Source organism: Litorimonas haliclonae (genome assembly GCF_965138505.1).
GTDB classification, from domain to species: Bacteria; Pseudomonadota; Alphaproteobacteria; order Caulobacterales; family Maricaulaceae; genus Litorimonas; species Litorimonas haliclonae.
Map to the genome: position 1 here is coordinate 115343 of NZ_CBCSCO010000001.1, position 57671 is coordinate 173013.

Below are 57671 nucleotides of genomic sequence, written 5' to 3' on the forward strand. Positions count from 1 at the left end.
GTTAGAGAGACAACGCCTTTAACCGCGGCAATTGGTTTTCGTGGAGATATACTTGCCGCTTTGACGTCAATAATCGGATCGGCCGGAATACGCCCCGCGTGTTTTCGGCCGCGCGCATCGGTCATCAAGGCAATCTCCCAGCCCTCAGCTTTTAGAATTTCGGCAAGGGCCTGCGCGGGGAACATATGCCCGCCCGTTCCGCCTGCGGCCATTAAAAGCTTTTTGCCTTTTTGCGGCACGCCCTAGCTTCCGTACCCGTAAGCGCCGGGCCGTTTGGCCGTAAAGGCGAGGATAAGACCTGCCGTGAAGCAGAGCGAAAGCAAGGATGAGCCCCCATAGGAGATAAAGGGAAGCGTCATGCCTTTTGACGGGGCCATGTTGAGATTGACGAACAGGTTGATGACCATTTGCATCCCAACGAGTGTTGCCAATCCGGCGACGGCGAGCTGCGAGAAATAGTCGTTTAATCGCAAAGCGCTTCGGTAGGCCCGGATAACAAATGTGGCGAGCAGCACAATCAGCACGACCGAAATCAAAAATCCAAACTCTTCCACCGTGACGGCGAAGATAAAATCTGTATGTCCGTCCGGCAGGCTGTATTTAATCGCGCCCTCCCCCGGCCCGCGGCCTAATAAGCCGCCATTCGCAATAGCTTCGAGGGCTTTATCAGTCTGATAGCTGTCTGCCGAGTTGGGAGACATAAACGCCGTTACGCGATCGCGCACATGCGGAAGGGCCATATAAGCCGCCACAGCGCCCAAAAGCGAAACGCCCATTAACGCCAAAAGCCAACCCAATGAGAGTCCTGCAAAAAAGAAGACAGCCGCGAACCCTAGGGTAATTAGAAAAGACTGGCCGAAGTCCGGCTGGGTAATCAGCATTGCAATCAATACAAAATATACACCAAAGACAATAACCACCGAGGGTACATTTGGATCGCGCTTACGGACCGAAAACATCCATGCCGCAAAAACGATAAAGGCAGGCTTAGCAAATTCAGACGGCTGAAGAGAAAAAGCGCCGAGCCTGATCCAGCGAACCGCGCCTTTTACCTCAAAGCCTATAAAGGGAAGCGCCGCGAGCAAGGCCATCGACCCCAGAAGTGCCACCACCCCTAGTCGCCGGGCCCAGTTCGGCCCAATAAATGAAATAAAAATCGCGCCGCCAAGTCCGAGGGCGGCAAAGAAAGCATGACGATATAAGAAGAAAAACGGATTGCCATAGTCAAGGCGCGCCGTCGCAGCCGGGGATGCGGCCATGGAAAGGATCAGCCCGGCACCAATCAAAATAATCAAAATGCCCAACTGAATTTGGTCTACGCTGCGCCACCATTCACCGATAGGCGTACGGTGCGTGCGCGAGACAAACGGATTGCTTGCGTTCAAAAACGTCATGAAGCCATCGCTTTCTTACCCTCACCGCGTTTGGCTTTCATTTCAGCCTCGAACAAATCTATAATCTGTTGTGAATGCTGGCGGAACGCATCCCCCCGTATTTCGAAATTGGCAAATTGATCAAAACTGGCACAGGCTGGAGAAAGTAAAACAATAGGATTGGCGGCCCCCGATTCCAGAGCGTCGCGCGTTGCGCAATATACCGCCATTTGCAGATGCCCGGAGACTTTGTGGTCGACCTTTGCCTTGGTCAGGGTGCGTTTGAAACTCTTGGAAGCTTCTCCGATTAGATAAGCTTTTTTCACATTTTTCATTAATGGCACTAAGGGCTCAATCCCCTGTTCTTTGGCAACGCCGCCTGCAATCCAGAAAATTTCATCATAGCTATTAAGCGCCTGTTGCGCGGCGTCGGCATTGGTCGCTTTACTGTCATTAACGAAGCGCACTTTGCCCGCCGTTCCGATAGTCTCCATACGGTGGGACAGGCCCGGAAAGCTTAGAATGGCTTTCGCAATATCACGGGGTTTCAAGCCGAGAGATTTTACGGCGGCAAAGGCGGCGGCGGCGTTCTGCCAGTTATGCTGACCTTCTAGCGCTTTCGCTTTGCCGAGGTCGCAAATTTCTTCTACCCGTTTTCCTTGTGTGCAAAACAGCTTCCCTCCGAGAACAAAGACTCCTGAACCAATAGAGCGTCTGGCCGAAATCGGGACCACATTCGCTGATTTTCTGGCAATCATTTCACACAGCAGAGCTTTGCCCGCCTCGTCGTCCGTTCCGATGACAGCTGAATCCTCGGACGTCTGGTTGAGAAATACACGTTTTTTCGCACCCCCATAACCCACCATATCGCCGTGACGATCCAAATGGTCAGGACTGAGGTTCAAATGAACCGCTGCATTGGCGCGAAGAGAGAAGGTGCGCTCCAGTTGATAAGACGACAGCTCAATGACGAGGTAAGAACCGGAATGGATGCGGTCGAGATCCAGAACGCCGCGCCCGATATTTCCCCCGATTTGAGCGTCCTTACCGCATTCATTTAAAATATGTCCGATGAGGGCCGTTGTTGTGGATTTTCCATTCGTTCCTGTAATCGCAATAATTTTAGGCCTGTTATTTTCAGATATTGCAGAGACTTCACGGGCGAGAATTTCGATGTCACAAATAATCGGGACACCTGCCTGTTTAGCCAGGTCTGCTGACCAATGCGGCTTTGGCAAGTGATGGGGAACGCCGGGCGACAGAACCAAACCGTCAATTTTACTCCAATCCGCCGTCTCTAAATCTCCGAGCGTCACGCCCTTCTCTTCTGCGGCTTGACGTCCCTCGTCCCGATCATCCCAAGCCAATACGGTCGCGCCCCCTGCCTGTAGAGACAGAGCAGCACTAATCCCCGTTCGGCCCAGACCGAAGACGGCGAGAGTTTGTCCTGCGAATTGAGAAGCCTTGATCATGTTTTTAGCGCAGTTTTAAAGTGGATAGTCCGATCAAAGCCAAAATGATGGCAATGATCCAGAAACGGATAACGATGGTGGACTCGGCCCAGCCTTTTTTCTCGAAATGGTGATGGATGGGGGCCATGCGGAAAACGCGTTTTCCGGTGAGTTTATAAGACGCCACTTGGACGATAACCGAGACCGCCTCGAGAACGAATAGGCCGCCGATAATGGCCAGAACAATCTCATGTTTAATCGCGACCGCGGTTGTTCCCAAGGCCCCGCCAAGAGCCAACGATCCCGTATCTCCCATAAATACCATTGCGGGCGGAGCGTTGAACCAGAGAAAGCCTAAAGAGGCGCCGATAATTGCGCCGAGGAAAATAGTGATTTCCGCGCTGCCTGGTACAAAAGGAACGCCGAGATAGTCAGAGAAAATCGCATTCCCAACGAGATAAGCGATAAAGGCCAGGCTCATACAGGCGATCATGACCGGAACGATAGCGAGGCCGTCCAAACCATCCGTCAAATTAACCGCATTGGCAGAACCCACAATCACGAGGCAACCAAAGGGGATAAAAAATATCCCAAGATTAATCGTAAAGTTTTTCAGCAGCGGAATAGCAAGTCCTGTTGAAAATGTGCCTTCTTGAGGAAAAGCCATTGTCAAAACCCAAACGGCTATCGCCGCAATGATAAATTCGAGCAGCAATCTGATTTTGCCGGAAAACCCTTTGTGGCTTTGGCGGGAGACTTTCAGGTAATCATCATAATATCCGATTGCGCCGAAGCCCACCGTCACCAAGAACACTGTCCAAAGAAAAGGACTCGCCAAGTTCCCCCAAAGGAGCGTGGACGGAATAACGCTAAGCATAATCAGCAAACCGCCCATCGTCGGGGTACCCGCTTTAGCGATGATATGACCTTCGGGTCCATCTTCGCGAATAGGCTGACCCTTCCCCTGTTTAGAGCGTAGCCAATTGATTGCCCGGGGGCCGATCATAAACGCGATAAGCAGCGACGTCATCAAAGCTCCGCCAACGCGGAACGTGATGTAATTAAATAAGTTGAAGAACTGAAATTCGTCCGATAGAGGCGCGAGCCATTCATAAAGCATTAGTGTGCCCCCTCTTTGAGCTTTTTGACAAGCGCGCCTAAGCCCGCAGCGTTTGATCCTTTGATCAAAACAATGTCCCCATCCTTAATTTCGTCTTTCAGAGCGGATAAAACGTCTTCAGCACTGTCCGTCCAGGCGCCCCGCATCATGCGCGGAAGCGCGCCGCGCAAAACGCGCATGCACTCGCCTTTTAGAATGACGCGGTCAAATCCCGTATTTTCTAACGGCTCCGCTAAAGCCGCGTGGAATTCCAATTCCTTCGGACCCAATTCGCCCATATCCCCAAGAACAGCGATTTTCCGGCCGGGACGCAAAGAGGTCGCCGCAAAGGCCGCCCGCATACTGGTCGGATTGGCGTTGTAACTCTCGTCAATCAGAGTGAATGATTTACCGCCGAGTGTCAGCGCATGGCTGTCTCCCCGGCCTTCAGCGGGAGCGATTTGACCCATAGCCTTGGCCGCCTTTGTCAAATCAAGCCCTGCCGCTTTAGCAACCGCCAGACAAGCCGCTGCATTATGAAACCAATGCTGGCCCGGAACGGATAAAATCACGTCAATTTCTTCCCCTGCAACTTTCAGGGTTGCGGTACCGCCAGCGGCGTGAGCCTCCGTTTTTACAATTTGAACGTCGCAGTCTTTTGCCTCGCCAAATGTCAAAACGGATCGCCCGTCCGCTAGAGATTTTATAAAAGGCGTATGCGGGTTATCACCGTTCAGTATAAGGGTGCCGTCGAAGGAAAGTCCGTCAATGATTTCCGCCTTCGCCTGGGCAATATCTTTTTCGCTCTCAAAATGCGCGAGGTGAACACTGACCACATTCGAAATTAGCGCGATGTCTGGTTTGACCTGTTTAGACAGCGCAGAAATTTCTCCGGCGTGGTTCATGCCCAACTCGAAAATGCCAAATTCGGCCTCGACCGGCAGAGTTGCCAGCGTGATCGGCGCGCCTAAGTGATTATTGAAAGACTTTTGTGATTTATGCGTCTCTCCGAATTGAGCGAAAATAGTCGCTAGGGCTTCTTTGATGCTCGTTTTTCCTACGCTTCCGGTGACTGCAATACGCAAGGCTTTTGAACGGTCACGCCCGGCCGCGCCAAGCGCTTCCAGCGCTTTTTGCGTGTCAGGGACGATAACGGTATTTGCATCTTCTATTTGTTTTTCGGCTAGAACTCCGGCAGCGCCCGCTTCGATAGCCTTGGGAATAAAGTCATGCCCATCGCGTTCGCTTTTCAACGCGACAAAAAGGTCATTCTTTTTTAGTGTCCGCGTGTCGATTGACAGACCTTCTACGCTAAAATCCCGCGCCGACGCGCCGCCGGTAGCAAGGGCTATATCTTTTGACGTCCAGAGACTCATTCCGACAGCTCCCGAAGCAAACGCTGCGCCACGGCCACATCTGAAAACGGAATTGTTTTGGTCCCGATAATCTGACCAGTTTCATGGCCCTTCCCGGCAATGACAAGGCAATCTTGTGGACCCAGCTCGGAGATGCCCAAAGCGATGGCCGCCTCCCGGCCTTCAACATTCTTGGCGCCCGGGCAGCCTTTCATTACTTGCAGACGAATATCGCGGGCATTTTCGGTTCGAGGGTTATCATCCGTCACAATGACAGAATCTGCTAACTTCGCCGCAACTGCGCCCATTTTTGACCTCTTATCGGGGTCCCTATCTCCACCGCATCCGAAAACGACTACTATTCGTCCCATCGTGTGCGGCCGGACAGAACGAAGAAGCTTATCCAGACCGTCTTCGGTATGAGCGAAGTCGACGAAAACAGGCGCGCCGTCTTTGGTTTGCCCCGCACGTTCCAAGCGCCCTGAAACGCCTGTCAGTTTCTGTAAGCCTTCGAGACCGGCTTTAAGGCTTACGCCGGTCTGTAGGGCGAGCGCCAATGCCGCCACGGCGTTTAAAGACTGAAACTCACCAGCAAGTGGCAAAGTCAGTTCATGGCGCTTGCCATCAATAATTAGAGTTAAATCCTGCGACGCGGCGCGGGGTATAATTTCATCAATACGGATATTATCGCCCGTCCAGCCAATGCGCGTGACCTCTTGCCCGCGAGACTGAGCCTGCTTAGCAAGCTCTTTTCCATGCGTTCCGTCCACCGTAATCACGACAGGGGCGTCGGACGGCGTCAGCTCTGAAAACAAACGCGCTTTGGCTTCGAAATACTCGCTTTCATTCGCGTGATAATCAAAGTGATCCTGTGTCAGATTCGAAAACCCTGAGGCCGTCACATCTACGCCGTCCAAACGATATTGTACGAGACCGTGTGAGGACGCCTCCATGGCAACGTGCGTAACGCCCTGCTCCGCGAGGTTATGGAGTGTCTCATGCAAAGCCACGGCATCGGGAGTTGTATGAGTCATCGCCTCATAGCCCTTGGGCGACATGACGCCCAATGTGCCGAAACACGCTGCCTGATACCCGGCATGGGTCCAGAGCTGCCGTAGAAACTCGACAGTTGAGCTCTTGCCGTTCGTTCCTGTCATTGCGACAAGGGTCCTCGGCTGCTTGGGGTAAAACTCTCTTGCCATGTGAGCATAACGCAAACGCGGGTTTTCATCTGCTATGAGAGGCAGCCCCTCAGTGTCCGTTCCAGGCAATGAAAGAACAGCTACGGCGCCGTTTTCTTTTGCTTGTGAAATATAGTTTCGGCCATCTGCTACTGTGCCGGGTAAAGCCGCAAAAATCACACCGGGCTTTACGGCGAGGCTGTCGCAGCTCAATCCCGTTGCATTCAGCTCTTTAATCATGTCGTTCATCGTGACGCCTCCTGACGGATAGCTGCGATTTGCGAGACATCTCCAATCTCCGCATTTCTAGCTCCCGGAAGCATAGGCCCGATACGTTCAACAATCTTCCCGGCAGTGGGCGCGGCGTTCCAGCCCGCCGTAGCATAACCATATGTGCCCTCAACAGGCTGAGGCTCATCCAACGTTACAAGCATAACATATCTTGGGTCGGAATGAGGAAAGGCGGCGACAAAAGACGTCACAAGACGCTTCCGGTCATATCCGCCATTCGCCGGTTTCTCCGCCGTGCCTGTTTTCCCCATCACGCCATACCCTCTAATATTGGCTTTCTTACCCGTTCCGTCCGTAACAACCTTGCGCATCATATGGCGAAGGTCGTCGGATACCTCAGCAGAGAAAACTCTGCGTGTTTGCTCCGGATGAGCGGCGCTACGGCGCATAACCGTTGGCGTGACATATAAACCGTCATTCAACATTGCTCCTACCGCTGTCGCCAGGGCCAAAGGCGTAACCGCCAGACCGTGACCATATGAAATTGTCACCGTCGCCATTTCACCCCACCGGTCTTGAATTTGTGGATGCGCGCTTTCAGCCAGCTCAATCGGCACCCGATCCAGAAGGCCGAGATTTCGAAGATGAAATTGCTGCCTTTGAGATCCGATACGCTGCGCAATCATGGCCGTTCCGCGGTTTGAACTCTCAGCAAGAACGCCTGTCATATTCAGCGGCACATCCGAAGGGTGGTCATCACGAATCCACTTGCTCAGAACTTTATAGGGTTTTTGCACAGGGAACAGCTCCTCCTGATCGGCCACCTTGTCTTCCAAGGCCATGGCCATCGTCAGCGGTTTAAAAACAGAGCCTAAATCGTAAGTCGACATTGAGGCATGATTATAGCGACTTTCGGGTGAAGTTGCGCCCGGCACATTGGGGTCAAAATGCGGCAAAGACACCATAGATATGACTTCGCCGGACTTCATATCCAGAACGACAGAAGATGCCGATAAAGCTTTAAAATGAGTCATCGCCGCGTCCAACTCCTCCGTCACGGCGTATTGAACCCGCATGTCAAGAGACAAGGCAACAGATGGAGATTGATCTTGAGTCAATCGATCATTCACAGCCCTCTCAATGCCTGCGACGCCTTGCATGTCGACATCTGTGAAACCGACTATATGAGCCGCCAAGCTGCCCCGAGGATAGACACGTTTGGACTCGGTTCGAAATTTCAGTCCCGGCAAGCCAAGTTCAAAGACCTTCTGCCTTTCCTTTGGCGTTAGGCCGCGCTCTATCCATACGAAAGCCAAGTCCCGGCTGAGTTTTTCTTCAAGATCCACCACATTTAAATCAGGACGTATTGCGGCCAGTGCCTGCGCGGTTTCTCGAGGATTCCAAACCCGGCGAGGCTCAGCAAAGAGGGAATAAGTCTGAAGCGTCGTCGCGAGTAATTCACCGTTTCTGTCTGTGATATCCGCCCGGTACGTGTTGACCACACCCGGCATTTCCGTGACATGGTTTTCAGGCGCAAACAGAGAAATCTCTGCCAACCGTACGATCACCAAACCAAGCACTAACAGATAGGCTACCATTCCGATGCGGATACGAATTCGCCCTTCCGAAACGGCCTCGGACTCATCATCTGCGACCTGCATGGTTCGCGAATTTTGGGGCTGCAAACTGGTCATTCGAGCGCGCCCCGCTCTTTGACGCCGCGCAGACCCGCCTTATCTGGGCCCGAAATCTCTCCATCGACACTTGCGGTAGGCCCCTTCCCCTCTCGAAAAGGAAGGGTTTCTGCAAGTTCTTCGACAGTCAATGTCGTTTTCGTCGAAATGGGCTCAAACCCTAACTTTCTCTCAGCCAAACCCGCCAAACGCTCAGGGCTCTCGCGAAAGGCCAATTCAGCTTCCAATACAGATATCGCCCGTTCTTCAGATGCAATCTCGCGCTCAAGACGCACAACATCCTCTTTCGCCGTTTGCGCCCGCGTTTTGATATAGAAAAGCCCAACTGTCAGGGCGACACCGATAACAAATAAAATAAACGCACTCAGCCTTTTGCTGGCGGATCGGTTATGGGCGCAGGTCGTCATAGGAGCGCCTCCAAATCAGAGAACTGCGGCACCCGCAAGGCACGAGCTTCAGACTCGCCCCAAGGCGCGGCATCGGATCGAACCGCGACGCGCATTTTAGCCGAACGGGAGCGAGCGTTTTCTTTGATTTCCGTCTTGGACGGCTTAGTCACAGATCGCTTTGGAAGTGAAAAACTAGGCGGCGGGCCGGTATGCTCAACCGCCGGGGCGTAACGCGAGCCCCCTTCAATTTCGCCGGCCCGCTCCCGGAAGAATGTCTTCACGATACGGTCTTCCAGAGAATGGAATGTGACGACAATCAGCCGCCCCTCAGGCGCGAGCGCTTGCTCCGCCGCATGCAAAGCCCGAAACAGCTCTCCTAGCTCATCGTTGACAAAAATACGCAAAGCCTGAAAAACCTTTGTTGCCGGATGCGTTTTTCCACGTCGCCCCAAGGCCTTCTCCAGCAAATCGGCGAGCTGCAAGGTCCGAGTTAGCGGCGCGTCGTCTCGCGACTGAACAATCACCTTTGCGGCGTGGCGCGCCCGGGCCTCCTCGCCATAAACACGGAACAACTGCTCAAGCTGAACCTGGCTTAAATTCATGACGGCATCTGCTGCAGTCGGGCCCGATTGGCTCATGCGCATATCGAGCGGCCCATCGCGCATAAACGAAAATCCGCGTGCCCCCTCATCTAATTGCATGGAGGAAACGCCAATATCCAAAATCACGGCATCCACCGGATCGAGACCCAGCAGGTCAAGCTTGGAAAAAGGCGTCTGAATAAGCCGGAAACGACTGCCATATTCCGCCGCCAGCTCGGCCGCACGAGGCGCCACATTTGGATCGCGGTCAAGACCAATAACTTTGCAGTTCTCGGCCTGCAAGATAGCCTCGCTATAACCACCATAACCGAAAGTTCCGTCCACATAGGTCTCTCCGGCTTGCGGACTTAAAGCTTTTAACACCTCAGGTAACATTACGGGGTAGTGCTTCATGACTGACCCCCAGTTAACGGCGGCGGCTGGACCGGACGAAGGCGGTGGCGATTTTCCTTGGCGAGCTTACGCATTTGTTCAGCCCGCTCTTCATGAGCTGCAGGAGACCAAATTTCGAAACGACGCCCCAACCCCACAAAAGTGACATGACCGTTCAGGCCAGCATAATCGTGCAAGTCTTTCGGAAGGGATATCCGTCCGCCGGTGTCAAATTGCAAAGGACGGCTGGCCGCAAAAATGGCGCGCTGCAAGGCGATGCGGCCTTCGTCATAATAATCAAGGGTGTCGAGGGAGCGTTGATATTCTTCCATCAACGCCATACCGCCGCCTTCGAGATATTGTCCGTCGAAGCTCGGCCAGACGACAATGCCGTCAAAGCCGCTCCCCGCGACAACGGCGCGGAAATCCGCCGGCACGGAAACCCGCCCCTTCGCATCCACTTTGTTTGTCACGCTGGACAGAAACATGAAAATCCCTTGATAAGCTTGGCCTAGCTTAATTTTGGGATAGCATGGGATAATATGGGAAACAATGCCAATTTAGGGGAATATTAGCTATAGATTGCTTTTTCCACACTGTGAACCCTTCTGGGGATAACTCTTTATTTACGAACAATAACAAAGGGTTAAGAATATATTTCCAAAGAGTTACTATAGCTCCAAATCCATAACCCAAACGTCACCGTTTCGGCGCCGGACATCTCCAGAGGCCGTCATAATAACGCAACACCACTCTGTTAACCTCAACCATAAATCGCCCCGGTCACTTCAACTAGGTTAACGACAAGGCGCCCAAGATGTGGTTAAATTATAATACTTTAAATGGCGGCGCAGAATTCTAAGCGACTATCAACCGATAGTATCGAGTAAAACTTGATTAGTTTGTGACGCCAATTTTGATCGTGGCAGCAATAAAAGGAACCGACTATTCATTTAGAAAATTTATGACCCACCAAAAGCTCAATATTTTAATTTTAGAGGACGAAGCTTTCGTCGCCTATGATTTGGCAGAAACAGTCGAATCCGCAGGGCATGGCGTTTTGGGTCCATTTTTCAACTGCGAAGAAGCCGAAAAATCGCTCGCCATCGTCAAGCCGGACTACGCCATTTTGGATATTGATCTGGGGAACGGCAAAGACAGCCTTTCACTAGCTAAACAGCTTAAGGTTCGAGCAATCCCCTTTACCTTTGCAACTGGCTATGGCGGCGAACAAAACGAACATTTTCGCGACTTTGAGGACATTCCCCGACTGAGCAAACCTTTTGGCTTTCACGAGGTCGAGGACCAGATCTCGACATTAATGAGCTAGGCGCACCAACCGCTCTTTTTTCTGTAGATCAATAATTTTTAATAGCCGTCTGCGTTGAAACAATTTCGCCTGCCTAAAAATAGGTTTGGCGCCTTCGAGCGAATTGCTCCGCCCCCTAGAAGCTCCAAATTTCAACTATCTTAAATAATAACCTTTTTGTAATTGACAATCATTCTTAACTCCCTATGAAGCGTTCCGTCTTGCGAGTAATTCGCAATAACGAAAACTAGAGAGATAGAATGCCCATTAAATATAGCCTCCCAGCCTTGCTGCTATCGACAGCGTTTTGCCCCGCCGCCCTGGCCCAATCACCGTCGGGTGGAGCCTCCGCGGATACCGGGTCATCGGACACAGACATTTCTCAAATGGCCTCCGCAGAGCCAATTGACGAAATCGTCGTGACGGCGAGTGGATTCGAACAAAATCTTAGCCAGGCGCCTGCTAGCATTACGCTTATCCCTCGCATGGAGCTAGAAACCCAGCGGGTAAATAGCTTGGCGGAAGCCCTTTCGACGATTCCTGGCGTGGATATTGGTGATGGCGTGGGTAAAACGGGCGGGCGCGAGATTTCAGTTCGAGGTATGCCAAGCGACTATACGCTTGTCCTGGTTGATGGCCGCCGCCAGAATGCCGCCGGCAATGTGACGCCTAATGGATTTGGAGATACATCCTCAGGCTTTGTTCCCCCAGTATCCGCGATTGAAAGAATCGAGGTCGTGCGTGGGCCAATGTCGACTTTATATGGTTCCGACGCCATGGGCGGCGTCATTAATATTATTACCCGAACCGCCACAGATCGCCTAAGAGCCGATCTAGGATTGGACACGACTCTTCAAGAAGACGAGGGTTTCGGGAATAGTTATAACTCGACCCTTTATCTCGACGGTCCCATCTCCGATGACCTGCTCACTTTCTCTGCACGCGGAAGATATTATCACCGCGAAGCTTCAGAACTCACCTATTTCGACGAAAACGGAAATGAATTAGATGTCTCGCAGCGCGGTCCAAGCCCGGTAAAGGCAGACATCTGGTCGCTTGGGGGACGGTTGAATTTGTTACCGAATAATCGGCATAAAATCTGGGTTGATGTCGATATAGCACGCCAAACTTATGATAATTCCGAAGGTCAGCTCGGAACGCTCGGCGTCAGAGGTTACGGCCCGGAGCAGAAGTTCAATCGCAATCAATATGTGCTTGCTCACACATCAGAAGTTTTAGGCGGCGTTTTAGACTCCGACGTAACCTATAATGAGACAGAAACGATCGGGCGTATTCTTCCGGATGATGTTCCCGGAACTGACCGGCTGCAAGGGGACCCACGTCAACTTGAAGCTCAAAATATGATTTTCAATACGCGCTTCTTTAGAGAAATCGGACAACATACTTTTACAATTGGCGGCCAGTTCTGGCATGCCGAACTTCAAGACGGCGTCGCTGCGGAACCGTTCGAGCATGACCAATGGGCCGCGTTCCTCGAAGACCAATGGCAATTTGCCGACAGCCTCAGCCTGACCACAGGTATTCGTTACGACGATCACAGCGTCTTCGGATCTAATGTTAGCCCCAGAGCCTATTTGGTGTGGAATGCGTCTGATGCCTTAACGCTTAAAGGCGGCGTCAGCCGCGGATTTAAAACGCCGCGCCTCGAACAGATCGCCGAAGGCATTGTGGGCTTCCGAGGTCAGGGAACTATTCCCTTCCTTGGCACGCCTTCGCTACAGCCGGAAACCAGTACAACCTACGAGGCAGGCGCATATTTAAGAGGTGCTCAAGGCTTGCAAGCCAATGTTACCGTTTTCTACAACCAGTTCGACGACAAGATTGCATCCGGCCCAACTTTTGCAAACTGCGCCTTCAACCTCACGGAGGAAGAGTATAATGCGCTAGAGCCTAGCGACGCCTGCTTGGATTATGGCTTCTACCCACGACCCGCGACGTATTCCCAGGATATCAATGTCGATGAAGCAGAGACGCGGGGCATAGAGGCTTCCTTGCAACGCAACATCACTGAGGATGTGAGGTTTTCTGCAAACTATACCTACACGGATAGTGAGCAAACCAGCGGACCAAATATTGGGGAGCCGCTTGTGAACACGCCTGCGCATCAATTGAATGGCAGAGTCGAATGGGCAATAACCGACCGCCTCAATAGCTGGATCAGAAGTGAATACGCTTCGCCCCGTTATCGCGGCGCCGGAGAGGCCCAAGACCAATTGGGTGATTTTAAAAGCTACACCCTTTTCCATTTAGGAGGAGCCTTTGAAATCTCTGACTCTGTAACTCTGAGTGCGGTCGTCTATAACTTGCTGGATGATAATTTTGTAAGCTATGTGCCCTACACGTCTCGCGGCAGTCTGGCCTATTCAAATGAATACGCAATCAATCAAGAACCACGGCGCCTCTGGTTATCGGTCAATGCAAGGTTTTAAGGATATTCATGCCATTTCGTAAAATATTATTCTGGTGCCACCTCTGCGCAGGTGTGGCTTCAGGCATTTTCGTCTTATTGATGTCCGTCACCGGCGTCCTGCTGACTTATGAACACGACATGCAACTTGCCGTTCGCAATAATGCAAAGACAGAGTTTCAATCGGGAAATCCTCGGCTCTCCCTTGATGAATTGACGGATATCGCCACTGAGCTTTCCGGTACGCGCGACGGAGTTTCGCTTTCAATGGACCGCGATCCGAAAGCGCCTGTTCTGGTCCAAAAACGCGGACGTGACGTTATTCTTCTTGATCCTTTCACCGGCGAGCAAATCGACGACCCCGCCAAAAGTCTGGATGAGTTTTTCAGCTATGTCGTCAGACTTCATCGTTGGCTGGCAATGTCCGGCGATAGCCGTGAGACCGGGAAAGCCATTACCGGCGCCGCCAATCTCATTTTCCTATTTATCGTAATTAGCGGGCTCTACCTCTGGCTTCCAAAAATCTGGCGATGGTCGTTTATAAAACTGAATCTATTTTTCCGACGAAATCTGCCGACCTCCAAAGCGAGAGACTATAACTGGCATTATGTCTTCGGAATTTGGGCGCTTGTCCCGCTTTTCTTCATCGTTCTATCAGGCGTAATCATCTCTTACTCTTGGGCTGGCAATCTCGTTTATAAACTTGCGGGCGAAGATGTCCCGAAGCGCCGAGGCCCGCCCCCGCAGGCGAGCGCTGATTTAGGCGATGCCGGGGCTGACGCAGCAATCACGCTTTTGTCTCAACAGAACGCGCTAGAAAATGTTCTCGCGGGGGAGGAGAGGAAATGGAAATCCGTTTCAATCCGCCTTCCCAAATCCAACGAAACACCCACTATAAATTTTGCCTTAAACTACGGATCGGGCGTCACGCCTAATCAGCGGGAAACGCATATTTATGACAGAGCGAATGAGCGGCTGGAAAAGATCGAGACGGCAGATGACGCAAGTCTCGGCCGGAAGCTAAGAATCTGGTTCCGCTTTATCCATACAGGGCAACAATACGGCCTTATCGGCCAGACAATTGCCGGACTGGCGTCCTTGGCGGCGTGTTTTCTCGTCTACACAGGATTGGCGCTGAGCTTTAGACGGCTTATCCTGCCGCTATTTAGACGACGTAAGACACCAGCTTAGCGTGGCAGTAAAAGTGTCAGAGGGTCTGTAAGCCGGGTTCTGTCCTCGCTTGCGCGATGGGCAATCATTCATCTGGGGCGGTCGTTACCGAACGCCTCTTGCAACCAACCCGGACGGCCCATGTAACGGGGTATACCGTCCCTATTTGGTTTTGCTCCGGATGGGGTTTACCTGGCCGGGACTGTTACCAGACCCGCGGTGCGCTCTTACCGCACCCTTTCAGCTTTTCCGTCCCGAAGGAAGGTAGTCTTCTCTCTGTGGCACTTTCCCTGAGGTCGCCCTCGCCGGCCATTAACCGGCATCCTGTTACATGGGAGCCCGGACTTTCCTCACGCGCCGCAGCGCGTGCGATTGCCTGACCCTCTGACCGGAGGGTCTCTAAGCCTGCTTTGGTCTTATGGCAAGAGCCGGACGAGCGCCCCAACGCGCTGGAGACAGTCCATGTCAATCACACCGGGAATATTGCTTGGTCGCCAATGTCGTTGAAACGCCGTCATGACAAATTTCGTTCGCTCATCAAACTGCCCCGTTACCGCTATGTCATAGCCAATTTGGGCGAGCCCCTGCTGAATAATAGAAACCCCGCGATCTCTGTCGCCCGGCTCGAATAGGATACGTGTATCAGGATGGGCTTCGAATTCAGCCCAGAGCCCGATACCGGCCGCCGCCAAACTGCTCCACGGGAAATGTTCGCCGGGATCCTCTTTGCGCTCCGGCGCAAGATCGCTATGGCCTATCACATTCCAGGCTTGGATCTCGTGGCGCTCTAAAATCGTTTTGGAGAGCGCAATGACCGCATTTATTTGCTCATCCGGATAAGGCGGAAGGTCGTCTGCGTTCGGGAAATTGTGACCGCCATTGACGATCTCGATACCGATAGACGACGAGTTAATGTCAGAAATACCTCGCCAATTTCCGACGCCGGCATGCCAAGCCCGCTTCTCTTCCTCAACCAGCTGAGAGATTCGCCCATCTTCGAATACAATATAATGCGCGCTGACTTTCGCGTCCGCATCACAAAGACGTTCAAGAGCGGCTTGGCCTGTCTCCATCCCCGTATAGTGCAGGACTAGTTGGGATATGGGCAGGGAGCGTTCATTGAAGTTCGGGCTCTGATCAGTGCGGTCAATCTTCATTCAGGGTACTTTTCCTGCATAATTTTGAGGTCTTTGACAATCATTTCTTCGAGCACGTCTACATCGATGTCTGACAATCGTTTTATGTAAAGGCAGGACTTGCCTTTTTTGTGCTTACCCAACCGGGAAAGCTCATCCGAGAAATCATCATAGCCCGGTAAAAGATAGACGCTAATATTCTGCGCTCTGGCTGCAAAACCAATTCGTAGGAAGTCCCCTTCCCGGCCGCTGTCATACTTATAATGATATTCACCAAAACCAACTATGGACGGCCCCCACATTTTCGGAGGGTGACCAGAAAGCCTTTCCATCATAGCGCAAATTTCTCGGCAATCTTCCTGTTTCTGCGCTGGGTCAATAGCGGCAAGGTAAGTTTCAACGGAAGCCTCAGTTGCAACAGTTTTATTGGCCATATTCAGGACTCCATCATTTTCGGGGCCGACTTAGAGGATTTTTGCCGCCTCGCAATCACATAGACACAGGGAAGAATAATCGCGGCTCCAATTATATAGCGCGGTTCTAAGGTCTCGTCCAAAAGAAGAATGCCCAGAATAGTCGCAAACACTGTGGTCATAATTGTCAGAGGTACAATCACGGCGACGTCATAGCTTTGAAGAAGGCGGAAATACTGGCCATGTGAAAAGATGGAGACAAAAACAGCACCATAAGCGGCCGCAATAATCAAAGGAACGCCATCTTCTTTGAACGTCGTCACTTGCCCCGATTCGAATAGAATGGACGCGGCCCCGCTCGCCAAAAGAAGTAAAAGAGACATCCAACTCACATAAATTCGCCAGTCTATATTTCCGACTTTTCTCATCAAAACACTCCCGAGAGCGAGAGAGACATAGGCGATAAAGATATAGACCAGATTTATATCCAAACTCAGTCCGCCGGGCTCATACACCATTATACAAACGCCTATAAAGGCGGCGACGATCGCTCCGGTGCGGATTCGCCCGATTTTCTCCTTTAGAAAGAAAACTGACATCAACGTCGCCAAAGGGATCATCGTTTGCGACAAAATCGATGTCCCGGATGCTGAGGCTGTCTGCAGGCCTGTATAAAGGAACCCAAGGTGGATTGCCCCAACGCAAAGACCCACGATAAGCAAAAGGCCGAACTTTTCCGGAAGGGGCTTGAAAAGGAATACGCCCATGAAAACCAGGACGATGGCCGCCCTCACAGCCGCCAGCATAAAGGGCGGCACCGGATTATTGCCTAGCGCCCAAGCCCCAACCACAAAATTACCGCCCCAAAAGAGACAGCACGTCATTAAAGTCCAGAAATCAATAGGGCGCATATAGACGGGCTAAACAGCCCCACCTGCAACGTCAAAGCCTAATCGTCCCGCCAAGCGAAATTGACGGAACTTTACTCAATCATCCACGCTCCACCCATCCGGCGTGCGGTGGGCGTCTATAATTGGACCGTCATCAGACGCGGAAGGATTCATCTGCGCTTCGAGATCGGCCCGCATTTTACTCGCCCGGGCTTCGAACTGAGCTCTCGGCCCAAAAGGTTTGCCAAATAGCTTTGCGCGAACCCAGAAAAAACCGAACGCCACCAATCCCACCAAGGCAATACCTAGGATAACAAAAAAAGCCACGGCCGCAGAAAAAGCCAACATGAAAACACCACCAATTGCGGCGGCTGTCAGGAACAAAACGCGCGTGAGAGTTCCGAACCAGGATGTTGGTCCACTGAGATTGTAAGTATTAGACATAGTTTTTACCTCGGCTCTAATGTCGGGGTATTTAGTGATTTCGTCAAGATGTCTGCGCCTATCATTTCTGTAAGACTTAAATTACGCAGACTAATGCGCTTAAAACTGCGCCTATTATCGCGCAGGTAGTCCCCGCCCTACAATGGGGCGTTTTGCCCTTTGCGCCATGATATCTGCGTAAGCTTTATTAATTACGGACATTTTGTGATTTGCCAGTCCCATTAACTCCCGAGGCGCCCCTCTGGCGACTAATTTGTCCGGATGGTTGGCCGCTGCCATGCGGCGATAGGCGTGTTTGAGATCTTTGTCGCAAATATCTTCATCGACCCCTAAAATCAGATATGGATCGGTCGGATCAACGCCGAGGTTGGAGGACCGAATACGGTCGTATTCCCGCTCTGAAAAGCCGAAGATATCACTTACGCTTCGAAGAAAGTCCTCTTCTTCAGCCGTCACAATTCCGTCCGCTAAAGCGATATGAAAAAGCCCATCCAAAACATCTTCAAGCGCCGCTGGCCGGGCCCGAAAGTAGCGAGCGACGATTTTGGCATATTTTTCGAATCCTAAAGTCGTCTGCCGGGCTAGATCAAAAAACTTCGCAACTTGCGTTTCTGATGCAGGCTGCGGCTTGAAAACTTGTTGAAACGCGCGAACATCTTCTAATCGAACCTGCCCGTCAGCCTTCGCCATTTTAGCGCCCAGCGCAACAAGAGCGACCACGAGCCCCGACTGATCAATCGGACCCGCCTCACCCTCATTGGAAAGACGCATCGGGGGGCCAAAAACCTGAGCCGCCCCGGTAAATATGGATTGCCAGATACTCACGACTTGCGGTTAAACAAGCGCGCTCAAAAATACAATGATTCCTGTGCGGCCTGCGCGGCTAAGCCGCTTTTGTCGCGCCCGACTGACGATGATGCAATCCGAGAATACGCGAAACCGCAACCGCTAATTCTGCCCGGTTAAGCGTATATAGATGAAAGTCACGGACGCCTCGGTCATGAAGCTCCGCCGTCAGCTCAGCTGCCAGAGAGGCTGTCAAAAGCTCGCGGGTTTGAGTGTCCTTATCCAGACCTTCGAATAATTCTCTATACCAGTCCGGCACGGACACGCCGCACATTCCCGCCATACGGGCCAGACCTTTGAAATTTGGCTGAAGCATCAAGCCCGGAACAATCGGAATATCAATGCCGGCGTCGAGCACTCTGTCCTGGAACCGGGAGAAGACATCTGGGGAAAAGAAAAACTGTGTAATCGCCCGATTGGCGCCCGCATCCACTTTGCGTTTCAGATTATCAATCTCGTCCCGCCAGTTTGAACTCTCAGGATGTAGTTCCGGGTAAGCCCCGACGCTGACGTCGAAATCTGCGACATCTTTGATGCCTGCGACAAGGTCACAGGAATAGGCATATCCTTTAGGGGTCGGTACATATTTCGCGTCAATCCCGTCCTGAGGGTCTCCGCGCAGGGCAACAATATGACGAACGCCTGCCTCCCAATAGGCTTTTACGATTTCATCAATCTCTGCTTTTTCAGAGCCGACACAGGTCAAATGCGCCGCGGGTTTGAAACTCGTTTCTTTTACCATCCGGCTAACAGCGTTGTGCGTGCGCTCGCGCGTTGAGCCCCCGGCGCCGTAAGTCACAGAAACAAAGTCGGGATTGAGCGGTTCTAATTTCTTAATGGCCTCCCAGAGCTTTTCTTCCATCGCCGTGTTTTTCGGTGGGAAAAATTCATAGCTAACGCGAATATTTCCGCTGGTTGCTTCGGTTTTGGACTGATCCGCCGCGCGGGCAATCGTCCCGACAGCAGCATTGGGATCGCGGGTTGGCATTACAGTTGGCATAAATATCTCTTCTCGAAAGCATCGCTTCTAGTCGCAGGGTTCCCGTTCATCACGGTTTTACCGCTTTCCATATCTTGATAGCGGGGTTGTTATTATTGCTCAGTTTTGTCTCAATTTTTATCTGTAAATCTGCCCATTTGGCCCATTCCGTAATATCCAGGTCCGTGAAACCTAATCGGCGGTGGGCATAATCCTCCCGAAAATGATCTTCGGTATGAGCTTCGAAATCGACAATCAAAAGCTGTCCGTCCCGAGTTAGCAACCGCGAAGCCTCATAAATCGCCTCACGGGGGTCATCCAAATAATGAAGAACCTGATGGAGCGTAACCAAATCCGCGGTGTTTTCCCGAAACGGCGTCGCGTGTAAATCGCCTTGTTGAACAGATATATGCCCAAATTGATCGGGGGCCAGTTTATGCCGCGCCACTTTCAGCATGTCCGGATTGGAATCGATTCCGGCCCCCCTCGTGATTCGACCTGAAAACAACTCCAACATCCGCCCTGTGCCGGTCCCCATATCGATCATGAAATCGAATGGCCCGTCGCCGGAAATCTTCAATAACGCGTCTTCGATCCGTTCCTGCGGTAAATACTCATCCCCTAATTGATCCGAATTCTGAGCCACCCTTGCAAAAAAAGCATCTGCCACGCGGCTGCGAGCATCTCTCACCTCATTCAAACGTCTCATATCTGAAAGTAATAAGGCTTCATTTTGTGGCAAAGTCTGTAAAGTTGTCTCAACCAGTTTCGTCAAAGCCGGGTTTCCGCGTTTTAATCTTGAAAACACCCAACTGCCCTCTCGGAGGCGTTCAATGATTTCGACCGATTCAAGGGATTTAATATATTGGGTCACTCGAGGTTGTGATAACCCAAGAATTTGAACCAGCTCTGTGATCGTCAACTCACCACGCGCCAAAAGCGCAAGAATACGTAAACGGTCAACATGACCCATAGTTTTCAATGCGGCGGCAAAATTCTCCATATCTCCTATTATCACAGAAGAATTACCCTGCATATAAAAAAACCTTTATATCTTTATAAAGATGCATTTTTAAAGCCTTAGGAGTCAACGCAGAAGATTTTTCACGTTTAGGTTACCCTCCGGCATCATTTATCGGGAACTACCCTCGTTCTTTAGACATTGGTTCAGCAGAACAAGGAGATTAAAATGACACGTTTAAAACTTGCTTCCGCAACCCTTGCTGCCTTGATTGCCATGCCGGCACTTGCCTCAGCACAAGACAGATATGAAAATAGAGCCTATGAGGACTGTAAGAGATCCGATACTCAAAACCAAGTGCTTGGCGGGGCTGTGGGCGGCTCACTCGGCGCCATTTCGGGGAATGAGATCGGCGATGATGAAGGCGCTGTCATTGGAGGCATCGCTGGCGGTACAGCAGGTGTCGCGATTGCAGATAAAGACTGCTCCCGATTTGAATATGACCGGTATGACCGCCGCGACGTAAGAGGTGACGTCATCTATAATGATCGTTACTATAGAGGCGATGATGGCCGTCGTTATTACCGCGGCGATGACGGACACGAATATTATCGTGATGTAGATGGTCGGTATTATAGAAAGGGTAAAAAATATAAGGGCCCAAATCACCCGTCTTATAACGCTCCGGGTCAGGTCAAAAAGCGTTACAATAAATAGCCTTTGAATATTGAAAAGCCTGCCTCACGGCAGGTTTTTTTTATGAACGCAAGCAGAGCGCTAAAAATTGCGAGGAAATCAACGTGACCTCACCCTTTCAACCGTTCTACCGATCAAATTTTACGAATTTAAGCTTCTTCGGCATATCGGCATCAGGGCCGAGGCGGCGTTTCTTATCTTCGATATAATCGGCAAAGTTACCTTCGAACCACTCCACATGACTGTCACCCTCATAAGCGAGGATATGGGTGGCTACACGGTCAAGGAAGAAACGATCATGGGAGATAACCACGGCGCAGCCCGGGAATTTTTCAAGTGCAACCTCAAGAGAGGCCAAAGTTTCGCGGTCCAAATCATTGGTCGGCTCATCGAGTAGGAGCAAGTTGGCCGGCTTGGTCAGCATTTTCGCCAAGTTCACGCGGTTACGTTCCCCGCCTGAAAGCTGTCCGACATTTTTCTGTTGGTCTGTGCCCTTGAAGTTAAAGGCGCCTACATAGGCGCGGCTTGGAACCTCGCGTTTGCCCATATGGATGATGTCGAGACCGTCCGAAATTGCTTCCCAGATATTTTTGGAATTATCCAGCGCGTCGCGGTTCTGATCGACATAGCCAAGCTCGACCGTTTCGCCGACTTTGAACTCGCCTTCATCTGGCGTTTCTTCGCCCGTGATCATTTTAAACAAGGTGGTTTTACCCGCCCCGTTCGGACCGATGACGCCGACAATGCCGCCGCGCGGCAATTTAAAGGATAGGTCCTTGATCAAAAGTTTTTCGCCAAAGGCCTTGGAAACATTTTTGGCTTCGACCACCACATTGCCGAGACGCTCGCCCATTGGGATACGGATATCGGCGTGGGAAACGACCTCTTTTTCGGCCTCGTCGCGCAGGTTTTCATAAGCGCTGATACGGGCCTTGGATTTCGTCTGGCGGGCTTTCGGATTGGAACGGATCCATTCCAGCTCTTTCTTGAGCGCTTTGGTTTTGGAATCGGCTTCGCGGCCTTCCTGGTCCATACGCTTGGCTTTGGCGTCAAGCCAAGAGGAGTAATTCCCTTCATGCGGATAGGTTTTGCCGCGATCAACCTCGAGCGTCCAATTAGTGATATTGTCGAGGAAGTAGCGATCATGGGTAATCAGAATGATCGCGCCTTTGTAATTGACCAGATAGTTTTCCAGCCACGCAACCGTTTCCGCGTCCAAATGGTTGGTCGGTTCGTCAAGCAAGAGAAGGTCAGGTTTGGACAGCAATAGCTGACACAGCGCCACGCGGCGCGCTTCCCCGCCAGAGAGATTATCTACGGGAGAGTCTTTGGGCGGGCAGCGCAGAGCCTGCATAGCCATCTCAATTTTGGAATCGATGTCCCAGGCATCGCGGCCATCGACTTTTTCCTGGAGCGCCGTCATTTCTTCCATCAACTCGTCGGAATAGTCCTCGGCCATTTTCATGGCGACTTCGTTATAGGTGTCGAAGATTTTCTTGTCTTCGCAGCCTTCAATGACATTGCCCCAGACGTCTTTGGACGTATCCAGACGCGGCTCTTGCGGCAGATAGCCAACCTTTACGCCGTCCGCGGCCCAATGCTCGCCGGTCACCTCGGTATCGACGCCCGCCATGACTTTCATCAGAGTGGATTTACCTGCGCCGTTTACACCAATGAGGCCGATTTTGGCATCCGGGTAAAATGACAGGTGAACATTGTCGAGAATGGTCTTATTGCCGAATTTCTTCGTCAGACCTTGCATGTGGTAGCAAAATTGGCGGGCCATAGAGCGCTCTTATAATCGAGGTAAAATTTGAGCGCGATATGCGGCGAATAGTTTGAAAAAGCAAGGGTTAGTGCTCACCCTCTGCTTGACATTTCTTCTACCCTGCCCGACCACGCTCTCATGAAAATTGCGACTTGGAATGTGAACTCTATCAAAGCCCGGATGCACGCGGTCACGGCGTGGCTGGAGGAAGCCAAGCCGGATATTGCCTGTCTCCAGGAAATCAAAACAGTGGATGACGCCTTCCCGCTGATGGAAATTGAAGCCCTCGGCTATAACGTCGCGATACACGGCCAGAAAAGCTATAACGGTGTCGCTATCCTGTCCAAGCTCCCCTTTGACGAGGTCTCCCCTCGCCTGCCCGGCGATGACGAAGATGAGCAAGCGCGTTATCTCGAAGTGGTGGTCAGCGGCAAAGACGGCCCCGTGCGCGTGGCTTCCATCTATCTGCCGAACGGCAATCCCGTCCTCGACGACCCGATGGAGAGCCCGAAATATACCTATAAGCTCGACTGGATGGCGCGCCTCAAAACTCATGCGGCAGAGCTGTTGAAAAACGAAGATCCGCTTATTCTGGCCGGCGATTATAATGTTATCCCTCGCGCAGGCGACACACATGACCCCAAAGCCTGGTGGGGCGACGCCCTCTACCGCCCCGAAACTTTGCAGGCTTTTCAGGCGCTGAAATATCTAGGCCTGACGGAAATGTTTGAACAGTTTGACGGGCGCGACGGGCAATATAGTTTCTGGGATTATCAGGGCGGCGCGTGGCCGAACAATCTCGGCATTCGTATTGACCACCTTTTGCTATCCCCCCAGGCCGCGGATAAAGCCAAAGGCATCGTGATCCATCGCCATGTACGCGAAGGTCAAAAGCCATCAGATCATGTTCCCGTTGTCGGGGAATTTAATCTTTAAACTCTAGGCCTGAGCATTCCCCATAAAGCGGGGTCTACCATATCAGACCCCGTCTCCGTCATGAATTTAGGGCGGGCGGCGGTTTTAATCGTTCCGTTTCCTATGGCTTCATCCACAGCGGCTTCGACAGCGGCAATTCGGGCGTCATAAAACTCGCGGCGTTCAGCCTGTATCTCATCTTCTGTCTTGGCCCGGGCGCAGGCATGGAGCGCGTCTATATCTGCCAGCAGACCGAAAACCAGTTTCATTTCCTTGCAAATGGCTGTTTTGGCCTCTTCCGCGCTGCGGGCGCGGCGGTCTGAACCGAATTGAACCTCTTCGCCTAAAGGGAGGAGCGCGTGCATCCGGTTTCCAAGAAACGCTATTTGCAATCCCTTGAAAATATCGAACCCATCAAAATCCATAAGGCGTTGCATAAAATCGGGTGTCATGAGGCTTCGACCCTCAACCTGATCATCGGAATAGACCTCAAACAGAGCTTCAAACCCGGCATCAACCAGTCTGACACGCGACATATCCTGAAGTGTTTTGGGGTTTAGAATTCCTGCGTCCCGCACAATCACCGTTCGGCCTAGAAATCCCGTATAGTGATCGACACTGACGAGCAGCCCTGAAAATCCTTCCCCTGCAAACCGCGCAAAGGGTTCTTCCAGATTTTGCTCTGTATCCCTCGCGGAAATTTCGAGAATCTCAAAAGACAGGTCGCGATAGCCCTTGCCAATAATATGGCCGTTACAGCGGAAAAGCCCGCTTGGACTACGGAGCATTCCGGTCGCATTCAATAAGGGCAGAATGGGCGGCGGTACAGATTTCGCGCGGTACTGCCAGCCGAACACGTCGTAAAGCTGTACGCGGAGCGCCTGCAAATCCTGCGGAGTTTCAAAAGAGAAAGCCGTCATAAAGACGGCTTACCTTGATAAGTTTAAAGTTGGGTTAGGGTAAGTCCCTTTCCTTTAGCCAAGGCCCGCCAGAGCTTCTTTCAGCTTTTCCTGCTCGGCAATATAATCGGCGCGGCGTTCTTTTTGCAAAGCCACAACCTTTTCCGGCGCTTTAGCGACAAAGGCTTCGTTACTCAGCTTTTTGTCGATTTTATCGATCTCGTCCTGAGCCTTGCCGATTTCCTTATTCAGCCGCGCGCGTTCGGCGTCCAAATCAATGAGGCCTTCGAGAGGGATGGCATAGGTCACCCCGTCCACCACCGTCTGGAGCGCGCCTTGCGGGGCTTCGCTTGCAGTTTTGACTTCCGCCACACGCGCCATGGGCGAGAGCTGCGGCGCATAATAGGACAAACGCGGATCCAGATCGCCTGAAAGCATTAAGAGGTCGGCTTTCTTGGCCGGCGGAATATTCATATCAGATCGGACAGAGCGAATATTCGTAATCAGTGTCTGCAGCCACTCAATTTCCTCTGTCGCGTGGATGTGGAAAAGATCTTCGCCAAATTCGGGCCACGGCGCCACGATCAAATGGCTTTCGCGGCGAGCGTCAATCTTGTCCCACATTTCTTCGGTGATGAAGGGCATGAACGGATGGAGAAGTTTCAGGATTTGATCCAGCACCCAGGCAAAGGTCGCTTGCGTTTCCTCTTTCGCGGACCCGTCCGTCCCCGAAAGGAGCGGCTTGGTCAGTTCCAGATACCAGCTACAGAAAGTGTCCCAGGCGAATTTATAGGCGGCATCGGCCGCATCGTTAAATCGGTAGGCCTCAATGCAGCGGGACACTTCCTGCGCCGTCTTGACCGTTTCGGACACAATCCACTGATTGATCGGGATAATTGTATCGGACGGATCAAAAGTAACCGTCGGTTTGCACCCGTTCATCTGGCCGAAATTGGCGGCAGACCAGAGCTTGGTGCCGAAATTCCGGTAGCCCGCAATGCGTTCGACAGACAGGCGGATATTGCGCCCCTGCCCGGCTTGCGACGCCAAAGTAAAGCGCAAAGCGTCCGCGCCGTAAGCTTCAAATCCGTCCGGATATTGCTTGCGCGTTGCTTTTTCGATTTGCGGCGCTTTTTCCGGATTTTTCAGTCCGCGTGTGCGTTTCGCCACCAGATCATCCGCGCTCACCCCGTCAATCAAATCCAGCGGGTCGAGCGTATTGCCGATCGATTTGGACATTTTCTTACCGGCTTCGTCTAAAACGAGCGCATGGATATAGACGTCATGAAACGGCACTTCGTCCATGAAGTGAAGCCCCTGCATCATCATCCGCGCGACCCAGAAGAAGATGATGTCAAATGCGGTGACGAGGACGGAAGTCGGGTAAAAACGTTCGAGTTCCTCGGTCTGTTCGGGCCAGCCGAGAGTCGAGAACGGCCAGAGGCCTGAGGAGAACCAGGTGTCCAGGACGTCTGGGTCGCGGAAAATAGTAACTCTTTCAATTTTCCCGTTAGTTGAGAACCAAGCCTCTTCTCCATCAATCTGATTGGCAAAAGTAACTTCTACTTGTTTGCCATAATATGTTTTGGCTTTCGAAATTACGTCCTCTTGCGATTCTGCTACGAAACATTTCCAAGCAGCAGATTGCAAAACGGTACCATCCTCTGAAAGCGAGACCCCATACCAAGCCGGGATTTGATGTCCCCACCAGAGCTGGCGGGAGATACACCAGGGCTGGATATTCTCCATCCAGTGGTCATAGGTCTTCTTCCAGTTTTCAGGAATGAAACGGGTTCCGCCTTGCCCTTCTCCGCAGGTGTTGGAGCCCCTCAGCCCCCCTTCGGGGACCCTCTCCCCGTGGGAGAGGGAGGATTCAACCTCAGTCTCGTCCCCAGCTTTCCCTTCTCCCATGGGGAGAAGGTGGCCCGAAGGGTCGGATGAGGGGTTCCCATTTTTAAAGTTCGAATGCCCGCGCTCAAACGCGGCCATGGCGCCTTCGGCCATTTTATCGGCTGCGACAAACCACTGATCGGTCAGCATGGGTTCGATGACCACACCGGAGCGATCCCCAATCGGTTGCTGGATTTTCTTGTCTTCGATTTTTATCAGCAGGCCTTCGGCGTCGATATCCTCGACCACGGCCTTGCGCGCCTTGAACCGATCCATGCCGACATATTTTTCCGGCATGACGGCGTTGCCGTCCTTGTCCTCGCTGGCGATCATCACGCCTTTTTCGTCCATGAGCGAGTACATCGGAATGTCATTGCGCTTGGCGACTTCGTAGTCGTTGAAATCATGAGCGCCGGTGATTTTCACCGCGCCGGAGCCGAAATCCATATCGGGATATTCATCCGTGATGATCGGGATCAGGCGGTCGGCGAGCGGCAAGCGCACCATTTTCCCGACAATCGAGGCGTAGCGTTCATCATCTGGATGAACGGCCACCGCGCCGTCACCGAGCATGGTTTCAGGACGTGTCGTGGCGATGGAAATATAATCGCGCTCTTCCGTCAGCGTGACGTTTCCGTCCTCGTCTTTTTCGACATAGGTATAGGTCTCGCCGCCATCAAGCGGATATTTGAAATGCCAGAAATGACCGTCTTTTTCGATATTCTCGACTTCCAGATCGGAAATCGCCGTCTGGAAATGCGGGTCCCAATTGACCAGACGCTTGTCGCGGTAAATCAGCCCGTCATTATACATATCGACGAAAGCTTTGGTGATGGCCTCCGCCATTTTATCGCTGTCATCGTCCGGATCGCCGAGGGTGAACTTTTCGCGCGACCAGTCGCAGGAGGAGCCCAGGCGGCGAAGCTGCGTCGTGATGTTGTCGCCGCTTTCCTTTTTCCACGCCCAGACATGGTTCAGAAAGTCTTCTCGGCTCATGTCTTTGCGCGCTTTACCCTCGCCGGCCAGTTTGCGCTCCACGACCATTTGCGTGGCAATGCCTGCATGGTCGGCGCCCGGCTGCCATAACACGGCTTTACCTTTCATCCGGTTATACCGAACCAGAATGTCCTGAATCGTATTATTGACCGCATGGCCCATATGCAGACTGCCCGTCACATTGGGGGGCGGAATAACGATTGAGAAATTATCGTCCTTGGTATCGTCAGGCTTGGCCGGGCGCGGTTTGAAAGCGCCGCTTTCTTCCCACATTTTATAAAGGCGCTGCTCCGCCTCTTTCGGATCGAAATTTTTCTCTAACATCACTTTACCTAAACAGAAAATTCGGGGCCAAATAAAAAACCCGCCTACCCGGCCACAGCATTAAAGCCTCGGCCAGGAAGACGGGGTTTATCGCGCTCTGCCTCAAAAGAAAAGAGGCAGAGAAATCTACTTACCGGAAGAAATCCGCTGAACTTCTTTCGTCACGGCGCGCTCGACAATGTCGTTAAGATGTTCGTCGAGCCACTCTTTGAGCATGGGACGAAGCGCTTCCATGACGAGATCGCCAATGCGGTCGCCGCGTTCGGCTTTGATGGCTTTTTCCTCAACCATATTATTCAGAGACGCAAAAGCGTTGGACGCCGCTTCTCCGCTCACTTCGTCGAGAATTCTATCTTGATTTACGGCAGCTTTGGGCATGTCTGCAGTCTCCTTTGGGTTCGTTTTAGCAGAGATTTCGACGACATCGGCAGATGTCTGAACGTCCTCCGGGGATATTTTAGCCGCTTCAGGCGGGGAGGTTTCCCCGGCTGTATACTCTTTATCTTCAGAGGATTTTACGCTTTGAGCGCTAGAGCCGTGTGCGGCCTCTAATTTGGCTTCGGCCTCAAGCGCGTCACGCTCTGCTTCTCCGGCGATCTCTCTCAGGCTGGAAATAAGAGATTGAGCCGCAAGAGAGGGCTGTTTTTCAGCTGCGCTCTCTTCGGCTTGATTGCTTTCTTCTGGTCGTGAATCTTCAAAGGCCTCTTCAGCCGCATCGGGCTCAAGCTCATCGAAGCCCAGGTCCTCTAGAGAAATATCGTCCTCAAGCGTTTCACTTGAAGTCTCTTGAGAAGTCTCCGAGGGCAATTCAACAGAAGCTGGAGGCGCTTCCGGTTCAGGAATTTGTAGCTCAGCTTCTTCGCCCAGCTCGTCCTCTAGACTCATATTAATAATCTCGTCGAGAATATCGGAATCATCTAGATCTTCTTCGTCAGAACCCTCTTCGGCAGTCATTTCCTCGCGAATGGTTTCTTCCGGTTCGGTCAGGTCCGCCATAAGAGATTTGACGATATTCATATCGTCATCATCGGAATGGAAAGCGGGCTTCTCGGCCTCCTCCGCACTCATTAACGTGGATTCCGGCGCTACAGAGGCGTCCTCAACAGGGTTTGGATTCTGCATCGCCTCTGCAAGAATATCATCAATTCCTTCAAACTCATCTTCCGCTTCAGAGTTTCGCAAAGTCTCTGGGCTCGACTCCGCAATAGTCTCTGATCCGGAGGCTTTTTTCTCTTCAACGGCTTGTGAAGAAACCCTATTCTCTGGCGTCTCGGCGAGCAAACCTTCCAACTGGTCAAACAGACTATCATCCTCATCGTCGTGGGGAGTGTCTGCCTCAGAGAAAACAGTCGGCTGTTCTTCATTAATGATATCGGACAAATCTAGAATATCTGTATTCCATGTTTCGTCAGTAACAGGTTCGACGACAGAGTCAGCTTTGCCAGAAGTATCAGCCTCGGCAGCAGGCGGTTCTTCAGGCAGCTCTGGTATCTCAATATCCAACATTTCGGCGACGTCGCCGTCATCCGAAAACGTCTCAAATGTTAGGTTTTCCGGCGCTTCCGCTGGCGTCTGCGCCTCGCTGAGGAGAGCTTCAATATCCAGATCAACCGTGTCGTCGTCCTGAGTCATCCCGCCATTACTTGGCGAGGCATCGCTTTGAAACTGATGGAAAACAGGCGTGCTCTTATAATCCGCCGAAGGACCCGACACCGTTTCGGAGATCAGGCTGGCAGGCGATAAAGACGGCTCAACCTTTAAGCTACCGTCCTCGGAATCCCCGGAAGAGAGAGCCTGCGGCGCCGAAATATCCATTTTCTGGTCATCATCAGCAATGATCTTCCGGATAGAATCCAGAATATCTTCCATGCTCGGCTCATCCGCGAGATGTGCTTGCTCTGATTCGGATGTCGTTTCAGACATAGTGACCTTGATTTCCCTGAATTCTTATAAGAACCCGATTCATTCGCCTTCCCCCAAAGACTTGTTAAAACAGGGTTAAGACAACACGTGAGACTTGTCTAGGCGGTCTGTCCATCAATTCTGGGGGGAATCAGTTTATGGTTATTTTTGCAGCGGTCAGGGCCGGTCCCTAGGCTCTGGCTTCGGTGAATTTTCTTTGGAAACACTGTCAGCAGGCTCAATATTCGGTGCTCCTGGGGCCTCGTAAAGCTGGGTCTCCACCTTAACAACACCCGTTTCGACCGTCTTTGTGATGCTGTCTGCGGCCTTCTGGACAGGGCTCGGAACAATTTTATCCACAATTCGTGTTAGGCCATCATTCCTGACCGTCTCTAAGTTCTCGTGTGTGTCATAGGGGCGTTCCAACTCAAGACGAATGCCCTCAGAATCAAAAACCCCGATCGTCGAGAGGAGCTGAAACGTCGATGCGTTTAAATTTCGTTTTGCCTCCAAAAGAGAGAGCTTGGCGTTTAGAAGTTCCTGCTCGGCGTCCAGAACGTCTAATTGAGTGCGGCTGCCGACTTCTAACTCTAGCGAAACCCCTTCAAAGGCAATTTCAGCTGCTTCCACCTGTTTCTGGCCGGACACGAGCGTCGCCCGGGCCGCGTCCCTTTGCGCCCAAATCTGACGGATAGCTTCATCGACCGCCCTTTCCCGGTCGCGGCTCTCAAAACCTAGACGCGTTTTGGCGTGTTCAGCCTGCCTCACGCGGGAGCTATTCAATCCGCCGGAAAAGATCGGTATGCTTATCTGAGCTGTAATCTCCGCCGCTTCGGATTGTTCAAACCCGAAAAGCTGTCCGCGTTGAGCCGCCACATTCCCGTTCAGAGAGATTGTTGGACGTCCGGCCGCCTTGGCCACTCCAATCGCGGCGTCACCGGCCTCTTCGTTGAAATAAGAGGCAATCAGCTGCGGATTATTCTGGCGGGCCAGCTCAATCGCCTCCCCTAAGGTCTGCGGCGTCACAAATTGCGGAACCGGTTGCAAATCCACAGGCATACGTCCGACGACACGTTCATAACTAGCACGAGCACTTTGCAGCGCCGCCTCGGCTTGGGCCAAGCCGGCCTCAGCCGCCGCCAGGCGCGCGCCTGACTGGGCAATATCTGTCTTTGTTCCTACGCCAACATCGAATCGTTCATTTGCGGCCTCGAGCTGCCTAGACAAAACTCTCACATTATTTCGGCGAATGCGGCTTGCTTCTTCAGCTTGTTGAACATCCAAATAGGCATTGGCGCCCGCCAAAAAAAGTTGGTTTTCCGTCGCCCTCAGGCTCTCACGTTGAGCCAGAATTCCGGCTTTCGCCTGCGCCTTCAACGCTCTGATACGCCCCCCTTGATAGAGAGGTTGCACAATTTCAATCTGAGCCGCACTAGGTGCGTAATAAAAGAGATTATCTGGCGTTGCTCCGGCGGGCATTTCAGTCGGAATATCACCTTGCCCGAAGCTCTGCCCGCTTCCGATACCAGATCCTTTGAGAACGGATCGACTATATTGACCGCTTGCAGTAACAGAAAATCGTCCTTGGGCGCGGGCCTGGATGTAGTTTTCGTCAACCTCTCGCAATTGAGCCCGAGCGGCCAAAAGCTGCGGGTTTTTATTGTAAACCGCGACGAGAGCTTCTGAAAGAGTCTCCGCAGAAGCCGGAGACGCCGCAAATAACCCACTTAAAACCAGTGCCGACAGGACGTGGCTAAAGATGTGGGACTTGCGGGTCATAAAACCTTGTAATTAAAGATGGGACAACGATTTCCAAAAAGACACCTAAGTCACCCTTAGGGAAACGTTTAAAAAACAAAGGCGGCTTCGCGTTCAAAGCCGGGGAGAAGAGGCGCAGACGCATCAAACACGACGCGTTCTCCTACAAGATCGCCGGATTTGGTATAGACAGTCCCCCGCCCCATCGGGCCGTTCTGAACAATGCAGACTAAACGGCCTTTATCAGCTAGTTGCGATATCCAAGCCTTCGGAATTTCAGTGACGGCGCCGTTTACGAAAATGACATTGAAAGGGCCATGCTCGGAGGCTCCGGCTTTCAACTCGCCTTTCACGACGGCGGCATTACTAATGTCAGTCTGGTTTAAAAGATCTGTGGCCTTATCAACGGCCTCATCCGAAGTTTCCAGTCCGACAACCGTATCTGCCAGCTTGGCCATGATTGCTGTGGAATAACCGCGAGCGCACGCAATATCGAGAACAATGTCAGAAGACCGAATCTCGGCGGCGTCTATGAGTTTGGCAAAATCACGCGGGCGAAGCATGATCCGGCCTTCATCCATTTTGATGTGAGAGTCGCCATACGCCAAAGCAGATTTGGCTTTGGGGACAAATTTCTCTCGCGGAGTTGTCCGGAAAGCTCTCAATATTGCTGGTTCCGTCACATCACTGGTCCGGATTTGGCTTTCCACCATATGGTCACGCGCTTTGGCGAAGTCGAACATGAATTTTCCTCATCTTTATCGCGGAATAGAGTCTCACGACCTATCCCCACTTGCAAGGCGTCTTTACGCGGCTACGCTATAGACTGCCAGTCCAAAGCCTTGCAATGGCGGAATTCGTATATCTCACATGCAAAGCGCGATAAATCAGGCTTGCGAAGCGCAAAACCTATCGCTAAGAGGACGGCCCTGCGATGGTACCATGGCGGAGTGGTGACGCACCGGATTGCAAATCCGTGAACCCCGGTTCGATTCCGGGTGGTACCTCGCAGTCCATCCTCGTGACCTGATAAGGTCTGCCCCGAAGGAGAACGCGAGGATGCCCTTCTTTTTAAATTCAGTTTTTCAGCGCTTTGTCCCCACCACGGACAAACTGCTGAAAGCTGTGCAGAAATATAACTTGCGCTAACGACACGCAACAACTTTTGTTCTATATTTGTTCCGTGGCGAAACGAACTCTCATTGATAAACTGGCGATACTTGCTGATGCGGCGAAATACGATGCGTCCTGCGCCTCGTCCGGCACCGATACGCGCTCTTCCCTAGGGAGCTCGGGAATTGGTTCTACAGAGGGAATGGGTATTTGCCATGCCTACGCGCCAGATGGGCGCTGTATCTCCCTGCTCAAAGTCTTGCTTACCAATTTTTGTATATTCGACTGTCGCTATTGCATTAACCGGTCGAGCTCGAATGTAGAACGCGCGCGGTTTACGCCCGCTGAGCTCGTTAAACTGACGCTGGATTTTTATAAACGGAATTATATCGAAGGTCTTTTTCTCTCCTCGGGTATTATTCGATCGCCTGATTATACAATGGAACAATTGGTCGAGGTCGCGCGGGCCTTGCGCGAAAATCACGGCTTTCGCGGGTATATCCATCTCAAAACTATTGCAGAAGCGGACCCTCTCTTAATTGAACAGGCCGGACTTTATGCTGACCGCCTCTCGGTAAACATAGAACTTCCGACGGAAACCGCCCTGAATAGCTTTGCGCCCGAAAAGAGCGGCCAAACTATCCGGAAAGCCATGGCGGATGTCAGGCTGAGGATAGACGCTCAAAAAGATGAAGAGACGACGAAAGTTTTTCGTAAGTCTAATAATGCTCCGAGGTTTGCTCCGGCGGGGCAATCCACGCAGATGATAATCGGCGCGGATCAATCGACTGATGCGGATATTATCGGCACATCGGAACGGCTTTACTCTGGCTATAATATGCGGCGGGTTTATTATTCAGCCTATAGCCCGATTCCGGACGCTTCGGGCGATCTGCCTCCGGTTTCTCCTCCCCTGATTCGAGAACACCGCCTATATCAAGCTGACTGGCTATTCCGGTTCTACGGTTTTCAAACCAGCGAAATTCTATCCGCTTCTGTGGACGGTATGCTTGATTTGGATATCGACCCGAAATTGTCGTGGGCTTTGAAGCATCGAGACTGGTTCCCCATGGATATAAACCGCGCATCGAAATCGCAATTGATGCGGGTCCCAGGTCTCGGCGCGCGAACTGTAGAAAAACTATTATCCGCACGGCAGCTTACTCGGCTCACGCTTCAGGATTTGGCCAAACTTGCGCCCTCCGTCAAAAAGCTAATGCCGTTCGTCGAGACGGCGGATTGGTCGCCCGGAGGATTGACGGACAGCGAAAATTTGCGGGCCCGGTATGCCCCTCCGCCTGAACAGCTTTCGTTGATATGATTAGTGTAAACCTTTCGAGCGAAACCGATTATTCGGAATGGCGCGACGCGGCGCTGCGTTTGTTGCAGAACAATGTGTCGCCGTCCGATGCGGTTTGGCAGGGCCCGAATGCGGCCGACTCTTTATTAAATTCAATGCAGACATCGTGGACCGATTTGCCGGAAAAACCGAAAACCATTTCTGTCCCCCGATCATTTCCTGCTACGGCTGAAAAAGTTCTGTGCCACACCGATCCTCAGCGTTTCGCAAAGTTATATCGTATTTTATTTCGACTTCAGACAGAGCCGCGTTTTTTAAGCAATAGCACCGAGGATGATATAACCTGGCTTCACGAATGTGATCGGGCGATTTCCCGTGACCGTCATAAAATGCATGCCTTTGTCAGGTTTAAAAAGGTCGGCGAAAGGCGGTTCAAACGTGAACAATTCGCCGCCTGGTTTGAGCCCACACATTATATCACCAAATTAGCCACGCCATTTTTCACGCGACGGTTTCCAAATATGGATTGGGTTATCATCACGCCGCATTGCTCAGCTATCTGGGACGGACATAATTTAGTTTTTGGGGCAGGCGGACGGAAAAGCGACGTGCCCGCCGACGATGCGGTCGAGGATCAGTGGAAAACCTATTTCCAATCCATCTTTAATCCGGCTCGATTGAAAATCGGCGCGATGATGTCGGAAATGCCGAAAAAATATTGGCAGAATATGCCTGAAACCTCTCTCATTCCCGAGATGGTCTCCGCCGCAAAAGGACGGCAGGCGGAAATGCAAAGCCACGGCGTAACCGAACCCAATCCCCTCGCGTCGAAAATAAAGTCGAATACATTACCTAAGTCGTCTTCAAGGTCGTCCTTGGATACTCTGACAGAGGTATCAAAAGCGCTTTACCATTGTAAAAATTGCGAGCTGTATAAATCTGCCTCTCAGCCTGTTCCTGGAGAAGGGCCTAATACCGCGCGTCTTATGATCGTTGGCGAACAGCCCGGCGATAAGGAAGATATTGCGGGTCAGCCTTTTATCGGCCCTGCAGGGGAGCTTTTGAACGACTGTCTAGAAGAAGCAGGGATCGTTCGGAACGAAGTTTATCTGACGAATGCCGTCAAACATTTCAAATTCGTCCCGCGCGGTAAACGCCGCATTCACAGCAAGCCAAGCTCGATGGAAATAAAGGCCTGCAATCCCTGGCTTCAAAAAGAAGCTCAAATCGTCGAGCCGGATATCATTCTGGCATTGGGCGCCAGCGCCGCTCAAGCTATTTTGGGAAGATCGACAAAACTTGGAGATATCCGTGGGCGTCCGCTTAGTCTAAAAAGCGGCCGCACGCTTGTTGTGACTTATCACCCCTCCTTCCTGCTTCGTTTACCTTCGCCGGACCAAGCGGCTCAAACGCGAAAAGTTTTCATCGAAGATTTGAAGCTAGCAGCCAATTACCTAGCAGAGGATAAATAAATCTGTTTTCGCTTTACTCTGACGTTACATTTGGGCAACTTTTGATCATGAGCGCTATTCCCACATTTGTTGCCATTTTGGCCGGTTATTTTCTTGGCGCGATCCCTTTCGGCCTGCTCTTGGCCAAAGCGACCGGACAAGGGGATATTCGCAAGATTGGCTCAGGAAATATTGGCGCGACGAATGTGCTGCGGACGGGACGCAAAGATATTGCCGCCCTCACCCTTCTTCTCGACGCTGCCAAAGCGGGCGTGACCGGGCTCGTCGTCGCGCACTTTTTCGGACAGCCTTATGGTTATATCGCGGCGGCCGCAGCCTTAGTCGGTCATTGTTACCCTGTCTGGCTTGGGTTCAAAGGCGGCAAAGGCGTGGCGACATTTTTCGGCGGTCTGTTCGCCCTGGTTTGGCCCGTCGGACTTTTTGCCGCCATTGTCTGGCTGGCGACGGCGTTCATCACCCGTCTCTCCTCTCTCGGCGCCCTACTCGCCTGTGTTTTCTCGTCTATTCTGGCTTGGCTGATTTCACCTTTGGCCGCCGCTTTGATGGTCAGTTTTATGGCCGTCATCATCCTGATACGACACCGCGAGAATATCTCCCGTCTATTAAGAGGACAGGAGAGTAAAATCGGACAAAAAAGTTAGTTTTCATGCAATTGCGTGAGCTAAGCTTTGCAGAACGGCGTGACTGGTTACGTTTGACTCGAACGCACACGGTTGGGCCCGTAGCTTTTCGGGATTTGCTCAAACGGTTTGGGACCGCCGCCAAAGCGCTCGACGCTCTGCCCGACTTAATTCGTAAGAAAGATATAAAGCCTCCTTCGCTCAAACAGGTCGAAGCAGAAATGGAAGCCAACGAAGAACTGGGAATTCGTTTGCTTGCCGCGTGTGAGCCTGATTATCCGGCGCCCCTCCGCGCCATTGATCCGCCGCCGCCCATCATCAGCGTTTGGGGGCAAAGCGACCTTCTGTCGAAACCCTGTGTGGCGATTATTGGATCACGTAACGCCTCCGCCAATGGGCAGCGCTTTGCAGGCCAGATTGCAGGAGAGCTAGCCGAGAATGGCTTCGTTATTGTTTCGGGTTTAGCGCGAGGCATTGATGGCTGCGCGCATCGGTCTGCTCTGGTAAGCGGCACAATCGGCGTTCTCGGCGGCGGCGTGGACCACATCTATCCCCGCCAAAACGAAGACCTTCACCTTGAAATGCGCGAGCGCGGCCTGTTGGTGAGCGAGAGTCCTTTGGGCTATCGGGCTACCGCTCGGGATTTCCCGCGCCGAAACCGTATCATCTCGGGCCTTTGCCGCGGCGTCGTTGTTATCGAGGCGGCGGAGCGCTCGGGCACGCTCATCACCGCACGTTACGCCGCAGAACAAGGGCGCGAAGTGATGGCGGCCCCCGGCTCACCACTCGATCCACGTACAAAGGGCTGTAACCGTCTTATCCGTCAAGGCGCGGCTCTGATTGAAAGCGCTGAAGACATTCTGGAATGTCTGGCCGCCCTCCCCGAAACACAATTTCTGGAGCCGGAAGCCCCTTATAATGACCCGCCAGTCCTTTGGCGGGTTGCGGCCAAAGAGATAGAGAGCGCCAAAACACAATTATTGGAAGTCTTATCCCCCACGCCCTCGCCGCGTGACGACATCATCCGTGCCAGCGGATTGCCGACCCCAATTGTGAATGCGGCGCTTTTGGAGCTAGAACTCAACGCCGAAATCGTGGTCGAGGCAGACGGCCGAATTTCTATTCTCTATTAGCGTAGCGCATTTATAAAGGTGAGCGTTTCGTCCAGCGAGGCCTTTACGTCCCCAAACCCGCCTATTGCCGCGAGCTCACATAATTGCTGAGTCATATCATGGAGATAATCCAAGAGTTTGATTTGATCCGGCGAGAGGTGAAACGCCTCGCTCTGAGAGGGTAAAGAAGTCGGCATATCAAATCCTTTGTCAGATATGAGAATATCAAATTGTAACTATAACGAGTATAAATTCAAGGCTAAACTATGGCGTGTAGTTGATGTTCGTCGCATCTCTGCGAGTTGACATTGTAAGCGTCGCAGACCAAATGAGCGCCGATATTGCCCGCAAAACCCAAGGCAATATGACAGAAGGTAAGACAAAAATGAATCTAGTCATTGTCGAGTCACCGGCCAAAGCCAAGACGATCGAAAAATATTTAGGTAAAGATTACAAGGTCTTGGCCAGTTTCGGCCATGTGCGTGATTTGCCCTCAAAAAACGGCTCAGTTGACCCGGATGATGATTTCGCCATGTCCTGGAGCGTCGATACGCAATCGAAAAAACGTATCAAAGATATCGAAAACGCGCTTGATTCGGCTGATAAACTCATACTCGCAACCGACCCGGATAGGGAAGGAGAAGCGATTTCGTGGCATTTACTCGAAGTTTTGTCGAAGAAAAAAGCCTTTAAAGGCAAGCCTGTCGAACGCGTTGTCTTTAACGCGATTACCAAAAAATCTGTCACGGACGCGATTGCCAGCCCGCGTGAGCTTGATATGGAGCTTGTGGAGGCATACCTAGCCCGCCGCGCGCTCGACTATCTCGTTGGCTTCACGCTTTCGCCTGTTCTCTGGCGCAAATTGCCCGGCGCCCGCTCCGCCGGCCGCGTCCAATCTGTCGCCCTTCGCCTCATATGTGAGCGCGAAACCGAAATTGAGAAATTCGACCCGCAAGAATATTGGACCGTAGAAGGCCAGGTTAAGTCTGGCTCCGGCGACTTCCCGGCCCGCCTCGTCGCGCTGAACGGCGAAAAGCTTGAGAAGTTCACACTCAATAATGAAGAGCTCGCTCTAAAAGCCAAATCTGCCGTAGAGGCCGCAGACCTTTCCATTGAGAGCGTCGAAGCCAAACCGATTACCCGCAACCCCTACCCGCCCTTTACCACTTCGACACTGCAACAAGACGCCTCCCGCAAGCTCGGCTTCTCGGCGACGCAAACCATGCAAACCGCCCAACGGCTCTATGAAGGTATCGATATTGGCGGCGAGACCACCGGTCTTATTACCTATATGCGAACCGACGGCATTTCGATGGTCGGCGAAGCCATCAGTGATTGCCGCGCCGCGATTGCGTCCAATTACGGCGATAAATACCTGCCGGGTCAGCACCGCGTTTACAAATCCAAAGCGAAAAACGCGCAAGAAGCCCATGAAGCCATTCGCCCTACCAGTTTCTCCCGCACGCCGGACTCGCTCCGCCTACAGGGCGATCAGAAAAAACTGTATGAGCTGATTTGGAAACGCGCCATGGCCAGCCAGATGGAATCTGCCATTCTGGACCGTACGACGGTGACAATCTCGGACCGCAAAACAGTTGAACTCCGCGCGACCGGCCAAATTGTTCGCTTTGACGGCTTTCTGAAAGTTTACGGCGAAAACAAAAAGAAAAAGTCCGATGGCGACGAAGAAGATACAACGCTTCCTCCCGTCAAAACCGGCGACAATGCAGACGCTAAAGACGTCTCCGCAGACCAGCATTTCACGCAGCCACCTCCACGCTATTCCGAAGCCTCACTGGTCAAAAAGATGGAAGAGCTCGGCATTGGCCGTCCCTCCACCTATGCGTCCATTTTGAAAGTTCTGCAGGATCGGGGCTATGTCAATCTGGATAAACGCCGCTTCTCTCCGGATGATAAAGGCCGCCTTCTAACCGCTTTCCTCGAAAATTTCTTCGAGAAATACGTACAGTATAACTACACGGCCGACCTCGAAGAACGCCTCGATCTGGTCTCCTCCGGCGATCTGGAATATAAGAAACTCCTTGAAGAATTCTGGAAAGAGTTTTCGGCCAGCGTCGCGGAGACCAAAGACCTCCGCATCACGCATGTTCTGGATGCCTTGAATGACGCGCTCCGCCCTCTCGTCTTCCCGCCGAAGGAAGACGGCTCAGATCCGCGTAAATGCCCAAGCTGTGATGACGGTGAACTGTCTCTGAAACTTGGCAAATTCGGCGCCTTTGTCGGCTGTTCAAATTACCCAGAATGCAAAATGACACGTCCCTTTGGCCAAGGCGAAGCGGCAGACGCACAAGCCGAGGACAAAATCCTCGGCGTTCACCCCGAAACTGGAAAAGACATCGTTCTGAAAACCGGACGTTTCGGTCCCTATGTCGAGATGGAAACAGACAAAAAACCCAAGCGGACAAGCCTGCCCAAAACGTGGAGTTATGACGCCATGGACCTTGAAAAAGGTCTGCGCCTGATTGACCTGCCACGTAAAATCGGCTCCCACCCCGAAGACGGAAATCAGATTATCACCGCTCTCGGCCGCTTTGGTCCCTATATCAAGCACAATACGACCTATGTGAACCTGCCGGACATTGAAGACATGTGGGAAGTCGGCCTAAACCGCGCGGTTGATATGATTGCCGATAAAATCGCCAATCCAAGTAAACGCTCGCGCGGCGGTAAAGTCCTGAAAGATCTGGGCAATCATCCGTCGACGGAAAAGCCGGTTCAGGTCATGGAGGGCCGCTATGGTCCCTATGTGAAATACGAAAAGATCAACGCCACCATCCCTAAGGGTCAGGACCCGCAAGAAGTGACAATGGAAATGGCCGTAGAGTATATTGCGGCAAAAGAAGCCAAAGGCGGTAAAAAGAAAAAGGCTCCGGCAAAGAAGAAAACCGCCGCGAAGAAAAAACCGGCGGCGAAAAAGAAACCAGCCGCCAAAAAAACAGCGGCCAAAAAGAAAGCTCCCGCTAAGAAAAAGCCTGCCGCGAAGAATTAAATCCATATCTACTTTCTTCCCCCGTTCACGGGGGAAGTCCCTCGCGAATGCGAGGGGATGGGGGAGCGTAATACGCTGCCCTTTGTTTTTGCGGCTCCCCTCTCCGAGCGCTTCGCGCCCACCCTTTCACGTCGAAGGGTTATCAACCCTTCTTTGGTTCAAACCCGTGAATGGGGGAGGATAAATTCACTCTTTTAAACCTCCATCCTCACTTATCAATTTAAAAACACCAATCTTTTCAACCCTTTATAAAATTATCGAGAGATAGATCCGCACTTTGCGTTTTGGCCCTATATTGCAGATGTTCTTCTGAACACGGACAGGAACGCGTCAGGTTTTGGTTCAGGGGACGGCGAGGTTGAGCATTCGCTTGTGACAGGGCGAACTGTGCCGGGCCTGCTGCGAGTGTGAGCCTGCCGTACCGTGCAGTGTCGGGCTGAGATAAACCCGGTGAGTGCGACTGTCGGAGACGCGCAATGTCCGTAATCAATCCGGGGGATTGATTACAATGCAGCGCCGACACCGAAGGTGGCGGATAGTTACGTTCTACAATAAGTCTCGCCGCATCCTCACTAACCCCGCTGCGCGGTGTCGCGTTCGGATGGTCAAGGCCGCTCCGGTATAAAATCGCTGCCGCAGAGCTTCGGTTCTTGCGAAACATTTTTATATTTTCGGTCTCCGGCGGGAGCCGACGCTCTGCGGGCTGTCCTTTTTATTTTGGAAGCCGTGTGAAACGCTCGATCCGAGATGGCGAATTGGACGAAGCGCCTGAGCAAATTACAAATAAAGCCCTTCTGTCATTCCGCACGCAGCGAAGCGGAGACGCGGAAGGTCGAGAGATTGCGAGCTAACTCAACGGCGGCTCACAACCTCTCGACCTTCCGGGTTCGCTTCGCGCCCCGAAATGACAGGAAAAGAGAAAAGAAAGTAAAGGGAGGCAAGCTGTTCCTACCTCACTGTAACTCTCACCCACTGTAACTCTCACAATGACATTCTTAAATTGTCCTGCTAAGTCGAACCCAATGACATTATCCAAAAAAACTATCTTATCCGCCGTCAGCGCAGAGCCTGACCGTTATGATAATAAAGCGCTTGCCCGCCATCTTGGCGTCAAAGGCGCAGACCGCCGTACGCTACGGGCGTATTTAAGAGAGCTTGAAGATGACGGCCTAATCGTAAAATCCTCCAAAAAGACTTACCGGGAAGCCGACGCCCTGCCCGGCGTGATGGTTATCCGCATCACCAAAATTGACGAACACGGCGACCTGATTGGGGAGCCTGAAAGCTTTAAAGGCGAAGGACAGCCGCCACAGGTTTTGGTGCGCGAAGGTCCGACATCCAAAAAATCCAAAGGCAATAAAGGCGTAGAAATGGCTGTGGGCGGCCGCGCGCTCTGCCGCATCAAGAAACGGGATGACGGGACAATCACGGCACAGGTCATGAAAAAGCTGGGCGACGGCCCGTCAGAGCATCTAGGCGTCCTTTACAAGGGCGGACGTGGATGGCGCATTAAACCCGTCAGTAAGAAAGCCCGCGACGAATATAAACCGAACAGCGTGCCAAAGGATGCGGAGAATAACGATCTGGTTTTCTTCCGTTCCAGCCGGAAAAACAAAGGCGACCTCAGGCTTGCCGATATCCTCAGGACTGTCGGCTCTGCTGACGGCGCCAAAGCGGCATCCCTCATTTCCCTTTACGAAAATGATATTCCCATGGGCTTCAGCGATGAAGTCATTGAAGAAGCCAAATCCCTAAAACTTCCAAAACTTTCCGGCCCGCGCGAAGACCTCCGCCACCTCGCCCTCATCACCATCGACCCTGTTGATGCCAAAGACTTTGATGACGCCGTTCTGGCGCACCCTGACGATAATCCCAAAAACAAGGGTGGATGGGTGATTTGGGTTGCCATCGCAGACGTAGCGGCCTTTGTGACGCCGGGTTCGGCGCTGGACGAAGCGGCGCGTGAAAAGGGCAACTCTGTTTACCTCCCTGACCGGGTAGAGCCGATGCTCCCGCATGAGCTGTCTTCGGATCTTTGCTCGCTCCGCCCGCATGAAGACCGCGCCTGTATGGCCGTTCGCATGGTGTTCGATAAAAAAGGCCACAAGGTCAGCCATAAATTTCATCGCGGCCTGATGCGCTCTCATGCGCGTCTGACCTATGCGGAAGCTCAGGACGGCTTTATGGGCTCGCCCGGCATTGCGGCGGAACCCGTCCTGGATATTCTGCAGAACCTTTACGCCGCTTACGGCGTTTTGAAACAGTCCCGGGCAGAGAGAGAACCCCTCGCCATTGAGCTGCCGGAAAGACGCGTTCACGTTAACGAGGCAGGTGACATCACCGCAATCACGCTTCGCGAGCGCTTTGACGCGCACAAGCTTATCGAAGAATTTATGGTTCAGGCCAATGTCGCCGCCGCCGAAGCGCTGGCGCAGAAAAACATTCAAACTATCATCCGCCTGCATGAAGAACCCGGACGCGATAAATTGCAGGGCCTGGTCGATTTTCTCCCGGCTCTGGATTTGAAATTCACGCTGTCAGACCGCGTGACGCCCAAACGGTTTAACCGCCTGTTACAACAAGCCGGCGAAAAAGATCTGGCGGAAACGGTCGGCATGGCGGTTCTACGCTCTCAATCGCAGGCCATCTATACCCCTGACGGCGCCGGGCATTTCGGACTGAATCTGGATCACTACGCCCATTTCACTTCGCCCATCCGGCGCTATGCCGATTTGATTGTCCATCGCGCTTTGATTAAAACGTTCAAGCTCGGGGACGACGGCACCACGACGACGGAAACCTCTCGTTTGAAAGAAATTTCCGAACATATCTCCTCGACAGAGCGGCGCGCGATGGTCGCCGAACGCGATGCGACCGACCGCTATGTGGCGGCCTATTTGGAAAAACAACTCGACGCGGAATTTGACGCCCGTATCACTGGCGTTACGAAATTCGGGCTTTTCATCACTTTGGATGAGACCGGCGCGGACGGCCTTATCCCCGCGCGGAGTCTGGGGCAGGAATATTTCGCCTTTGAAGAAAAGAAAAAAGCGCTGACAGGCGTAAACACCGGGAAGACCTACCGTTTTGGCCGACAAGTGCGCGTACAGCTCAAAGAAGCCACACCTGTAACCGGCGGACTGATTTTTGAGATGATCTCCAAACCGGAAGACGGAAAACCGCCAAAGGGGAATCCTCGCGGCAAGAATAAGGGCTCTCGTGGAAAACGGCATAAGAGAAAGCGGAAATGAGTGACGCCTCCTCTGATGACCCCGAAAAACTAAGCTTCCCGCTCGGCAAAGTCAGTCTCACGGAAGGGGAAGTCGATAAACGTGCTCAGTTAAAGCGTGCGCCGCGACCGCGAATCGCCTCGACAATTGTTCTGACTTGCGGCGACCCGAAAAATCCGAAAATCCTCATGGGTCAGCGCTCAAAAAAACATGACTTCATGCCAAGCGTATATGTTTTCCCCGGCGGACGGGTGGACCGGGCCGATAGTTACGCCAAATTTTCCGGCGATCTCAGCGCGCGGACAGAACGTATTCTTGAAGCGGCTTACAGTCCCCGCAAATCCAGAGCCATTGTTCTCGCCTCGATTCGTGAAACTTGGGAGGAAACGCGGCTCCTGCTTGGGCGCGAGGTAAAAGACGGCGAGCGGAATTTGAATCACGCCAGCTATGACGCGTTTCGCGAGGCCGGGATGCGTCCGGACATTGCGGGAGTAGAGGTTTTTGGCCGCGCTATAACGCCCCCTCACCGCCATAAACGGTTTGACGCCTGGTTCTTCCACAAACATTTGAAAACCCCTTCACTACCCGAAATCGGCGACAGCGCAGAGCTTTTAAACGTGGGATGGTTCACGTTCGACGAAATCAAGGAGCTGGAATTGCAGCGCGCCACAAAAATGATGCTCCGCGTTTTAAAAGATTACCTCAAAGCCGACCGCCCCCCCGCCACGATTTTCCTCTCAAAAGCCGTCAGAGGTCAGATGGAAGCCCAAAAATTTCCGGACTTTGAGGAATAGCCTGCAATAGCGCGGTTGACATGTGGTTGAATTCGACCTAATTGCCGCGCTCCGAATTCAAGAAGAAAGGCGCTTGCGTCATGGCGAAGCCAACAACCATTAAAATCCGTTTGAACTCGACCGCGGGTACCGGCTATTTCTACGTCACGAAGAAAAATTCGCGGACGATGACCGAAAAAATGGTCAAAAAGAAATATGATCCTGTTGCGCGCAAGCACGTCGAATTTAAAGAAGGCAAGATCAAGTAATTTTGCCTTCCATCTTTGAGTTTCAAGACCGCCTTTTGGGGCGGTTTTTTTATGCTGCTTTTTTCTGTCTGGCGCCTAAAACGCGATTTCGACCTGCCTGTTTGGCTTTATAGAGCGCGTCATCGGCGCGGCGAAATACATCGCGCAACTGCTCGCCTTTCTCGACTTCTGCCACTCCGGCGCTTGTCGTAATATGCAAAGCTTGGCCGTCGACATAAATTGGCGTTCCCGCGATTAAATCTCTAACGCGGTCAGCCGCGACCAAAGCGTCAGCTTGATTCGTAGTGGGCATAGCAATCATAAATTCTTCGCCGCCATATCGGCTGACAATATCAATAGCCCGCATATTGGTAACGAGACGGGCGGCCACCTCTTTTAGGATTTGGTCGCCCATATCATGGCCAAGAATATCGTTGACCCGTTTAAAGTGGTCTATATCGAACACCATAATGGAGAAGACTTCTCCTCGAGTGTCCATAGCGTCAAGCAAAGGATGAATAGCCCGGTCGAAAAAGCGTCGGTTCCCCAACCCTGTCAAAGGGTCTGAAACAACCATTTCAAGATTTTCGTTAAAGTTTTCTCTCAAGCTATCAGCATAAAATTTGCGGCGCATACTCGTATTTACGCGTGCTAACATTTCCTGCTTATCAATCGGCCGCATCAAAGTGTCATTCACGCCAATATCATAGGCCCGGATTAGGCGAGCTTCATCTTCCGGGTCTCCAATCGCCAAAATCGGCGTATCTTGGTTTTCTTCGTTGAATCTCAAGCTGGCGCAGACTCGAAGACCGTCAAACTTTTTAGAAACCAAACTAACAATAACCATGTCAATACCGGCTTTGGCCCGACGAATTGCGGTTACGGGATCGGTCTCGATCACCACATTATGTAAGGACCTAAGCGGCTCAACAACCCGTTGCGCCCTAAGTTCGCTATCTTCGACCAAAAGAATATTTCCAGACTGACGATTAATCGTATCTAGCATGGAACGAGAATTTTGAATTGTTTGCCCCGTGTGATTCAGCAGCTGATCCGTGACCATTTTAAGACGAAGCAAAGACCTCACTCTTGCCATCAGATTAAAGTCGTCAATGGGTTTGGTGATGAAGTCATCGGCGCCGGCTTCCAGACCCGCTATCCGGTCTTTCGTCTCCTCCAGTGCTGTCACCATAATAATAGGAACATGCCATGTTTTGGGGTTTTGCTTAATTTGTCGGCAGGCTTCGAATCCACCAATTCCGGGCATCATGGCGTCCATCAGTATGAGATCCAACGGTTCTTTAGACGCCAGTTTGACGGCCTCTTCACCACTACGCGCCGTCACCACGCCATAATATTCCGCCTCGAGTTTTACTTCGAGAAGATTCAGGTTTGGAGCCAGGTCATCGACAACGAGGATACGCGCAGCCACAGTAGTTCCCCCCGACTATGCCGGTTCTACAAATTTTCGAATAGTTGCCAGAAAGGACGAAACGGTAATCGGTTTGGCGATATAGGCTTCGCACCCACCGTCACGAATACGTTTTTCATCCCCCTTCATGGCAAAAGCCGTCACGGCAATAACAGGTATGTCTGACAGGGCTTTATCATCCTTGATCCATTTTGTGACTTCGAGCCCGGAGACCTCTGGTAGTTGTATATCCATCAGGATAAGATCCGGTTTAAAGGATTTGGCCATTGAAATCGCCTTTAACCCTTCGCGCGTCTGTTTGGTTTCATAACCATGCGCATCGAGCAGGTCTGCGAAAAGCTTCATGTTAAGCTCGTTATCTTCAACAATGAGGACTTTTTTTGGCATGATTTTCAGCATTGTTCCCAATTCACCAACAGCGCAGACTTTATGTCTGCTTTTCTCTATTTGATAGCTCTTATATGGCAGACTATCCTTAATTAAGCGTATGTCAGAGCTTAGGAGTAGATTAACCATGCTGTCTCTGATAAGAAGGAACATAAACAGAACATTCTAAGGATTCGTAAAGAATGTCAGTTCAAAACACCCTTTCCGAAGTCATGACGCTCTGCCGTGAGTGCGGGAGTGAGTTTGCGGGCCGTTCATCCAAATGCCGGAATTGTGGGGGTTCCCGCTTATTAAGTCATTCAGAGCTCGGTAGTTTATCTATTGCTCATGTAGATTGTGATGCGTTTTACTGCTCTGTCGAGAAAAGAGATAATCCCGAGCTGGCCAATCGACCCGTTATTGTCGGAGGCGGCCAGAGAGGCGTCGTCTCAGCCGCTTGCTATCACGCCCGAATTTACGGCGTCCGCTCGGCTATGCCTATGTTCAAAGCCTTAAAGCTCTGTCCTGACGCTGTCGTTGTGCGAGGCAGTATGAAAAAATACGCGTATGAAGGCGGCAGAATCCGAGACATGATGCGCAATTTGACTCCCATCGTCGAACCCCTCTCCATAGACGAAGCTTTTTTAGACTTAAGCGGCACCCAACGACTGCATGGCCTTTCGCCCGCACAAAGCCTCGTCCAATTGCAAAAACGAATATTTTCAGAAATTGGCGTGACTGTCTCCGTTGGCTTATCTTATAATAAATTTCTAGCTAAAACTGCCTCTGACTTAGACAAGCCACATGGCTTTGCTGTTCTAGGGAAGAGTGACGCTCTCGATTTTTTAGCAGACAAGCCCGTCGGATTTATATTTGGGATTGGCCCGGCTTTCGCCAGTAAACTAGAAAAAAGCGGTTTGAGGACAATAGCCGACATACGCAAACTTTCCGATAAGGAAATGGCAATACGCTATGGTGACCACGGTTTGCGCCTAGCAAGACTGGCAAGAGCAGAAGATGACAGGAAAGTTCAGACGCACTCTGAGAGAAAATCCGTCTCGGCTGAGACAACCTTCGACAGAGACATCAGGGACATTGAGGATTTAAAGGATAAGCTTTGGCAAGTATGTCTGAAGACGGCCGACCGGTCGAAGGCAAAAAACCTCGCAGGGCAAGTTGTTACGCTAAAACTCAAAACGGCGAACTTTAAGTCCATAACGCGGCGGCGAACTCTTTCCCAACCTGTACAATTGGCAGACGTTATATTTCGGGCTCTTGAACCTCTTCTAATATCTGAAGCAGATGGAACGTCTTTTCGCTTAATCGGGGCCGGCATCTCCGCCCTGTCGGCCCCGGTAGGCGACTCTGCAGACCTTTTGGACCCTTTGGCGACAAAAAGAGGACAAGCTGAACGGGCGAGCGACAAGGCGCGGGAAAAATTCGGTTCTGATGCCATAGTCACAGGCCGAGGGTTTCGTTTAAACCAAGCCCAAAAACACGCGGCCTCCACAGCTGAAAGCCTACCTGCAAAAATTCAAGTTGACGAAAACTGATCCACCTTAAAGTCGCGTCCGGCCTCTATCCAATGAATAGCTACGGACAAAGCAAAAAATGTGATGAGGCCAGAGATTCCCAGAGAAACACCTTGCGGCTGGGACGCGGGATCAAATGTTCCGTTTTGAAACTGCAATCCCGGCAAAGTGATTACGACAAACTGCATGCCGCACATCAGTATAAACAAAACCCAAGGCGCTATTTTATATAGTTTTCGACGGGGCACCGTCGCCCTTACCCAGTAAAGAAACCCAATAAAGAGGAGGCCAATTTCCAATACATAGGCAAGCCAAGGAAAGTTCCAGAAACCCAATCCGTAGGCTTCCTCTGCGCTTGGGTAGAGCGGAAGATCCGGCCTATGAACGACAAAGTCCAATAACCAATGCGAAAAAACCAGGCTCGAAATTACCCAGAAAGCCTTCCACCCCGACGGCTTTTTCCACCACATGAAGGCAAGGCCCGCAAATCCGGAAACGAGAATTGAGGTCAATAGCGAATGCGACCATGGAATATTAAATATCGGCTCTCCGTTTTCAATGAGAGAGCCTTCCAGTCCAAATATAGCCAAAATGCAAAAGACGATATCTATAACCTGAACCGCAAGAAAAGCTTCCCACAGCTTTATCGGCGCTTCTTTCTTCTCCCTGCGGCCTAACCAGACAGCGGGCGCATAGTGGCCCATAAACATTACGGTTGCGTGGCTTTCATCGCATAGCGTTCAAAGTAATCGAAGATTTCATTTTCGCTCCGACTCGCCGCGTTCCGCCATGTTGGAGCTTCCTTAGAATTTAAGAGTGTTCCCGTTCCGTCTATGATCAAAACAGTCGGCGTTCCCGGTGTCCCGTCCAGTCCAAACCGTTTGGCTATATCCTGATTTTTATTCTTTTGACCGACATCTACGTATTCAAGAATATAGGACGCCCGTATCATATCTTTAAATCTCGGCGTTTCCAAATGCGTCGCAAGAGACCGGCTATCATGGCACCAGTTTGCCCCCATGACGATCAGAGCTTTCTTCCCGCTCCTTGCCGCTTCTATGATAGCGGCATCAACTTTCTTGCTGTCATTTCGGCGATTATAAAAAGGGAGGACTTCACCGTGGTCATCACGGGGAAACGATGTGTCGCCAGCTGTGCTTTCTTGTAAGGCACTCGATACAGAAGAAGCCTCAGACGTGGAGCACGCTGAAAAGGTCAGAGTGAAAAGTGAAATAAAAAAACACGTAAAAAGAGATTTCATATTTTAGCTTACCACAGCTTCTCGTTTTAGAAACAGTTTTGCGGGTTTTTAGAATATTGAATAATTGCCAATAAAAAAGGCCCCGTAAAGGAGCCTTCCATAGTCTGATTTTAAGGCTAGGCCTTATGCCATTGAAAGATTTTCAACAGCTGTTTTGCCTGTCCGCTCATTTTTAGCGGTATCAAACATCACTTTGTCACCTTCGTTGAGACCTTGAAGGCCACCACGGTGAAGGGCTGTGATGTGAACAAATACGTCTTCACCACCAGCATCTGGCTGGATAAAGCCGAAGCCTTTTGTTGTATTAAAGAACTTAACTGTTCCGGCTTGCATTGCGTCTGACATGGGTAATTCCTTTCACGTCATTTCTTTACGTTGTCCACAGCGGACAACTTTTACTCGGAGAAGGGAAATTACTGCGTACTCAATGTGGCGTTAGATCAGCGCGCCATCAATAGCCGAATAGTCTGGCCGTCTTCGATATGGCGCGTATGGGCGTCACCAACAGGGAAATCAAGTGAATGTTTCGTGATTTTTTTAAAACCTACCGAGCAAATTTCACAATATCGGGTCTGACAAAGACCTGATTACGCCCTTAAATTATCGAATGTAATCTCATCATAATAGTCCCGAAAATTCATGATAATCCGGTCAGATGCAGAAATTTCATCTCCTGAACTTTCAACTGTCGTCATATACCAGAAATCTAAAAGAGCTTTAAGGTCCTGCTTACTTCTTAGGATGATTTTGCCGGATGATTTGAGAATGTTATCCTGTAGCTGATGAAGCTCTTCTTCTAAAGTTTCAACAGCTTGGTCTTGCGCACTGTCTCCAACGGACTTGTAATCCGCACATTCTTTCAAGCGCTTTGTAACGTCGTCGTAAAGAGTAATTAAATCACGAATGCCTTCGGGTAGTGAAAATTTGTCCAATCCCTTTTGGGTAACAACTCTTTTCATACTTTGCCCTCATGAGTGAACGGCGCTCATTTACGCCCTATTACTGACAAAAAACTCAATAACAGGTCAACCCTACAAACGGAGGGTAAAGCCTGGAGGAGATGTAACTCTATCAAAAACCGTTTTGGGCCCTTCAATCGTAACGGTGGTTCTTCGACCCTCTTTGTCGTTCTCAGCCAAACTGCTTCATCCATCGTCAAGCCGCTCACTCTTATTCGTTTCATACCGAGCGCGCTTATTACGCCCCGCGCCTCCACCCATTTCCACATAAGGCTTTACTGGTTTGAAAAGGGAGGGCGTCTGGATTAGCCACATAGCAGAATATTGGATTTTACTCCCATCAAACAAGAACAACCGTCGAACATAATAAGGATATGCTTTGCGTTACCTCAAAAGCTAAACTCGGAACCTCTCTAATTTCCAACCAAAACGGGAGAACATCATGAAAAATATTGTATTGGCCTTTAGCGCAGCATTAGCGCTTACCGCGTGCTCAACGCAAAGCGGGACCAAGCAAGCTCAACCGGTTCCAGTTGAAAAAAATCAGCCTTCTCCTCAATCAGATGCGGCGCGACATACGAAAATGCCAGTCCTGGTTCAGGCTGACGGAACCTATTCAACAGTTCCGATTGAGAAAGATACCGTCGTTGTCAAGGTCCTTCAGACGACCGTGGATTCACTTGGAGACTTCCCAACAGTCAAAGATGGTCTCAATCACAATTTGAAACATATGGAAGAAATGGCCGATAAAGCCTGCAATACAGGAAAAAAACCGGATTTTTTACTGTATCATGAATTCCCTCTGACGGGTTATTCCTCCGGCTCAAGAGCCGAAAAGCTAAACTTTACAGTTGAAGTGCCCGGCCCGGAAACGGAGCGCCTCGGTAAAATTGCCAAAGCCTGTGACACCTATATTGTATTCGGGACTTACGCGACGGACGCCGACTGGCCCAACCATATTCTATCAGTTAATGCCGTTATTGGCCGAGACGGCGCATTGAAAAAAGCGTTTTGGAAATCGCGCAATATTAAACGTATTTACGAAGACCGCGAAATCATGACAACAACCATTGAGGCTGTCCGAGATAAGTATCGTGAGAAATACGGCGCAGAGGAAGAATTCCCCATTTTGCAGACTGAATTCGGCAATATCGCGGTTTCTACCGTGCAAAATGATCCTTTTATTTTTGCTGCCTTCGCCATGCGAGGCGCGGAAATTATGATCCGCACGGCGACTTTGTTTAATGACTTTGATGTCCAAGCCACAGCCGCGCAAAACAATTTCTACTCAACCATGACGAATATTGCCTTTGATATCCCGGGGTATAATGCTGGAGAAAGTATAATTGTCGGCCCCAATGGACATCTTCTAGCTAAATCCGAGAGCAAAACTGAAGACGACATTATCGAAGCCGAAATTCCTATTAAAGAATTCCGCAAAGGCAGACGAATTCCCAATTTTGCCTACGAAATGACCACCCCAGTTATGGATCAATACGTGCAGGAGTTTCCAATCAACCATCTGGACATTGCCAGCGAAGATTTACCTCAAACAGGGGCAGAGATGAAAGAATTGATGGAAGGGGTTTCCCGTTTTAGCGGCAACAAAACCCAAGACCTATCACGGTAATCCTGCATCTTCCTACCCTCAAACATCTCTTCAGTTTGGGGGGCATTTCTCTGATTGCTTTTCGGTCAAAGGGCTCATATAGGCGCGGCGAAATTTTGCGCTTTTACTTGGGACGTCTCCATGTCTTCTTCAGCTCTCTCTTTAACGGAAATAGTCGGATTCTGCGCCGCTATTATGACAACACTCTCCTTTGTACCGCAAATCGTGTTGATTATCCGCACGCGCCGAACCTCGGGTATCTCTCTGCTGATGTATTCAATTTATGTCGTCGGAATCGTGATGTGGTTTGCTTACGGCGTTATGACCGGATCTCTGCCGCTTATTTTGTCCCAAACTGTAACCCTTGTGATTACAGGCTCCATTCTCTTCATCGCAGCCAGAGAGCGCTTATCGCGTATGGGAACGCTTCAGTCCCGAGCGCCGGGCGAAGTGCTGGAACCCTTCCAGAACCCCGATATTATTTACCACCAGGACAACAATGCAGGGACAATAAAATCAGGCATCTCCTAAATTTATCCATAGTCGGGAATTCCAGAATAAGCCCTACGCGGGCTCAAAGGTCAGGCCGCGGCCAGTATGTCGTCATTTAAATAGGCGGTGGCCATTATCTTTAGCTTGATTGAAGGCGAAGCTGGCAGCGCGTCTTTGAGGGCGGGCTTTGTTAGGCGACGGACCTTCTCGGTAAATTCAAATTCTTTGCGAAGATTAATCCAAATCGAAAAATCCGAAAATTCTCTCTGCTCGATAGGACGAGAGGAATGCAGAAAAATAGTCTCAAGCAGAATATCGGAGCTCAGCGCGTGAAAATATTGTTCGACAATAGCCGTCGGACCTTCAACAACGGCTAAGGCCCGTTTATTATTCGCGAAGACTCGCCCCGTTAGCCCCAATTGCTCAAAAACAGTCACGCTCTGGCAAGCCACTTGATACGCCATTTTTGACGTCATTTCGTCGACGCATGTCGGCGAAAAAATATACTGTGACAGCCCCATAGGCACGCTCTAAGTTAGAGTCATTGAAAGAGGGTTAGCAGGTAAGGTTAAAATGGATTAATTATATCTTAGATGGCAAACCAGACTGCGGCCACGTATATCCGGATTATCCGGTCGCTAACATATCACCGTAAAGATAGGCCGTAGCCATTATCCGCAGTTTTGCCGAGGGGTAAGCGGGTAGCGCGTCTTGAACAGATTGCTCCGTCAGACGGCGGACTTTATCGCAAAACGCGAACTCCTCGCCAAGGTTTAACCAAACCGAATAGTCTGAAAACTCCCGCGCCTCAATCACGCGGTCATAATGAAGCAAAGTCGCTTCGACCAAAATATCGGCGCTCACTGCCTGAAAATATTGCCGAACGATTTCTGTGGGGCCTTCTGTCATCGCAAGAGCTTGTCGATTATTCGCGAAGACCCGCCCAGTCAGACCTAGCTGTTCGCAGACGGCGACACTTTGTGCCGATACCTGATACGCCATTCTAGGCGTCATCGCATCTGTGCAGGTCGAGGTATAGATCAGTTGTGATAATTCCATTGGAGGGGTTTAAGTCACAGACCTTGAAAGAGGGTTATTTGACGAGGTTAATCAAAGACTAAAATCGAAAGGCACCCCCACTAAATAGGGAACGCGTCAGTTGAAATTCTCATTCTTTTTGTGCTAGAATCTACCTATTATGTCGATTGACCTTCTACATCCCGCGGGATCGTCTCAACATAAAACTATATTTGTGCCTGAGACTCAATCCTCCGGACCATGGCAAATCTCGCTGAAGTTTTCATTTAGTTTCGGCCCCATGACAGGAACAGCCACTCTTGAGGGCACTTCTATTGGCAAACAAATTAGCGGCTCCACAAAATTTTGTTTGGAAGGATCTGGGAAGACACTGCCGCCTTTGCCAACCGATTTTGAGGGGAGCATCCAAGACAACGAAACGAAAATCGACCTTTGGATCAATGAACCCCTTTTGAAACACACACATTTCATATGCTGCGGCCAAGCAGTGATCCGAAAAGAACGATTCGAGGGAAATTGGGATATGCCTTGCTTGGATCCTAAGGACTGCGCATGTGATGGCGCGAGCGGGACTTTTGAACTGCGGCGTTTAGGTCAAGAAAGTTAATCGCCGAAAACTGTTTTCATAAAAAACGCGCCCTCCCAGAAGAGGGTCTTGCAAATAAATGAGTCTGACTGTGTCAGCGCTCGACCACGAATAGCTTAGACCTCTTCGATATTGATGACCGGCGATTTGTCCGGGGCGCCTGTCTATAAATGTATCAAATTTTACCTTGTCGCCATCGTACAGCCCGTCAAGGCGACCGCGGTGATAGGCCTTCACATGATTATATCGCCACTAAAATAAGCCCGATGTCATTTTGAGAATTTATACGAAAATCGGCAGAACGGATGAAAGGTTAAGCGCAAACCGTTTATTGATAGAGGCTCTCCAGCCGACAGTTTGGTTTGCTCAGCTTTCTAATCGTAAAAGCACTTCTCTGTGCCGTCACCTTGATTGTAACATCGGCGTTTATTGCTCTTGGCGGGGGCTGACGGACCGCTGCGTGCGGGGCCTTTATAGCCGTATTTGTCAGTATAGCTTTCGGTATAAGGCGTATTTGGCGACAAGCCTTGAGTACGAGGCACATATTTACCTGTCATTCTATCGGCCCAAGCTTTTGGCGCGGTGCATTCTACACTGTCTGCGGGGTGTAAATAGCACATATCATAGGCGTCTTGAACTGTACGCATTTTCTTATTTGCGTCCCACCAGCGGTAAAAATCTGGGCCGCCATTTCGTCTGGCTTTTTCGTAAAACTCCCAATCGTCTTTCACGCCTACAGTCTTACGTCTAGCTGCCGTCTTTGCAACAGCGTTCCGTGCCTGATAGTCTGCAAGAAACTTGGCTTGGCGCTGCTCGCTTGTCGGCCCGGCTTTGCAACCGAACCGCTTTTCTGCCCATTCTAGCATCACAGGCGGCGGCGCGGAAACGGCAGCCTCATCCAACACAGGTGCCGTATTGATGCGCCCATCTTTATAAGCGGCTAAATCCTTATGATATTGTTTCATTGTCGTATGAGCAGTCGTATCACCATCGCCCATACCGCAATATTTTCCGTAACATTCCATAAGGGAGCGTACGATTTTGGTCGGCGAATCCACTGCCGCCACCCCATAGTCCTGCCAATATAAAATAGCTTGCCCCCAGCTATTCGGCCCGCTCGCGAAATTAGCCTCAAACGTATTTGCGAGCGCCATACCATTCGGACAAGTCTTGCCTGCCTGGGCATGAGCCATACTTGCCGAAATGAGTGTAAAAACCAGAGTGAAAAGGGCACAGATTTTTTTCATGACCCATATTTTAAACCAAGGTGACCTATTGGCAATATTTTTTTGCTATCTTTGGGCTGTTACTCCGCCTTCTCCAAATAAATCTCGCCGCCTTCCTCGCGGAATTTCGCGCTCATCTCGCTCATGCCCTCAATGATTTCGCCTTGGCTCATATCATTAGCTTCGGGGTAGAGCGCTGCTTTTTCATTATCACTCAAACCGTCCGCATAATCTCGAACGTCCTGCGTGATTTTCATGGAGCAGAATTTCGGGCCGCACATGGAGCAGAAATGCGCGACTTTATGCGCGTCTTTCGGCAGGGTCTGATCGTGATAATCCTTGGCGGTCTCAGGGTCGAGGGACAGGTTGAACTGATCCTCCCAACGGAATTCGAACCGCGCGCGTGACAGCGCATCGTCACGGATTTGCGCCGCCGGATGGCCTTTGGCCAAATCGGCTGCGTGGGCGGCGAGTTTATAGGTAATCACGCCAACTTTGACGTCGTCGCGGTCGGGCAGTCCCAAATGTTCTTTCGGCGTGACGTAGCAGAGCATCGCCGTGCCAAACCAGCCGATCATGGCCGCGCCGATACCGCTCGTGATGTGGTCATAGCCGGGCGCAATATCCGTTGTTAACGGGCCGAGCGTATAGAAAGGCGCTTCGCCGCATTCACGGAGCTGTTTCTCCATATTCACTTTGATTTTGTGCATCGGCACATGGCCGGGGCCTTCGATCATGACCTGACAGCCCTTCTCCCATGCAATCTTGGTCAGCTCGCCCAGCGTTTCCAACTCGGCAAATTGCGCGCGGTCATTTGCATCTGCGACAGAGCCGGGCCGGAGGCCGTCGCCAAGGCTGAAGGTCACGTCATAGGCGCGCATGATATCGCAGATTTCCGAGAATTTTGTATAGAGGAAGCTTTCCTTATGATGGGACAGGCACCATTTCGCCATGATGGAGCCGCCGCGGCTAACAATTCCCGTTACGCGGTTGGCGGTCAGATGGATGTAAGCCAGGCGTACCCCGGCATGGATAGTAAAGTAATCGACCCCCTGCTCGCACTGCTCAATAAGCGTGTCGCGGTAAACTTCCCAGGTTAGATCTTCGGCAACGCCGTTGACCTTCTCCAGCGCTTGGTAAATCGGTACCGTCCCAATCGGCACGGGCGCGTTTCGGATGATCCATTCACGTGTGTTATGGATATTTCGGCCCGTGGACAGGTCCATGACATTATCCGCGCCCCAACGGGTCGCCCAGACCATTTTCTCGACTTCTTCCTCGACCGAGCTGGCCACAGCGGAGTTACCGATATTGGCGTTGATTTTGACGAGGAAGTTTCGCCCGATAATTTGCGGCTCAAGCTCCGCATGGTTGATATTGGACGGAATAACCGCGCGGCCTTTGGCGATTTCATCTCGAACAAATTCCGGCGTGACAAAAGCCGGGATATCGGCGCCAAAGCTCTCGCCCGCGGCGACGCGCTCTTCTGCGCCCTCGAGCATTTCCTTGCGGCCAAGGTTTTCGCGCTCGGCAACATAAATCATTTCTTTGGTAATAATTCCGGCTTTGGCATATTCATATTGCGTGACAGGGCCATCGCCTGTGCCGCGCAAGGGACGGTTCTTCACGGGGAATTCTCGGGCAAGAAAACGTCCCGTCGCGCCGCCATTATCCTCTGGCTTTACATCGCGGCCTTCATATTCTTCGACATGACCGCGCTCTTTCACCCAGGCCGTGCGGTAACGGTCCAATCCCTTTTCTACATCAATCGTCACATCGGGATCGGAATACGGGCCTGAGGTGTCATAGACGGGCACATCGGGCTCATTTGCGGTCTTGTGGAGGTGGACAAGGCGGTGCGGCACGCGAAGGCTCGGATCCGCCTCTGGCGCCGTGTAAACCTTGGAGCTGCTCGGCAATGGGCCGGACGTCACTTTGGGGGTTTCAAATTCGGATTGGTCAACAGGCTTGTTCATTGTGCACTCCTAAATAACGGAATACGGGCGCGAAAAAACCTACGCATCCGTCCTTCCGCCCGCTTTGTCGCGGGATCAAGTTCAAAGGGTACGTCTCGCCCTGACACGCGTCAGGGGCCCCTCGGATATAGATTTACCATAACGGCATTGTGCGTCTGCGCAAGACCTCAGGGCGAATTCTTCTAGGAAGGCGTCAGGCTAGTTTAAAAATACTTGGCGACATCTCCGGCATAATCTCATCCTAAATCAGTTGCTCCCATATAACTGCCTCACCGGATTGAAGGTCAATTGCGCTTTCTCCCTCGCCTATCATCGCCCGGCCCCCTAATCTCCGTAACGCAAAAGAGTTGTGCTCATATTTCCGCCTTTGCCGAGGGTCACGACATAAAGTCGATCATATTCTGTCGCTTCGACGATGGGCTCGCCGCCCTCCCCGCCAAGTAAGTCTACAAGCTCGGGCGTCGTATTACTGTGTCCAACGACCAATGCGCGTTTACCTTCTGCTTTAAGTTTTGACGCTATCGCCTGAAGGTCTCCCACATCATAAATCTCTACCTGCCGACCCAACCGCTCTGCCAATGGCGCGGCCGTGTCTCGGGTACGAATATAATCACTACTATAAATTCGAGTGATGCCAGCATCTTGAAGAGTATCGGCCAGTAGCTCTGCTCTCTGTCGCCCCTGAGCTGTCAACGCCGGATCATTTTTATCCGACGTTTTTTCGGCATGCCGCACAAGAAAGAATGTGGCGGCGGGCTGTGCGGCCGGCAATTGAGTGGGTTGAGGCGCAGTTTGACACGCCGTGACAATCATTGCCCCGATAAGCGGCAGCGCGATAAGCTTTT

General features: G+C 51.5%; 53 protein-coding genes, 1 tRNA gene and 1 other RNA gene (2 of these 55 running past the window's edge). 19 read left to right on the plus strand and 36 right to left on the minus strand.

Annotated elements, in window-relative coordinates; translation table 11 throughout:
- The 10 genes in view from murG to ACNA05_RS00565 are tightly spaced (at most 4 nt apart) and all read right to left on the minus strand, a layout consistent with a single transcriptional unit that may run on beyond the window.
- Window positions 1-239, minus strand: partial view of an undecaprenyldiphospho-muramoylpentapeptide beta-N-acetylglucosaminyltransferase gene (gene murG / locus ACNA05_RS00520; protein WP_415809414.1) — the start only. Its footprint begins 853 nt before the window's first position; only the first 239 of its 1092 coding nucleotides appear in the window; the start codon lies at window positions 237-239; its stop codon lies off the left edge, out of view.
- A 3-nt stretch (window positions 240-242) separates the two neighbouring features.
- Entirely contained in the window at window positions 243-1394 is a 1152-nt protein-coding gene (locus ACNA05_RS00525; RefSeq protein ID WP_415809415.1) for an FtsW/RodA/SpoVE family cell cycle protein, read from the minus strand.
- A complete protein-coding gene (murD, locus tag ACNA05_RS00530) occupies window positions 1391-2845 on the minus strand; it encodes a UDP-N-acetylmuramoyl-L-alanine--D-glutamate ligase (protein WP_415809416.1) in 1455 nt (484 codons plus the stop codon). Before murD ends, ACNA05_RS00525 begins: the two co-directional genes overlap by 4 nt.
- A gap of 4 nt (window positions 2846-2849) precedes the next feature.
- On the minus strand, window positions 2850-3944 hold the full coding sequence (gene mraY, locus ACNA05_RS00535; RefSeq protein ID WP_415809417.1) for a phospho-N-acetylmuramoyl-pentapeptide-transferase: 1095 nt from the start codon (window positions 3942-3944) through the stop codon (window positions 2850-2852).
- Window positions 3944-5299 (minus strand): UDP-N-acetylmuramoyl-tripeptide--D-alanyl-D-alanine ligase, encoded by a 1356-nt coding sequence (locus ACNA05_RS00540; RefSeq protein ID WP_415809418.1) that lies wholly within the window; start codon window positions 5297-5299, stop codon window positions 3944-3946. Before ACNA05_RS00540 ends, mraY begins: the two co-directional genes overlap by 1 nt.
- On the minus strand, window positions 5296-6708 hold the full coding sequence (locus ACNA05_RS00545) for a UDP-N-acetylmuramoyl-L-alanyl-D-glutamate--2,6-diaminopimelate ligase (protein WP_415809419.1): 1413 nt from the start codon (window positions 6706-6708) through the stop codon (window positions 5296-5298). The genes ACNA05_RS00540 and ACNA05_RS00545 overlap by 4 nt, the downstream gene beginning before the upstream one ends.
- Window positions 6705-8384 (minus strand): peptidoglycan D,D-transpeptidase FtsI family protein, encoded by a 1680-nt coding sequence (locus ACNA05_RS00550; RefSeq protein ID WP_415809420.1) that lies wholly within the window; start codon window positions 8382-8384, stop codon window positions 6705-6707. The genes ACNA05_RS00545 and ACNA05_RS00550 overlap by 4 nt, the downstream gene beginning before the upstream one ends.
- The gene (gene ftsL / locus ACNA05_RS00555; RefSeq protein WP_415809421.1) at window positions 8381-8791 is read right to left on the minus strand and encodes a cell division protein FtsL; all 411 of its coding nucleotides are present in this window, start codon (window positions 8789-8791) and stop codon (window positions 8381-8383) included. Before ftsL ends, ACNA05_RS00550 begins: the two co-directional genes overlap by 4 nt.
- Complete coding sequence (gene rsmH / locus ACNA05_RS00560; protein WP_415809422.1) at window positions 8788-9768, minus strand: 16S rRNA (cytosine(1402)-N(4))-methyltransferase RsmH; 981 nt, start codon at window positions 9766-9768, stop codon at window positions 8788-8790. Before rsmH ends, ftsL begins: the two co-directional genes overlap by 4 nt.
- Window positions 9765-10235: a division/cell wall cluster transcriptional repressor MraZ gene (locus ACNA05_RS00565; RefSeq protein WP_415809423.1), complete on the minus strand. Its 471-nt coding sequence runs from the start codon at window positions 10233-10235 to the stop codon at window positions 9765-9767. The genes rsmH and ACNA05_RS00565 overlap by 4 nt, the downstream gene beginning before the upstream one ends.
- Window positions 10236-10651: 416 nt before the next feature.
- Between ACNA05_RS00565 and ACNA05_RS00570 the strand changes: the two genes are divergently transcribed.
- The 3 genes from ACNA05_RS00570 to ACNA05_RS00580 all read left to right on the plus strand — a co-directional run bounded on the left by ACNA05_RS00570 (window position 10652) and on the right by ACNA05_RS00580 (window position 14675).
- On the plus strand, window positions 10652-11077 hold the full coding sequence (locus tag ACNA05_RS00570; RefSeq protein WP_415809424.1) for a response regulator: 426 nt from the start codon (window positions 10652-10654) through the stop codon (window positions 11075-11077).
- Between the two features lie 239 nt (window positions 11078-11316).
- A complete protein-coding gene (locus tag ACNA05_RS00575; RefSeq protein WP_415809425.1) occupies window positions 11317-13506 on the plus strand; it encodes a TonB-dependent receptor domain-containing protein in 2190 nt (729 codons plus the stop codon).
- An 8-nt stretch (window positions 13507-13514) separates the two neighbouring features.
- Window positions 13515-14675 (plus strand): PepSY-associated TM helix domain-containing protein, encoded by a 1161-nt coding sequence (locus tag ACNA05_RS00580; RefSeq protein WP_415809426.1) that lies wholly within the window; start codon window positions 13515-13517, stop codon window positions 14673-14675.
- A gap of 12 nt (window positions 14676-14687) precedes the next feature.
- On the opposite strand, the gene rnpB is transcribed toward ACNA05_RS00580, so the two are convergent.
- The 8 genes from rnpB to ACNA05_RS00620 form a co-directional block, all read right to left on the minus strand.
- Window positions 14688-15042: RNase P RNA component class A (gene rnpB, locus ACNA05_RS00585), an RNA gene on the minus strand.
- Between the two features lie 28 nt (window positions 15043-15070).
- The gene (locus tag ACNA05_RS00590; protein WP_415809427.1) at window positions 15071-15811 is read right to left on the minus strand and encodes a peptidoglycan recognition protein family protein; all 741 of its coding nucleotides are present in this window, start codon (window positions 15809-15811) and stop codon (window positions 15071-15073) included.
- Window positions 15808-16224 (minus strand): DUF1801 domain-containing protein, encoded by a 417-nt coding sequence (locus tag ACNA05_RS00595; protein ID WP_415809428.1) that lies wholly within the window; start codon window positions 16222-16224, stop codon window positions 15808-15810. The genes ACNA05_RS00590 and ACNA05_RS00595 overlap by 4 nt, the downstream gene beginning before the upstream one ends.
- Before the next feature lie 2 nt (window positions 16225-16226).
- Window positions 16227-17114 (minus strand): DMT family transporter, encoded by an 888-nt coding sequence (locus tag ACNA05_RS00600; protein ID WP_415809429.1) that lies wholly within the window; start codon window positions 17112-17114, stop codon window positions 16227-16229.
- A 75-nt stretch (window positions 17115-17189) separates the two neighbouring features.
- Window positions 17190-17537 carry a hypothetical protein gene (locus ACNA05_RS00605; RefSeq protein ID WP_415809430.1) on the minus strand — a complete coding sequence of 116 codons (348 nt, stop codon included), beginning with the start codon at window positions 17535-17537 and terminating at the stop codon, window positions 17190-17192.
- A 114-nt stretch (window positions 17538-17651) separates the two neighbouring features.
- Window positions 17652-18362: a TerB family tellurite resistance protein gene (locus ACNA05_RS00610; RefSeq protein WP_415809431.1), complete on the minus strand. Its 711-nt coding sequence runs from the start codon at window positions 18360-18362 to the stop codon at window positions 17652-17654.
- A 58-nt stretch (window positions 18363-18420) separates the two neighbouring features.
- On the minus strand, window positions 18421-19383 hold the full coding sequence (gene metF, locus ACNA05_RS00615; protein ID WP_415809432.1) for a methylenetetrahydrofolate reductase [NAD(P)H]: 963 nt from the start codon (window positions 19381-19383) through the stop codon (window positions 18421-18423).
- Between the two features lie 49 nt (window positions 19384-19432).
- Window positions 19433-20365: an ArsR/SmtB family transcription factor gene (locus ACNA05_RS00620; protein WP_415809433.1), complete on the minus strand. Its 933-nt coding sequence runs from the start codon at window positions 20363-20365 to the stop codon at window positions 19433-19435.
- 186 nt (window positions 20366-20551) lie between these two features.
- Here ACNA05_RS00620 and ACNA05_RS00625 point away from each other — a divergent pair, with 186 nt between their 5' ends.
- Window positions 20552-21040 carry a hypothetical protein gene (locus ACNA05_RS00625; protein WP_415809434.1) on the plus strand — a complete coding sequence of 163 codons (489 nt, stop codon included), beginning with the start codon at window positions 20552-20554 and terminating at the stop codon, window positions 21038-21040.
- Between the two features lie 106 nt (window positions 21041-21146).
- Here ACNA05_RS00625 and ettA read toward each other — a convergent pair whose 3' ends face one another.
- Window positions 21147-22805 (minus strand): energy-dependent translational throttle protein EttA, encoded by a 1659-nt coding sequence (gene ettA / locus ACNA05_RS00630; RefSeq protein ID WP_415809435.1) that lies wholly within the window; start codon window positions 22803-22805, stop codon window positions 21147-21149.
- 120 nt (window positions 22806-22925) lie between these two features.
- On the opposite strand from ettA, the gene xth reads away from it, so the two are divergent.
- The gene (gene xth, locus ACNA05_RS00635) at window positions 22926-23723 is read left to right on the plus strand and encodes an exodeoxyribonuclease III (RefSeq protein WP_415809436.1); all 798 of its coding nucleotides are present in this window, start codon (window positions 22926-22928) and stop codon (window positions 23721-23723) included.
- Here xth and ACNA05_RS00640 read toward each other — a convergent pair.
- The 5 genes from ACNA05_RS00640 to ACNA05_RS00660 all read right to left on the minus strand — a co-directional run bounded on the left by ACNA05_RS00640 (window position 23720) and on the right by ACNA05_RS00660 (window position 32214).
- Window positions 23720-24622 carry a DUF3137 domain-containing protein gene (locus ACNA05_RS00640; protein WP_415809437.1) on the minus strand — a complete coding sequence of 301 codons (903 nt, stop codon included), beginning with the start codon at window positions 24620-24622 and terminating at the stop codon, window positions 23720-23722. The genes xth and ACNA05_RS00640 overlap by 4 nt on opposite strands.
- 54 nt (window positions 24623-24676) lie before the next feature.
- A complete protein-coding gene (locus ACNA05_RS00645; RefSeq protein WP_415809438.1) occupies window positions 24677-27811 on the minus strand; it encodes a valine--tRNA ligase in 3135 nt (1044 codons plus the stop codon).
- 126 nt (window positions 27812-27937) lie between these two features.
- Window positions 27938-29734 (minus strand): DUF2497 domain-containing protein, encoded by a 1797-nt coding sequence (locus ACNA05_RS00650; RefSeq protein ID WP_415809439.1) that lies wholly within the window; start codon window positions 29732-29734, stop codon window positions 27938-27940.
- Window positions 29735-29890: 156 nt separating this feature from the next.
- Window positions 29891-31492 carry a TolC family outer membrane protein gene (locus ACNA05_RS00655; RefSeq protein ID WP_415809440.1) on the minus strand — a complete coding sequence of 534 codons (1602 nt, stop codon included), beginning with the start codon at window positions 31490-31492 and terminating at the stop codon, window positions 29891-29893.
- 68 nt (window positions 31493-31560) lie between these two features.
- The gene (locus tag ACNA05_RS00660) at window positions 31561-32214 is read right to left on the minus strand and encodes a protein-L-isoaspartate O-methyltransferase family protein (RefSeq protein ID WP_415809441.1); all 654 of its coding nucleotides are present in this window, start codon (window positions 32212-32214) and stop codon (window positions 31561-31563) included.
- Window positions 32215-32407: 193 nt separating this feature from the next.
- Here ACNA05_RS00660 and ACNA05_RS00665 point away from each other — a divergent pair.
- The 5 genes from ACNA05_RS00665 (at window position 32408) to dprA (ending at window position 37109) form a co-directional block, all read left to right on the plus strand.
- A tRNA-Cys gene (locus ACNA05_RS00665) sits at window positions 32408-32478 on the plus strand.
- A gap of 176 nt (window positions 32479-32654) precedes the next feature.
- Entirely contained in the window at window positions 32655-33905 is a 1251-nt protein-coding gene (locus ACNA05_RS00670; RefSeq protein ID WP_415809442.1) for a putative DNA modification/repair radical SAM protein, read from the plus strand.
- Window positions 33902-35356, plus strand: a complete 1455-nt coding sequence (locus ACNA05_RS00675) for a UdgX family uracil-DNA binding protein (protein WP_415809443.1) — start codon at window positions 33902-33904, stop codon at window positions 35354-35356. The genes ACNA05_RS00670 and ACNA05_RS00675 overlap by 4 nt, the downstream gene beginning before the upstream one ends.
- Window positions 35357-35403: 47 nt before the next feature.
- On the plus strand, window positions 35404-35997 hold the full coding sequence (gene plsY / locus ACNA05_RS00680; protein ID WP_415809444.1) for a glycerol-3-phosphate 1-O-acyltransferase PlsY: 594 nt from the start codon (window positions 35404-35406) through the stop codon (window positions 35995-35997).
- A 5-nt stretch (window positions 35998-36002) separates the two neighbouring features.
- Window positions 36003-37109 carry a DNA-processing protein DprA gene (gene dprA, locus ACNA05_RS00685; protein WP_415809445.1) on the plus strand — a complete coding sequence of 369 codons (1107 nt, stop codon included), beginning with the start codon at window positions 36003-36005 and terminating at the stop codon, window positions 37107-37109.
- Here dprA and ACNA05_RS00690 read toward each other — a convergent pair.
- Window positions 37106-37285 (minus strand): hypothetical protein, encoded by a 180-nt coding sequence (locus ACNA05_RS00690; protein WP_415809446.1) that lies wholly within the window; start codon window positions 37283-37285, stop codon window positions 37106-37108. The two genes, dprA and ACNA05_RS00690, sit on opposite strands and share 4 nt — an antisense overlap.
- A gap of 188 nt (window positions 37286-37473) precedes the next feature.
- On the opposite strand from ACNA05_RS00690, the gene topA reads away from it, so the two are divergent.
- The 5 genes from topA to rpmG all read left to right on the plus strand — a co-directional run bounded on the left by topA (window position 37474) and on the right by rpmG (window position 44370).
- Complete coding sequence (gene topA, locus ACNA05_RS00695) at window positions 37474-40098, plus strand: type I DNA topoisomerase (RefSeq protein WP_415810096.1); 2625 nt, start codon at window positions 37474-37476, stop codon at window positions 40096-40098.
- 728 nt (window positions 40099-40826) lie between these two features.
- Window positions 40827-40949, plus strand: coding sequence for a hypothetical protein (locus ACNA05_RS00700; protein ID WP_415809447.1), 123 nt, complete (start codon window positions 40827-40829; stop codon window positions 40947-40949).
- Between the two features lie 171 nt (window positions 40950-41120).
- Complete coding sequence (gene rnr, locus ACNA05_RS00705) at window positions 41121-43349, plus strand: ribonuclease R (protein ID WP_415809448.1); 2229 nt, start codon at window positions 41121-41123, stop codon at window positions 43347-43349.
- Window positions 43346-44122, plus strand: coding sequence for an NUDIX hydrolase (locus ACNA05_RS00710; protein WP_415809449.1), 777 nt, complete (start codon window positions 43346-43348; stop codon window positions 44120-44122). The genes rnr and ACNA05_RS00710 overlap by 4 nt, the downstream gene beginning before the upstream one ends.
- An 80-nt stretch (window positions 44123-44202) precedes the next feature.
- Entirely contained in the window at window positions 44203-44370 is a 168-nt protein-coding gene (gene rpmG / locus ACNA05_RS00715) for a 50S ribosomal protein L33 (RefSeq protein WP_409431930.1), read from the plus strand.
- Window positions 44371-44419: 49 nt separating this feature from the next.
- On the opposite strand, the gene ACNA05_RS00720 is transcribed toward rpmG, so the two are convergent.
- A complete protein-coding gene (locus ACNA05_RS00720) occupies window positions 44420-45781 on the minus strand; it encodes a PleD family two-component system response regulator (RefSeq protein WP_415809450.1) in 1362 nt (453 codons plus the stop codon).
- A gap of 15 nt (window positions 45782-45796) precedes the next feature.
- Window positions 45797-46168 carry a response regulator gene (locus tag ACNA05_RS00725; RefSeq protein WP_415810097.1) on the minus strand — a complete coding sequence of 124 codons (372 nt, stop codon included), beginning with the start codon at window positions 46166-46168 and terminating at the stop codon, window positions 45797-45799.
- A 182-nt stretch (window positions 46169-46350) separates the two neighbouring features.
- Between ACNA05_RS00725 and ACNA05_RS00730 the strand changes: the two genes are divergently transcribed.
- Window positions 46351-47700 carry a DNA polymerase IV gene (locus tag ACNA05_RS00730; RefSeq protein WP_415809451.1) on the plus strand — a complete coding sequence of 450 codons (1350 nt, stop codon included), beginning with the start codon at window positions 46351-46353 and terminating at the stop codon, window positions 47698-47700.
- On the opposite strand, the gene ACNA05_RS00735 is transcribed toward ACNA05_RS00730, so the two are convergent.
- The 4 genes from ACNA05_RS00735 to ACNA05_RS00750 form a co-directional block, all read right to left on the minus strand.
- Window positions 47682-48389 (minus strand): hypothetical protein, encoded by a 708-nt coding sequence (locus tag ACNA05_RS00735; protein ID WP_415809452.1) that lies wholly within the window; start codon window positions 48387-48389, stop codon window positions 47682-47684. The genes ACNA05_RS00730 and ACNA05_RS00735 overlap by 19 nt on opposite strands.
- Window positions 48389-48940, minus strand: a complete 552-nt coding sequence (locus tag ACNA05_RS00740) for a thioredoxin family protein (protein ID WP_415809453.1) — start codon at window positions 48938-48940, stop codon at window positions 48389-48391. The genes ACNA05_RS00735 and ACNA05_RS00740 overlap by 1 nt, the downstream gene beginning before the upstream one ends.
- Before the next feature lie 123 nt (window positions 48941-49063).
- On the minus strand, window positions 49064-49273 hold the full coding sequence (locus tag ACNA05_RS00745) for a cold-shock protein (RefSeq protein ID WP_415810098.1): 210 nt from the start codon (window positions 49271-49273) through the stop codon (window positions 49064-49066).
- Between the two features lie 254 nt (window positions 49274-49527).
- Window positions 49528-49899, minus strand: a complete 372-nt coding sequence (locus ACNA05_RS00750) for a hypothetical protein (RefSeq protein ID WP_415809454.1) — start codon at window positions 49897-49899, stop codon at window positions 49528-49530.
- A gap of 442 nt (window positions 49900-50341) precedes the next feature.
- Here ACNA05_RS00750 and ACNA05_RS00755 point away from each other — a divergent pair, with 442 nt between their 5' ends.
- Window positions 50342-51529: a nitrilase-related carbon-nitrogen hydrolase gene (locus tag ACNA05_RS00755; RefSeq protein ID WP_415809455.1), complete on the plus strand. Its 1188-nt coding sequence runs from the start codon at window positions 50342-50344 to the stop codon at window positions 51527-51529.
- 120 nt (window positions 51530-51649) lie between these two features.
- Window positions 51650-52039 carry a SemiSWEET family sugar transporter gene (locus tag ACNA05_RS00760; protein WP_415809456.1) on the plus strand — a complete coding sequence of 130 codons (390 nt, stop codon included), beginning with the start codon at window positions 51650-51652 and terminating at the stop codon, window positions 52037-52039.
- Between the two features lie 50 nt (window positions 52040-52089).
- Here ACNA05_RS00760 and ACNA05_RS00765 read toward each other — a convergent pair whose 3' ends face one another.
- Window positions 52090-52521: a BLUF domain-containing protein gene (locus ACNA05_RS00765; RefSeq protein ID WP_415809457.1), complete on the minus strand. Its 432-nt coding sequence runs from the start codon at window positions 52519-52521 to the stop codon at window positions 52090-52092.
- A 106-nt stretch (window positions 52522-52627) separates the two neighbouring features.
- Complete coding sequence (locus ACNA05_RS00770) at window positions 52628-53059, minus strand: BLUF domain-containing protein (protein WP_415809458.1); 432 nt, start codon at window positions 53057-53059, stop codon at window positions 52628-52630.
- A gap of 193 nt (window positions 53060-53252) precedes the next feature.
- Between ACNA05_RS00770 and ACNA05_RS00775 the strand changes: the two genes are divergently transcribed.
- Window positions 53253-53645, plus strand: a complete 393-nt coding sequence (locus ACNA05_RS00775) for a hypothetical protein (protein ID WP_415809459.1) — start codon at window positions 53253-53255, stop codon at window positions 53643-53645.
- A 353-nt stretch (window positions 53646-53998) separates the two neighbouring features.
- Here the strand turns inward: ACNA05_RS00775 and ACNA05_RS00780 are convergent, their stop codons facing one another.
- From ACNA05_RS00780 to ACNA05_RS00790, 3 genes are all read right to left on the minus strand, one after another.
- Window positions 53999-54871, minus strand: coding sequence for a hypothetical protein (locus ACNA05_RS00780; protein ID WP_415809460.1), 873 nt, complete (start codon window positions 54869-54871; stop codon window positions 53999-54001).
- Between the two features lie 59 nt (window positions 54872-54930).
- The gene (gene thiC, locus ACNA05_RS00785) at window positions 54931-56826 is read right to left on the minus strand and encodes a phosphomethylpyrimidine synthase ThiC (protein WP_415809461.1); all 1896 of its coding nucleotides are present in this window, start codon (window positions 56824-56826) and stop codon (window positions 54931-54933) included.
- Window positions 56827-57150: 324 nt separating this feature from the next.
- Window positions 57151-57671 carry the 3' portion of a SixA phosphatase family protein gene (locus ACNA05_RS00790; protein ID WP_415809462.1) on the minus strand. Its footprint extends 22 nt past the window's final position, so the window shows 521 of its 543 coding nt (coding positions 23-543); its start codon lies beyond the right edge, outside the window; its stop codon occupies window positions 57151-57153.

Coding starts and splice junctions, on each gene's coding strand:
- ACNA05_RS00760 (WP_415809456.1), top strand. CDS start 51,650: ATGTCTTCTTCAGCTCTCTCTTTAACGGAAATAGTCGGATTCTGCGCC.
- dprA (WP_415809445.1), top strand. CDS start 36,003: ATGCAATTGCGTGAGCTAAGCTTTGCAGAACGGCGTGACTGGTTACGT.
- ACNA05_RS00735 (WP_415809452.1), bottom strand. CDS start 48,389: ATGTTTATGGGCCACTATGCGCCCGCTGTCTGGTTAGGCCGCAGGGAG.
- rpmG (WP_409431930.1), top strand. CDS start 44,203: ATGGCGAAGCCAACAACCATTAAAATCCGTTTGAACTCGACCGCGGGT.
- ACNA05_RS00540 (WP_415809418.1), bottom strand. CDS start 5,299: ATGAGTCTCTGGACGTCAAAAGATATAGCCCTTGCTACCGGCGGCGCG.
- ettA (WP_415809435.1), bottom strand. CDS start 22,805: ATGGCCCGCCAATTTTGCTACCACATGCAAGGTCTGACGAAGAAATTC.
- ACNA05_RS00765 (WP_415809457.1), bottom strand. CDS start 52,521: ATGGGGCTGTCACAGTATATTTTTTCGCCGACATGCGTCGACGAAATG.
- ACNA05_RS00565 (WP_415809423.1), bottom strand. CDS start 10,235: ATGTTTCTGTCCAGCGTGACAAACAAAGTGGATGCGAAGGGGCGGGTT.
- ACNA05_RS00730 (WP_415809451.1), top strand. CDS start 46,351: ATGTCAGTTCAAAACACCCTTTCCGAAGTCATGACGCTCTGCCGTGAG.
- ACNA05_RS00645 (WP_415809438.1), bottom strand. CDS start 27,811: ATGTTAGAGAAAAATTTCGATCCGAAAGAGGCGGAGCAGCGCCTTTAT.
- rnr (WP_415809448.1), top strand. CDS start 41,121: ATGACATTATCCAAAAAAACTATCTTATCCGCCGTCAGCGCAGAGCCT.
- murD (WP_415809416.1), bottom strand. CDS start 2,845: ATGATCAAGGCTTCTCAATTCGCAGGACAAACTCTCGCCGTCTTCGGT.
- xth (WP_415809436.1), top strand. CDS start 22,926: ATGAAAATTGCGACTTGGAATGTGAACTCTATCAAAGCCCGGATGCAC.
- ACNA05_RS00600 (WP_415809429.1), bottom strand. CDS start 17,114: ATGCGCCCTATTGATTTCTGGACTTTAATGACGTGCTGTCTCTTTTGG.
- ACNA05_RS00770 (WP_415809458.1), bottom strand. CDS start 53,059: ATGGAATTATCACAACTGATCTATACCTCGACCTGCACAGATGCGATG.
- plsY (WP_415809444.1), top strand. CDS start 35,404: ATGAGCGCTATTCCCACATTTGTTGCCATTTTGGCCGGTTATTTTCTT.
- ACNA05_RS00725 (WP_415810097.1), bottom strand. CDS start 46,168: ATGCCAAAAAAAGTCCTCATTGTTGAAGATAACGAGCTTAACATGAAG.
- ACNA05_RS00575 (WP_415809425.1), top strand. CDS start 11,317: ATGCCCATTAAATATAGCCTCCCAGCCTTGCTGCTATCGACAGCGTTT.
- ACNA05_RS00675 (WP_415809443.1), top strand. CDS start 33,902: ATGATTAGTGTAAACCTTTCGAGCGAAACCGATTATTCGGAATGGCGC.
- ACNA05_RS00595 (WP_415809428.1), bottom strand. CDS start 16,224: ATGGCCAATAAAACTGTTGCAACTGAGGCTTCCGTTGAAACTTACCTT.
- ACNA05_RS00780 (WP_415809460.1), bottom strand. CDS start 54,871: ATGAAAAAAATCTGTGCCCTTTTCACTCTGGTTTTTACACTCATTTCG.
- ACNA05_RS00625 (WP_415809434.1), top strand. CDS start 20,552: ATGACACGTTTAAAACTTGCTTCCGCAACCCTTGCTGCCTTGATTGCC.
- ACNA05_RS00550 (WP_415809420.1), bottom strand. CDS start 8,384: ATGACCAGTTTGCAGCCCCAAAATTCGCGAACCATGCAGGTCGCAGAT.
- ACNA05_RS00745 (WP_415810098.1), bottom strand. CDS start 49,273: ATGCAAGCCGGAACAGTTAAGTTCTTTAATACAACAAAAGGCTTCGGC.
- mraY (WP_415809417.1), bottom strand. CDS start 3,944: ATGCTTTATGAATGGCTCGCGCCTCTATCGGACGAATTTCAGTTCTTC.
- ACNA05_RS00620 (WP_415809433.1), bottom strand. CDS start 20,365: ATGGAGAATTTTGCCGCCGCATTGAAAACTATGGGTCATGTTGACCGT.
- ACNA05_RS00605 (WP_415809430.1), bottom strand. CDS start 17,537: ATGTCTAATACTTACAATCTCAGTGGACCAACATCCTGGTTCGGAACT.
- ACNA05_RS00740 (WP_415809453.1), bottom strand. CDS start 48,940: ATGAAATCTCTTTTTACGTGTTTTTTTATTTCACTTTTCACTCTGACC.
- ftsL (WP_415809421.1), bottom strand. CDS start 8,791: ATGACGACCTGCGCCCATAACCGATCCGCCAGCAAAAGGCTGAGTGCG.
- ACNA05_RS00650 (WP_415809439.1), bottom strand. CDS start 29,734: ATGTCTGAAACGACATCCGAATCAGAGCAAGCACATCTCGCGGATGAG.
- thiC (WP_415809461.1), bottom strand. CDS start 56,826: ATGAACAAGCCTGTTGACCAATCCGAATTTGAAACCCCCAAAGTGACG.
- ACNA05_RS00710 (WP_415809449.1), top strand. CDS start 43,346: ATGAGTGACGCCTCCTCTGATGACCCCGAAAAACTAAGCTTCCCGCTC.
- ACNA05_RS00755 (WP_415809455.1), top strand. CDS start 50,342: ATGAAAAATATTGTATTGGCCTTTAGCGCAGCATTAGCGCTTACCGCG.
- ACNA05_RS00580 (WP_415809426.1), top strand. CDS start 13,515: ATGCCATTTCGTAAAATATTATTCTGGTGCCACCTCTGCGCAGGTGTG.
- topA (WP_415810096.1), top strand. CDS start 37,474: ATGAATCTAGTCATTGTCGAGTCACCGGCCAAAGCCAAGACGATCGAA.
- ACNA05_RS00525 (WP_415809415.1), bottom strand. CDS start 1,394: ATGACGTTTTTGAACGCAAGCAATCCGTTTGTCTCGCGCACGCACCGT.
- ACNA05_RS00690 (WP_415809446.1), bottom strand. CDS start 37,285: ATGCCGACTTCTTTACCCTCTCAGAGCGAGGCGTTTCACCTCTCGCCG.
- ACNA05_RS00750 (WP_415809454.1), bottom strand. CDS start 49,899: ATGAAAAGAGTTGTTACCCAAAAGGGATTGGACAAATTTTCACTACCC.
- ACNA05_RS00655 (WP_415809440.1), bottom strand. CDS start 31,492: ATGACCCGCAAGTCCCACATCTTTAGCCACGTCCTGTCGGCACTGGTT.
- ACNA05_RS00660 (WP_415809441.1), bottom strand. CDS start 32,214: ATGTTCGACTTCGCCAAAGCGCGTGACCATATGGTGGAAAGCCAAATC.
- metF (WP_415809432.1), bottom strand. CDS start 19,383: ATGCCAACTGTAATGCCAACCCGCGATCCCAATGCTGCTGTCGGGACG.
- ACNA05_RS00590 (WP_415809427.1), bottom strand. CDS start 15,811: ATGAAGATTGACCGCACTGATCAGAGCCCGAACTTCAATGAACGCTCC.
- rsmH (WP_415809422.1), bottom strand. CDS start 9,768: ATGAAGCACTACCCCGTAATGTTACCTGAGGTGTTAAAAGCTTTAAGT.
- ACNA05_RS00545 (WP_415809419.1), bottom strand. CDS start 6,708: ATGAACGACATGATTAAAGAGCTGAATGCAACGGGATTGAGCTGCGAC.
- ACNA05_RS00640 (WP_415809437.1), bottom strand. CDS start 24,622: ATGACGGCTTTCTCTTTTGAAACTCCGCAGGATTTGCAGGCGCTCCGC.